The sequence below is a fragment of the Aquimonas voraii genome (assembly GCF_900101825.1).
Classification (GTDB): Bacteria; Pseudomonadota; Gammaproteobacteria; order Xanthomonadales; family Xanthomonadaceae; genus Aquimonas; species Aquimonas voraii.
Map to the genome: position 1 here is coordinate 1 of NZ_FNAG01000001.1, position 56,930 is coordinate 56,930.

The following is a 56,930-nucleotide window of genomic DNA, read 5'->3' on the forward strand; positions in this document are numbered from 1 at the left end:
GCGATGCGCGCGCCGGTCTTGACCAGTAGCGCATCCATCACCGCAACCGGCGCGAGCTCGGCCATGCGCTCGGCGTTTCGCATGCGCAGGCCTTCGGCGCGGGCGCGCAACAGGCCCAGGCGCTCGCGCTGCAGCTCGGGCGAGGATTGGCGCGCGCGGTCTGCGGCGGTGTCGCGGAGACGCTGCGTGTAGGCGCGGACCCACTCGCGCAGCGATGCGCCCTCGACCAGCACACCAGCAGCGATCAGACGCGAGACGTGCTGCTGCGACAGGCCGACCAGCAGGCCGAAGTCGGCTTGACTCGGCGCCGGCTTGCCCAGGTCGAAGCCAGCCAGGAAGCCAGAACTCAGGGGCATACAACCCCCCTCGCACCGCACACAGCCCCATGCCGCACCCCATGACTAGCGCGGGAATGCGGCCATGCAACCCGCATCCCGATCACTGCCGGGAGGACCCGGACCGCCGAGGACATAACCCCCCACCCATGCCATAACCGGTCGCCGAGCCCTAGCCCTAGTCGCGTTTTGCGGCCATGCCACCCGCGTGGGGTCGCGCAGGGGAGGACCCACCCCCGGCCATCGGCCGAACCGGTCGCCGGGTTACCCGGCAAACCGGGTTCGGTATCAGCCCCTAAGCGTTTCATATCCTGATTCCCTTTCACGTATGACTGAATCAGAACCCGATAAACCGGTAACCCGGCGATGTTCGACAGCCCACGCGGCAACGTTGCCCGCGAGGTCGCGCTGCTGCCGCACCACCAGCGAGCCGAACAGGCGATCGCGCTGGCGCAGCAGGTAGCGCCCGAGCCGACGCGGGTTGATGCCACCCGGACCGCCCGCTACCGCATCCAGCGCTCCGCGCAGTGGGCCATCGCGCCCGGCTTCCACGATCGCATCCGCGACGGTCACAGCCCGGTCACCGAAGGCACGGCGCCACTCGGTCAGCACCTCGACCGCGGCTTCGCGCTCGGGGTCTTCGCGGTGCAGGATGTCCAGGCACGCGCACGGGTCAGCCAGACCCAAGGCTATCAGCGGGTCGCGCACCCGCCGCGACCACTCCTCGAAGCTGCCCAGCGGCGGGCGCTGCGCCTCGACGGTGCGGCCCCACATCGCAATGGTCAGCAGCGCACGGACCAGCGACACCCTCTCTTGGCGTGCACGCACCACCGGGCAGAACTTGAACTCCCGCGTCTCGGGGCGCTCTACGCCGGGGTCAATGTGGCAGACCAGGAAGCGACGTGTCAGGTCGCCTTGAATCTGCGCGTTGTTGCCCGTGCACGTGATCAGTGCAGCCACCGGAACACGTGGCATGAAGGAAGACCCGAGCACTCGGATAGAGACTTCAGGCTGCGTCATCGCCGAGTTCAGCGCAGACGAACGCAGCGGGCAGTCTAGGTTGTCGATGTTCAACACCGGGTCACCGGCCAGCAGTGCAGCGCCAAGCCGCTTTTCCGCCTCCTCCTCCTTCACGGGCCAGGACATGGCAGCTGCGGGTCTACCGGTCGCAAGCGTGGCAAAGGTGTCGGCCATCTTGCTCTTGCCCGAGCCGCGCACAGGCGCGGTCACGACAATGCCGGGAGCGGTGCTCAGGGACGGACGCAGTACCGCAGTCAGCATCCCAGCGATCGCCACGGCTTCATCGCTGGGATCCACGAACGCGAAGCCACCCACCAGAGCGCGCAGAGGCAGCAGCGCCGCCTCGGCTTCTGCCCTCGTTGGCTTGGTGGGGATTGGTCCCCAATCCTCCGAGCTGCACACCACTGCGCGGCTGACAGGGTCGTAACCCTCGCGAACGATCGTCCCATCGGGGTGCACCACCGGCACAAACGCGAGCGCGCGAACAGGCGGGAACCGCCAACGCCCTACGCGGCTAAGGTAGACCGCGGGCAGCTGGGGCGGACAGCCGACCGGGCGAATCTCGGTTCTGCCGTCCTTGAGTTTGAAGGCCGCGACGAATCGAGCCGAAGCCTCGAAAGACTCCAACAGCATCGGCCCCGACGCCTGCACCAAAGAAGGCACGGAACCATGGCGCCGAACACCCTTCGTCTCGGCGCCGGTGGTCAGGCGCACCAGCACATCGCCGCGCACGTAATAAGGCTCGCCACTCGCGAGGAGCGCGTCCTCACCGTTGGTCGTAGTCTCGTCCACACGCCCCTTCCGGACCATCACCTCGGCTCGGGTGTCACCCCCGGGCGGGTCGGCCGCTCGGCGGCGCTTCTTGGCCTCTTGCGCCACCCTCTCCAGGTCGCGCGCGCTCTTCATGTCCACCACCGTCAACACACTGGCCGCGCCGGTCATGTCAGCACCGCCCGCGCGCTTTCCACACGCTCGCAGGCCACGCGCAGGCGGGCGAGGTCTTCCTTGCTCAGCGGTTCACCGGCGGCCAGAACACCCGCGGCGATCTCGATCACCAGGGCCTCGCGCCCCAGCACGCCCAAGGCCGCAGCCCATGCCGCCTCACGCGAGGCACGCCAGGCCGCGCGGCGCTCTTCCGGCGTGTGGGCGCGGCGCAGGCTTGGCGGGAACAGGTCGCGCCGCTGCAGGCCGAGGCCGGCCACCACGTCATCTACTGAGCAACCTGCGAAGCAATGCAGCAGAACGCGGCCATCATCGCCGGCGGCGATCGACAGCGAGGCCGACCGGTCTTTATGCTCAGGCGCAGAACAGGTCGCAATGAAGCCCCGGCCGCAGCGGCGAACGCCGCTCAGCCGGGACAGCACCCGTTCCAGCGGCCCTGCTTCAACCTCCCGCAGAGCCGCGCCCATCACCCGGCCTCCGGCGGCGGGCTCGATCGGCGCAGGGCCTGCGCCAGGGCCTGCACATCGTCGCCAAGCTCAGGCACAGCCACTTGAGCCGCGCGGCGGATCGGCTCGGAGACGGACCGGAACACGGACAGGCTCACGCAATCCGGGTCGGCCTCGATCCTGCGCAGCTGCTGCACCACCTCGGACAGCTCGCCCGCCAGGAACGCGGCATGCGATGCCAGGGCGGCGCGCGCGTGGGCCGGCGTGCGGGGCATCGTGCGGACGTTGTGGACCCTCACCGCCGAGGGGGCGCCCTCGGCGACAGCGGGCCGCACGAACTCGCGACCCTCGGGCGTGATGCGCACCGCGGGCAGCTCGCGGACGGTGCGCTCGGCAAATCCGCGCTTGCTGGCGCGGGCCTCGCGGCGGGCTTTTCGCTTCGGCTTGCGGCGGCTCACGAGCCAACCACCACGCCCGCAGCGCGGGCCATCTCGCGGAGCTTCTTCAACGGTTCGGCAATGTCGCCGAGCGCGCGGTCCATGGTGTCCGCGCCGAGGCTCGCGAGGTAGAACGGGCGGAGGCGCTGCTCGCGCTGCGTCTCGCCGATCATCGCGCCGAACAGGGCCTCGGCCTCGGCGAGGCGATAGTCGGCCATCTCCAAAGCATCCACCAGGTCGCGCAGGTCTGAAACCGTCATCGTGATGGTGTCGGTATTCATGCCGTCACCTCCGCGCGCAGGGCGGCGGCGATGGCGCGCAGTTCGGCGGCCAGGCTCTCGCTGTCGAAGATGGCGCGGCCCTCCAGGGCCATCGCTGCGTGCTGCAGCAGGCCGGCCCACTGCGGGCGGGGGACGTTGGTGCTTGCGGCCGTTGCGGCCGGGGTGCGGGTGTTCATGGTGCGGTCTCCGTAGGGTTCAGGAGTCCGCCATCGCGACGCCAGGCGCGGGGTGGCGGACGGTGCGGGATTGGCGTACCGGCCTACGGACCGGCGGGCCTTGCGGCCCTCCCGCACCGCCCACCATTGAACAGGTGAGCACGCGCCATGCCGCTGCGCGGGCATGAAAAAAGCGCCGCTGCGAGGCAAGGGGCGCTTATGCGCCGTAGGTTGCGGGACGCCAATCCCGGCCGCTGATTTGGCAGCGACGGCGGGAGCATCGCACCGCACGCGCCCGCACGTCAACGCCTGCGCGCGCATCACGCGGCCCTCGGCGCGCTGCGGCTGGCGGCGATGCGGTCAGCGATCCAGGACTCGACCTCGGATTCCACCCAGCCGGCGCTATTCGGCCCCAGCTGCACGCGGCGCGGGAACTTGCCGGCGCGCTCCATGGCATAGATGGCGGTCTTGCGGAAGCCCACCCGGCTTTCGACCTCGGGCAGGCGGATGATGCGAAGCGGACGCGACGGAACAACTTCCATGGTGCTTTCCCTCTTGGCTCACGGCGCGTGCGTTGCCGTGCGTGAGGGAAAAGCTAGGACGCACGGTCGCCTAAGTCTTCTCAGAAACCGACCGTCTTTCTGAGAAGCGGGGCCTAGCGTCCGCGACGCCGCTCTTCTTCGATCATCTCAGGCGAAGGGCAACAGTATTCGAGCCTTCTTTCGCCCTTGGCGTCGGCCTCGAACATCTGGAACTGTTCCGTCTTCTGCATCCTGTAATACGCCTTCTCGACGACGCTCGCCGAAAGCCCGTAGAACTCCGCGGCCTCCTCGAACGCGAACGGCTTCAGCGCAATCCCACGCACGTTGTGCCTGTAAATCACCATGATCACGGCATCGCGCGCGACCCGGCTTCTTGACTTCGCGCCAAGCCGGTCTCGATCCGGTAAGCCCAAGGCGGCGAGAAAGGACGGGTGCCTCAGCATCTCGAACTCATACCAGGCGTCAACCAACAGCTCGGCGGCCCAATCAGGCACGGGAAGCCGCCAGAGCATGTAGTCCATCGCGCACCGAAGGGCTTGGAACTCCCTAGATTCCTCGCGCTGGGACCGCGGCAGCTCGCTTGCCCTCTTCAGAGTCGGGGCGTCCCGGTACACCGCCTCAAGGTCTTCGATAAGGCCCGATCGACTACAGGAAAGACCCCCGCCAAGGACGCTAGAAACATCCTCGTCTGAACTCACCTTGCGCCCCGCTGGCGACCGCGCAGCGCCTCCAGATAGTCCGCCCACGCCTGCATCATCCGGCGGCGGTCAGGCAGGTGCTGCGTGCGGTTGTAGGCGCGGCCGAGCGGGTCTTTCACCTCGTGCGCGAGCTGGTGTTCGATCCAATCGATGCGAAAGCCGAGCACTTCATCCAACAGGGTGCGCGCGGTGGCCCGGAAGCCGTGGGCGCTCTGCCGATCGCGCCACCCGATGCCAGCCAGGGCCGCCGCCAGGGTGTTTTCGCTCATCGGGCGGCCCTTGCCGCGGCTTGCAGGGAACACAAAGCCGTCCGGGCCGGTCGCGGCGTGCACTTCGCGCAGGATCCCCACCGCCTGACGCGCCAGGGGCACGATATGCGGCTTGCGCATCTTCATTCGGGCGTCCGGGATCGACCATGTGCCGCTTTCCAGGTCGATTTCGCTCCAAGCGGCGCTGCGTAGCTCGCCAGGGCGCACAAACACCATGGGGGCAAGCCGCAGGGCCGATTTCACGATGAAAGACGCCTGCGAGCCCTCGATGGCGCGCAGCAGCTCGCCCAAGGTCTCCGGATCGGTCACCGCGGGGTGACTCACGGGCCTGCGCGACGCCAAAGCGCCCTGCAGGTCGCGCGAGGGGTCGCGCTGGGCGAATCCGCAGGCTACGGCGTAGCGGAAGACCCTGCCGGCCACGCTGCGGGCTCTGCGGGTCGTCTCCAGGATGCCGGCAGCCTCGCAGCGGCGCAGGGCCGCCAGCAGCTCGGGCGGTTCGATCTCGCCCACGGCCCGGGCGCCGAGGTAGGGGTTCAACTTCTCGCGGAGAATCCACTCGATCTTCGCGCGGGTGACTGCGCCGATGTTCTGGCGCCCCAGCCAGGCATTTGCTACGGCCTCGAACGTGTTCTCGACCGCCGCGCGCTTGCGGGCCTTGGCGTCCTTCTTGGCTTGGCCCGGGTCGATACCCTTGGCGACCAGCTCGCGGGCCTCTTCGCGGCGCTTGCGGGCCTCAGTCAGGCTCACTTCGGGGTACTTGCCCAGCGCCAGGCGCCGTTCCTTGCCGTCGAACCGGTACTTGAGTCGCCACAGCTTCCCGCCGGCTGGCGAGACCTCCAGGTACAGGCCGCGACCGTCGAACAGCCGCCGCGGCTTGTCTGCGGGTGCTGCCTTTCGGCAGGCCATGTCGGAGAGCTGGCGCATGGGGCACCTCGTGGGGGCATTTTTCGGCCGCTGCGGCCGGCGCCCCAAGTATGCCCCCGAAAACTTCCCCAACCAACGCGGAATGCCCCCGGTGCGCTCCCTTCCGTTGGCGTCCGGAGCCCCTGCGGCCGTTTCGGCGGGAGCCCCTTGTTTTACTGGCCTTTCCGGCCTTTTCCGCACGCCTTCGCACGTCTGCGGAAGGGGGGCAATTCACATCCCATGGTGCCGAAGGAGGGACTCGAACCCTCACTCTGTCGCCAGAAACGGATTTTGAGTCCGCCGCGTCTACCGATTCCGCCACTTCGGCTTGAGGTGCGCAGGGCAGGCCATGGAGTTCCAGAGCGTGCCGAACGGGCGCGGAGTATAGCAGCGCGCCGCGCTTCCGCATCCGCCCGCCCCGGGCGCTCGGGCGGATCAGCGGTGCTCGGGCTCCAGGTGCTCGCGCAGCCATTCGGCGAAGGCCTCGGTGTCCATCGCACCGATCGACAGATCCAGAAGGGTGAGCAGCCAGTCGGCCTCGCTCGCCACCAGCCGCCAGCCGTTGAGGCGCAGGAACAGCTCGGTGCAGATCAGGGCGGTGCGCCGATTGCCGTCGCGGAAGGGCTTGGCCGTGCACAGGCTGTGGCCGTAGGTCGCCGCCAGCGCGGCGATGTCCGCCTCGGGGCCGAACTCGCCGCCCAGGGTGGCCAGCTCATGCGCGGCGCCAAGCGCAGTGTCGAGAGCATCCGGATCGCGCAGGCCGGGCTCGCCGCCATGGGCCTCCAGCAGCTCCATCTGCAGCGTCAGCACCACGCTGCGATCCAGCCACACCCAGTCCCTCATCGCATCATGCTCCTCCGATGGCCCGACGAGCGGCTCAGAGTGCGAGTTGCTGCAGCAGGGCGCGGCGCTCGTGCATCAGCACGTGGGCCAGCCTGATCTGCTCGGCGTGCTCCGGGTTGCGATTCGACAGGCGCAGACCTTCGGGCCCGTCGAGCAGGTAGACAGCGTCGCCGCGCCCCAGCTTCAGCTGGTTGAGCACGCTTTGCGGCAGCACGACGCCGAGGGAACTGCCGATCGGGATAACGCGCAGGGTGTGCATGGACGACCTCTGGTCTGGGCTGGACTCGCGCCTGCAAGACCCGGGCCGCCGCGGCGGCAGCAAGCCCGGGCGGGGCGCGGCTGTCCCCGGCAGCGCAGGGCGTGGTCGCCGCGCTGAGCGCATGCAAGGCCCCAACGGCAAGCCACTCGCGCGCGGACGGGCGGGGTGTTGCCCCAGGACCACGCTGAAGAATTCAGCGTTGTCGCGGCCGCTGGCGGCGCGATCACGGAGCAAGCCCAGCAGGGACTTGATCCGTCTTGCCCTAGAATCCCGACCTTCCCGCCCGCCTCTGGCTGCTACAGTCCGCGGCTGCCTTCCCCGACTGCCTGTTCCATGCCCCAGCGCGTGCTGCTCCAACTTGATCCGCAGGGCGAGCCGAACTGGCTGGATCTTGCGCGCCCCGAGGCCGGCGAGCACCGCGGTTGGCCGACGCCGGGCTGTGAGGTCGTGCTGCTGCTGCCGACCGAGACCGTGCTCTCGACCCGCGCCGCGCGGGTCGCGCGCAGCGAGGGTCTGCTGCGCCAGGCCCTGCCTTTCGCGGTCGAGGAGCGGCTGGCCACGCCGGTGGAGCAGCTGCATTTCGCGTTCAGCGGATCGGGCGATCCGATCGAGCTCGCCGTGGTCGATGCGCAGTACCTGCGCGATGCGCTGGCCACGCTGGAAGCGAAAGGCCTCGCCGCCGTGGCCGCCTACAGCGAGGCCAGCCTGCTGCCCGCGGTCGAGACCGGGCGGGGCCTGATCCTGCTGTGCGGCGAGCGGGTCCTGCTGCGCGGCGCCGAGGGCGGCGTGCTGGCCGAGCGCATGGCGCTGCTGCCCCAACTTCTCGAACTGTTTGCAGGCGCCGCGGCGCCGCGGGCGTGGACCCTGCTCCGTTGCAGCGATGCGCCCCTCGACGGCCTGACTGCCGCACTGGCCCTGCAGGCGCAGTCGGTGTCGTCCCGTCTCGCCCTCCTGGCTCGCCAGCTGGCGAGTCCGGGCGGGCCGAACCTCCTGCAGGGTGCCTTCGCTCCGCGCCTGCGCGGCGATGCACTGCCGTGGTTGAAGCGCGCCGCAGCCGTGGCCGGTTTCGCCGTCCTGCTGGCCTTCGCCCAGGCGCTGGTTGAGCGCCAGCAGCTCGCCGCACGCCTCGAATCGCAGCGGGTCGAGATGGCCGACCTGCTGCGCGAGGCCCTGCCCGGCACCACCACGGTGGTCGATCCGCGGGCCCAGTTGGAGATCGAATACACGCGACTGCTGCGCGGCGCCGGTGGCGACGATGCCCTGGCCCTGCTGGCGCGGGTGGCGCCCAGCGTGGCCGGCAGCAGCCGCTACACGCTGGAGTCCATCGATTACCGGAGCGGCGCCCTGGAGCTGACCCTGCGCGCCCCCGATGTGGCGACGCTGGACGGCCTGCGGGAAGCGCTGTCCGGGCTCGGGCTGGCGGCCGAACTGACCTCGGCCACGCCGGGGCAGGGGGGTGTCGAAGGGCGTATCAGCCTGCGTGGAGGCCGCGCATGAAGGGCTGGTGGCTGGGTTTGTCCGATCGCGACCGTCGCGTGCTGACCATCGGCGGCGTGCTGGCCGCCCTGCTCCTGCTCTACGCGCTGGCGTGGCTGCCCCTGCAGCGTTCGCGCGAGGCTCTGCGCGTGCAGGCGGCGGCGCAGGATGCGAGCTACCGCTGGATGCAGGCCGCAGCCCCCGAGGTGCAACGACTGCGTGCCGCCGGCGTGGGCCAGCAGGCGGCGGACGGACGTTCGCTCCTGGCGCGGGCCGATGCCGGCGCGCGCGAGTCGGGCCTCGGCACCAGCCTGCTGCGCGTCGAGCCGGTGGCCGAAGGCCAGATCCGCATGGTTTTCCAGCAGGTCGGCTTCGATGCGTTGCTGGCCTGGCTCGAACCTTTCGCGCGCAGCCAGGGCCTGCGCGTGTCCGAGTTCAATGTGCAGACCACCGGCGCCTCCGGCCAGGTCGACGCGCGGATCGGGCTGGAGGAGCGGCGATGAGTCGCGCTTCCTGGCCCCCGCTGCACTCCCGGTTGAGGCCTCAATGTTCGCGCACCGGGTCCTGGCAAGGTCGAGGCGCTGGTAGGTCATGGCCGACCCCGTGGGAGCGAAAGCGCTCCGCTGCGGGGCGCGCCTGGGTCGGACGCGCCAAACAGGCTCGGATTTGGGCCACTGCGCCGCTGCAACCACCGTGTTTTTCCGAGGGCCTTCGATGAAGCTGCTGTTCCGTCTGTTTGTGGTTGGCGTGGTGCTGGTCCTGATCCTGGGGCTGGTCGCCGCTTTCCTTCCGGCTTCGACCGCGCTGGGGCTGGTCCAGGACCGCATGCGCGACGTGCGCATGGAGGGCGTCTCGGGCAGCGTGTGGAATGGCCGCGCCGATGCGCTGACGGTGCGCGAGCGCGCCCTGGGCGCCTTCAGCTGGAAGCTCTCGCCCTGGGCCCTGTTCTCCAAGCGCATCGATGCCGACATCACGCTCGACGGCCCTGAGCTGAAGGCCGAGGGCTTTGTCAGCCTCAGCGGCCCGGGCAGCCTGCAGCTGCGCGGCATGCGCGCCAGCGTCGATGCCCAGCGCCTGCAGGCGGTGCTCGATGTGCCGGCCCTGGTGTTCAAGGGTCGGGTTGAATTCGATCTGCGCGAGCTGGTGGTCGACCAGTACTTCCCGGCCAAGGTCGAGGGCAGCGCGCTGTGGCGGGACGCGATGGTCGCTGGCAGCGCCGACGCGCGCCTGGGCGACATTCGCGCGGATTTCGCCACCCAGGGCGTGGGCACCATTGCCGGCACGGTCACCGACTCCGGCGGCCCGCTCGCCATCGAGGGCGGGACCTTCTCGGCCGGCCTGCAGGGTGTGAGCGCCGAGGCCACGCTGCGCGCCCGCGACGGCGATGCCGCCGTGCAGCGCGCCCTGCAGTACATCGGCCAGCCGCAGGAAGACGGCAGCTCGCGGCTGCAGATCCGCGGTCAGCTCAGTCGGGTCGGTGGGTGAGTCCGCGCATGCATTCGCAACTGCCGACAGCCGAGTTCCTGGACCACGCGCTGGAGGTCGCCAAGCGCGCGGCGGCCGAGGCTGCGGAAGTCATTCGCCACTACTACCGCGGACAGTTCGAGGTCATCACCAAGGCGGATGAGTCGCCGGTGACCCGCGCCGATGTTGAAAGCGAGCAGGTGATCCGCCGCGTGCTGACGGCGGCCTTTCCCGAGCACGCGATCTACGGTGAGGAAGAGGGCACCACCGGCAGCGGCGACTGGCTGTGGCTGGTGGACCCGATCGACGGCACCAAGAGCTTCGTGCGCGGCTATCCGATGTTCAGCACCCAGATCGCCCTGATGTTCCGCGGCGAGCTGGTGCTCGGCGTGTCCTCGGCGCCGGCGTTCAACGAGCTGGCCTGGGCGCGCCGCGGCGGCGGCGCCTTCCTGGACGGCGCGCCGATCCGGCTCGCGCCCGCGCAGCCGCTGGAGCGCAGCGCGCTGTCGACCGGCAACCTCAAGACGCTGGCTGCGGCGCCCGGCTGGAACGCGCTGGCCGGGCTGGTGCGCCGCGCCAGCCGCACCCGTGGCTATGGCGACTTCTACCACTACCACCTGCTGGCTCGCGGCGGCATCGATCTGGTGATCGAGTCCGACGTGAACATCCTCGACATCGCCGCGCTCGCAGTGATCGTGCGCGAGGCTGGCGGCGTGTTCAGCGACCTCGACGGCGGCGAGCTCTCGCTGGCCACCACGACGGTGCTGGCGGGCAATGCCGAGCTGCACGCCGAGGCGCTCGCGGCCTTCCGCGACTGGCGAGGAGCGGGCGCGTGAACGCGATCAAGCCGCCGCCGCAGCTGCCGACCATCCACTCGATCGACGAGCTCGACTACGGCGGGCGTTTCCAGGTCGAGCAGTTGGAGCTCGAATTCAGCAACGGCGCGCGCCGGCGTTTCGAACGCACCAAGCCGCGCGGCCGCGGCGCGGTCATCGTCGCTGCCATGCAGGACGCCGAGACCCTGCTGCTGGTGCGCGAGTACGCCGCCGGCCCGCACCGCTATGAACTGGGCCTGGTCAAGGGGCGCATCGATCCGGGCGAGGATGCGGAGACCGCGGCCAATCGCGAGCTCAAGGAAGAAGCCGGCTTCGGCGCGCGCCGGCTGACCGTGCTGCGCGAGCTCACTCTGGCACCGACCTACTTCACCCATGCAACGACGCTGGTCCTGGCCGAAGACCTCTACCCCGAGCAGTTGGAAGGCGACGAGCCCGAGCCGCTGGAGGTGATCCCCTGGCCGCTGTCGCGCCTGCACGAACTGATGCTGCGTGAGGACTGCTCGGAAGGCCGCTCGCTGGCCTCGATGTTCATCGTCCGCGAATACCTGCAGCGGCGGGGTGCCCCATGAGCGCTCTGGCTTTCGCGCTGGATACCACCGCCCGCGAGGCCGTGCTGGACATTGCGCGGCGCGCCGGTGAGGCGATCCTCGAGGTCTATGCCCGCGATTTCGAGGTCGAGGCCAAGGCCGACCGCAGCCCGCTGACCGAGGCCGACCTGGCCGCGCATGCGCTGATTCGCGATGGTCTCGCCGCGTTGGCCGCGAACGTTCCGCTACTGAGCGAGGAGTCCGCGCCTGAAGACCTGACGGAGCGCCGCAGCTGGCAGCGCTACTGGCTGGTCGATCCGCTCGACGGCACCCGCGAGTTCGTCAAGCGCAATGGCGAATTCACCGTCAATATCGCGCTGATCGAAGAGGGGCGCACGGTGTTCGGTGTCGTCTACGCGCCGGTGCTGGAGGCGCTCTACTGGGCACAGGCCGGGCAGGGCAGCTGGTTGCGCTCTGCCGCGGGCGAGGACATCCAGCTGAGCGTGCAGCGGCCCGCGCCGCGGCCGCTGCGGGTGGCGGTGTCGCGCTCGCATCTCGACCCGAGGAGTGCGGTGATGATCCAGCATCTGCAGCAGCCCCTGCAGGTGCCGCTGGGCAGTTCGCTGAAGTTCTGCCGTCTCGCCGAGGGGCAGGTCGATCTCTATCCACGTTTTGGCCCGACCGGCGAATGGGACACCGCTGCAGGCCAGTGCGTGCTCGAAGAGGCCGGTGGCGCGGTGCTGGGCCTCGACGGCCAGCCGCTGCGCTACAACCAGCGCGAGGGGCTGATCAATCCCGACTTCATCGCGCTCGGCGACCTTGAGCTGCGCTGGTATGAGTGGCTGTGACCGAGGCCTTGTCGAGGCATCTGCCGCCGCCGACAGAGCGCCTGCCGGCAGGCGCCTGCTAGCAGCGTCCGCCGCGCTGGCCCGCTCCCTCATCCTGGCGCCCGCGCCCCGAACGGCTGGCGTCGCGCGCTGCGGCGACGCGTGTCCGCGACTCCATCCCCTCTTCGAGGTCTGAACCGATGCCTGCGTCCATTCCCACCCACGCCGACCCTGTCGAGCGCCTGCGCGCGATCATGGCCCAGCTGCGCAACCCGGACGGCGGCTGCCCCTGGGACCTGAAGCAGAATTTCCGCACGATCGCACCCTGCACCATCGAAGAAGCCTACGAAGTGGCCGATGCCATCGACCGTGGCGACTTCGACGAACTGCGCGACGAGCTGGGCGACCTGCTGCTGCAGGTGGTGTTCCACGCGCGCATGGCTGAAGAGGAGGGGCGTTTCGCTTTCGCCGATGTCGCCGAAGCCATCTGCGACAAGCTGATCCGCCGCCATCCGCACGTCTTCGGCGATGCGAGCGCGGATGAGGCTGATGCCGCGCTGGCGCAATGGGAGGCGCAGAAGCGCGCCGAGCGCGCGGCGCGCGGAGAGACCGACACCAGTGCCTTGGCGGGCGTCACCCGCGGTCTGCCGGAGTGGGCGCGCGCGCTCAAGCTGCAGAAGAAGGGCGCCTCGGTCGGCTTCGACTGGCCCGATGCCGAACCGGTGATCGCCAAGCTGCAGGAAGAGTTGGAAGAGGTGCGTGCCGAGCTCGCCAAAGGCCGCGGCCACGAGGCGTTGGAGGACGAGATCGGCGACGTGCTGTTCGTCGCACTCAATCTCGCCCGCAAGGCCAAGGTCGACGCTGGCAGCGCCCTGCGTCGCGCGAACCTCAAGTACGAGCGCCGCTTCCGTCGCATGGAGGCGCTGGCCGCAGCGCGCGGCACCCCGCTGGAGGCGCTCGGCTTGGCTGAGCAGGAGGCGCTGTGGGACGCCACGAAGGCGGAGGGCTTGTAGCGCTAAGCCGGGATTGGGGATTCGGGATTCGGGATTCGGGATTGGAGAAAGGGTCGCGCGACAGCGCTGGCCCCGAGCCGCTTCGAATATGGCGGGCCCTGACCCACCCTGAGCTCGGCCCTTTCCCGGTCAGAATCTGTCACCTGGAGCCTCTTGGCTGGCACTTGAAGCGGATGACCCGGTCGCTCCTTGCATGCCGGTGTCGAGGGCCAGCGGCGGTTCCAGAGCTACAAACGCGAAAGCCCACCTTGCGGTGGGCTTCCGCGTTCATGCGTGTCGATTCCGAAGCGTCGCGGACGTCTCAGGCCGCTGCCGCGGAGGCCTTGCGCGGGCCTTCCAGCAGGGCGCGGCGCACGCCGGCCACGACCAGATCGACTTCCGCGCTGGTGACGTTGAAGTGCGGGGTGAAGCGCAGCGAATTGACGCCGCCGTGGATCACGCCCAGGCCGTGCTGGCGCATGTATTCCTCGGTGCTGCCGGCGCCATAGCACTTGAACTCATCGGACAGCTCGCAGGAGAACAGCAGGCCAGTGCCCTGCACCTTGGTGATCAGACCGCCGAGTTCGGCGCGCAGCTTCTCCAGCTTCTCCACGAACTCGCGGCCCTTGGCGACGATGTTGGCGCGCACCTCGGGGGTGAGCATTTCCAGCGTCGCGCAGGCGACGTCCATCGCCCGCGGATTGGTGGTCATGGTGTTGCCGTAGACACCCTTGCGGTACAGGCCGGCGGCGCGTTCGTTCACTGCCAGCACGCTCAGCGGGTACTGGCCGGCGTTGAGCGCCTTGGAATAGGTCTCCATGTCCGGCGCCTCGTAGGCCTCGAAGCCTGGGTAGTCGACGATGGACAGCACGCCATGCGCACGCAGGCCCGCCTGGATCGAGTCGACCAGCAGCAGGGTGCCGTGGGCCTTGGTGAGTTCGCGCGCGGCGGCGTAGAACTCAGGCGTGACCTGGCGACCGGGGTCGCCTTCGCCCATCACCGGCTCGAGGAACATGGCCTCGATGTACCAGCCGTTGGCGTCCGCGTCGGCAAAGGCCTGGCGCAGCTCTTCGACCGAATAGGGCGTGATGGTGATCAGCTGCGGCTCGTGGTGCTTCCAGCTCGCCAGGTGCTTGGCATAGGTCGGACGGGTGGAATCGGAATAGAGCATCGGCAGTTCGGTGCGGCCATGGAAGGCGCCCTTCACCGCGATGCGCTTGACCCGCTTGCCGGCGTGGCGGCCGCCCGGATCGGTGTGCAGCTTGGTGTTGACGTCGGCGATGCGGCCAGCCAGCGAGACCGACTCCGAGCCCGAGTTCAGGCACAGGAACTTGTCGTAGGGACAGCCGCCGCGGCGATGGCCGACTTCACGCTTCAGAGCCTGCGAGAGCTTCAGCTGCGACAGGCTGGCGGTCATGATGTTGGCCATCACCTGCGGCCGCGCCATGGCCTCGATCACCGGCTTCGGCGTATGGCCGAAACCGAGCATGCCGTAGCCGCCGGAGTCGTGCAGCACGGCGCCCTTCAGCGTGACGACCCAAGGCCCACGCCCGGCCAGCGCGACGTAAGGGTTCACCGCGTCATCGGTGTAGAAGTTGACGTAGTCGGCGTGGATGGCGGCCAGCTGCTCGGCCTCGTCGGCGCGCAGCAGGGCGTCGAACTCACCGCCGCGCAGGGCCTCGAAAGCGGCGACGGCGGCCTCCACGGCTTCAACGAGTTCGGGAAACTGCGCGCCCAGACGTTCGATCGTCGCGTCGTCGAGACCGCGGCAGCGCGGCGCGCCGCCGTAGCTGCGCAGGGGTTTCAGGCGCTCGATCAGGCTCGGCGTGGCGGTATTCATCTGGCTGGCTCTCCCCGGTGGCTGGGCGGACGCGCGTCTTGCGCGGTCAAGCCCCAATAAAAACAAAAACTTAGGCCGATAGTATCACCCGGCATAAGGGCGGCGTAAGCCGGTGGACGCGGGGTGAAAGGGGCGTGAGCCGTGTCGCTGGGCAGAATTTTCAGCCGAATCAGGGGCTTCCGCGGCCTACGCGTGAGCGCCTGCGAAGCGGTGGCGGCCTGCCGCAGGCCCGGCCGGCGCGGGCACGCAGCGCAACTCCACCCCATGCCGACGCCTGCGACGGTCCATTGGAGCGTTGATCGCGTCGCGCAAGCCCATGAGGCACTCCTCCCCCGCCTTGGGCGGAGCGTGGTCGCCACCCCGCGTGCCCGCGCGGGCCTACGACCCGCGAGGGCAGTACCACGCGGATGTGTCTGGCTGCGGCGTCAGTTTTCCGGAGCCTCGAAGCCATTGGCGAACAGGCGCAGCGGCAGGCTGCGGGCGCTGGCGCTGTTGTTGCTGTCGACGAGATCGCGGCTGAAGCCGGCGGGATCCAGCACCAGGCTGGCGCTGGCTTCGATCTGCGCCGGAGGTGCCGCGCTGACATCGCCGCTCAGCTCGATCTGCAGGCTGCCGCCCGCCGCCAGCGCGGGAATCTGCAGATCGGGCGCGCCGCTGCCGCTGGCCGCAGGGCAGGCAGCACCGCTGCAGGTCCAGGCGAGGTTCTGGAGTCCCACAGGCGCCGCTGCCTGCAGGCGTAGCGCGTAGGAGATGTCCGGTCCGGCGTTCTGTGCGGTGATGCGGAAGCGCAGGCTGCCCTCCGGCAGATAAAGCGGATCCAATGCGCTGACGCTGAGCGAGGGATCGGAGGGCGAAAGCAGGCGCAGCGGCGCACTGTCGCTGCTGTTGCCGAAGTCGGCATTGGTCGAGGTGAAGCTGGCGGTGATTGCATAGTCGCCGACGGCCGCGATCGCTCCGAAGTCGATGCTGCACGATTGTGTGCCCTCCACACTCACCGGCGCCGAGCATGACAGCGTGCTTGCGCCGTTCACCGCGCTGACCGAGTAGGTCCCCGAGGGCGCGCCGGCGCCGTCTTCAATCACATTCAGCAAGGCGCTGAACGCGATACTTGCGCCACGATCACGCGGGCTGGCGACCGGATCGAGCGCGAGGCTGGTTCGGAAAGGGGGCTGGATCAGCAGGCTGTAGGCGCGGGTCTCGCTGAACGGCCCGCCCAGCGCGGCACTGCTGCTGTCGGTGACTCGCACGCTGAAACTGAAGCTGCCAAACGCGCCGGGCGTGCCCGCGAGCAGACCGTTGCCGCCCAGCGTGAGCCCCGGCGGCAGGCTGCCGCCCGCCAGGCTGTAGCTGAGCGGCAGAGTGGCTCCGGTGGCGGCGGTGTCGAACAGTTGACTGTAGGGTGCGCCGATCTGGCCCTCGGGCAGGCTGGCCGGCTGCAGCCGCAGGTCGGGCTTCACCTGCACGATTGCGCTGCCGAAGCTCTCGGCAAAGCCCGGCGCGCCGTTGTAGCGCGCCCGCAGGAGCCGCGGACCCACGACCGTCGCGGTAAGGCTGCAGCTGCCGGCGCCTGCGCTGAGCGTGGCGGTGCAGCTGTTGCCCTGGTCGTCGCGGATGAGGACGTCGCCTGGCACCGGCGTCGTGCCGGCGGCCACGCGGGTCGTCACGCTGTAGCTCTCGCCAATCCGCACGGCTTGAGCGGGCAGATCGATGAGCGACAGGGAAGTCTCCCTATTCTGGAAAGCGTAGACGGTGCCGGCGTAAGTGGCCGCGCCGCTGCTGGCCCCCGGTGCGCCGCCAATCGCGAAGTCGGTCGCCTGTGTGACCGAGTAGCCAATCTGCGCTTCCTGCTCACCGTCGACGGCCACGAGTCTCTGGTTGAGCGTCCACGCGCCTTCCTCGAAGAGATAGCTCTCCAAGCTGCCCTGCAGGATGTTGTCACCGATCTGGTCGCCCGCCAGCCCGGCCAGCAGGCGCGGCCCTCGCAGGGCGAGGCTGAATCCGAATTGCGCTGACGCGGATCCGGCTGCGCTGCGCAGGCTGCCGACCGGCGACCACGTTTGGCCGACGCGGCGGTAGGTCTCGATGATGCCGCCCCCGCTGCCCTGCACCGCGGCCGCAAAGGGCGCCGACGCGGCGGCCAGATCGCCGCTCACTGCCACCGCCGAACCGAAGCTTTCCCCAGGCTGCGCGCCGGATCGCGCGAGGCGCGCCTGCTGCGACCAGCTTCCGCCGTTGCGTGAGTAGACATAGACAATCCCCTGCGAGCTGACCTCCTGGGCCTTGCCCGGCGCGCCGATGATCAGGGTGTCCGCCTCGATGGCCACTGCCTGGCCGAAGCGGTCGTTGGCTGCAGCATCTGCGGCCTGCAGTCGTGCGCTCTGGGTCCAGGTGCCGCCCGACGCTGTGAACAGATACACCGCGCCCCGTCCGCCGTTGTGGTTGGGAGCCGCTGCTGCCAGCGTGGTTCCATCGAAGCTCAGCGCAGCGCCAAAGCGCGCGTTCTGCAGTGGGTCTGAAGGTAGGAGCTTTGCGAATTGCGACCAGCTGGCTCCGTTTCGCTGGAACAGGTAGACCGCGCCTCGCGCTGACTGATGATCCGGGGCACCCACCGCCGCGATGTCGCCCGACAGCGCGACCGCCTCGCCGAAGTAGTCGAAGTTCACTCCGTCTGCCGGCGTGATCTTGGCCTCCTGCTGCCACTGCGCGCCATCGAAACCCTGCACGTAGGCGGCGCCCGTCGTCAGAGTCACCCCGTTGAACTCATAGGGCATGCCCACCAGCACCCGGTTGCCGGAGGCGGAAACGCTCCAACCGTAGTAGCTCTCGCGCTTCGGGTCGGCAGGAGCGAGTCGAACGCCGCTGAGGTAGCTCTTCGCTCCGACACCTGGGTCCGCCGGTGCGGGTTCCGCCGCGAGGCCGACAGCAAGCGCGATCAGGGCCACACTCCAGACCAGGTTCAGGACTCGCATGGACGTCTCCGGGCAGCGGGGGCGCATTGGCGCTGCAACCGTCGTGCCGCGATCACGATGACTGAGCCGGCCCCGGCCAGGGCAGCACCGACGAAAGTCCGTCCCGGCCGTGATCACTGGTCGCGAGCCCGGCACAGTTCCGGAATCGCTGGGCCGGAACTGATCTTCTGCGGACTCGATCTGTCGGCGCGCCCCTTTGGGCGCTCAGCATCGCTGGATTGGTCAGTGCTGTTTTGAGCCCGCACCGCGCCGCAGCACTCCCGAGGACATGTCCGGTTTCTGGCGCATTTCGCGCTTGCCGCCACCGATTTGTCGCCCCCGCCCGGCGCCCCGATAATGCGCGGCTGCGCTGCGCCCCAAGAGAAGCCCGTGAAGAAAACCGATTTCGACTTCGACCTGCCGCCCGAGCTGATCGCCCAGGCCCCGCTGCCCGAGCGCTCGGCCAGCCGCCTTCTGCATCTGCAGGCCGACGGTGGATACACGGATCGGCACGTCCGCGATCTGCCGGAGCTGCTGCAGCCCGGCGACCTGTTGGTGTTCAACGACACCCGCGTGATCCCGGCGCGCCTGTTCGGGCACAAGGACAGCGGCGGCCGCGTCGAAATCCTGATCGAGCGCATCACCGGAACCCATGAAGCGCGCGCGCAGCTCGGCGTCAGCAAGTCGCCGAAGGCGGGCGTGCGGATCACGCTCGATGCTGGCGGCGAGTTCGAGGTGCTGGGCCGCGAGGGCGAGTTCTACCTGCTGCGCCTGCTCGGCGACGAGGCGCTGGAGAAACTGTTGTTGCGCGCCGGCCGCCTGCCGCTGCCGCCCTATATCCAGCGCGAGCCCGGTCAGGATGACGCCGAGCGCTACCAGACCGTGTTCGCCAAGCACGTGGGCGCGGTGGCGGCGCCCACAGCGGGCCTGCACTTCGACGAACCCTTGCTGGCACAGCTGCGTGCGCGCGGCGTCCAGATGGGGCATATCACCCTGCATGTGGGCGCGGGCACCTTCCAGCCGATGCGCGCCGACAGCGTGCACGAGCACACCATGCACAGCGAGTGGCTGAACGTCGGTGCCGACCTGGTCGAACAGATCCGCCGCACCCGAACAGCCGGAAAGCGCGTGGTCGCGGTGGGCACCACGGTGGTGCGTGCGCTGGAAACCGCGATGCGCGAGGGCGAGGTGCAGCCCTTCGCCGGCGACACCCAGATCTTCATCTTCCCCGGCTACCGCATCCGCTCGGTCGATGCGCTGATCACCAATTTCCACCTGCCGCAGTCGACCCTGATGATGCTGGTCTCGGCCTTCTGCGGCCGCGAGCGCATCCTTGACGCCTACCGCCATGCGGTGGAGCAGCGCTACCGCTTCTTCTCGTATGGCGATGCGATGCTGCTTGAGCCAGAAGCTCAAGCAGCCGTGATTTGGGATTCGGGATTCGGGATTCGCTCAGAGCAATAGCCCTATCCCTGAGGCACCGCTTGGGTTCTGGCTCTCTCGATTGGGAGACGGAACACCGGCGTGCCGCGACCCGCATTTACGAATCCCGAATCCCGAATCCCCAATCCCGGCTCTCTCCCATGTCCCGTCTCCACTTCGATCTGCTCACCACCGACGGCGCCGCGCGGCGTGGGCGGCTCACGTTTCCGCGCGGCACGGTGGAAACGCCGGCCTTCATGCCGGTCGGCACCTACGGCACGGTCAAGGCCATGTTCCCCGAGGATCTGCGCGCGCTCGGCGCCGAGATCATTCTGGGCAACACCTTCCACCTCTACCTGCGGCCCGGCCTTGAGGTCATCCGTGCGCACGAAGGCCTGCATGGCTTCGCCCGCTGGGATGGGCCGATCCTGACCGACTCCGGCGGTTTCCAGGTGTTCTCGCTGGCGCACCGCCGCAAGATCACCGAGGAGGGCGTGACCTTCGCCTCGCCGGTCGACGGCAGCAAGGTGTTCCTGAGCCCTGAAGTGTCGATGGAGATCCAGCGCGTGCTGGACTCCGACGTGGTGATGATCTTCGACGAGTGCACGCCGTATCCCGCCACCGAGAAGCAGGCGGCGACCTCGATGCAGCTCTCGCTGCGCTGGGCCGAGCGTTCCAAGCGTGCGCACGAGGGCAATGACGCCGCGCTGTTCGGCATCGTCCAGGGCGGCGTCTACCACGATCTGCGCAGCGTGTCGGCGCGCGGGCTGATCGACATCGGCTTCGATGGCTATGCGGTGGGTGGGCTCGCGGTCGGCGAACCCGAGGCCGAGCGCAACGCCATGCTGGAGCACACCTGCCCGCAGCTGCCGGCCGATCGCCCGCGCTACCTGATGGGCGTGGGCCGGCCCGAGGACATCGTCGAGGCGGTCGCCCGCGGCATCGACATGTTCGACTGCGTGATGCCCACCCGCAATGCGCGCAACGGCCACTACTTCACCAAGCACGGCGCGATCCGTATCCGCAACGCCAAGTACGAGAAGGACACCCGCCCGATCGAGGAGGGCTGCGGCTGCTATGCCTGCGTGCGAGGGTTCTCGCGCGCCTATCTGCGGCATCTCGAGCGCTGCAATGAAATCCTCGGCGCGATGCTGGCAACCCAGCACAACCTTTTCCATTACCAGGCCTTGATGCGCGACATCCGCGCCGCCATAGACGCGGGGCGGTTCGAGGACTTCCGGGCCGAGTTCTATCGCCTGCGCCAGACCCCCGCCCCGGAGTGAATCCTGGGCATCCGGGGGCGCATGGCATAATCCGCGGCTTTGCGGCGGCCAGGACGGCTGCGGCAGCCCCCAACCCTTGACGGAGCTTATTGCCCCATGGACTTCCTGATCTCTCCCGCCTTTGCCCAGGCCGCCGGCCCGCAGCCCTCGCCCTGGTCGCCGCTGATCATGCTGGCGATCTTTTTCGCCGTGTTCTTCTTCCTGGTGATCCGCCCGCAGATGAAGCGTGCCAAGGAACACCGCAACATGGTGTCCGCGCTCGGCAAGGGCGACGAGGTCATCACTTCGGGTGGCCTGGCCGGTCGCATCGACGATGTCAGCGACAGCTTCATCACCGTCGAAATCGCCAACGGCGTCTGCGTGAAGGTGCAGAAGCAGGCCGTCACCGCGGTGCTGCCCAAGGGCACGCTGAAGTCCGCGTAAGCCCCGGCCGCGCTGCCGCCCAATCCTCACGGCCGCGCAGCCCGCGGCCCTCCCGGGTGAACCCCCATGCTTGATTTTCCCCGCTGGAAGTACGCGCTGGTCGTGCTCGTACTGCTGTTCGCTGTCTTCTACTCGCTGCCCAACATCTATCCGCAGGATGCGGCCATCCAGATCAGCGCCAACCGCGGCGCCACTGTCGATGCCGCGCTGGTCGAGCGCGTGCGCGGCGTGCTGGAAGCCCGCCAGCTCGCACCCAAGGCTTTCGAGCAGCGCGAGGGGCAGGGCGCCACGCCGGCCAGCGTGCTGGTGCGCCTGCCTTCACCCGAGGAGCAGCTGATCGCCGCCGATGTGGTCCGCAGTGAGTTGGGTGACGGCTATACGGTGGCTCTGAACCTCGCGCCGACGGTGCCGGGCTGGCTGCAGGCGCTGCGTGCCCGCGCCATGACCTTGGGCCTCGACCTGCAGGGCGGTGTCCACTTCCTGATGGAGGTGGACCAGAACGCCGCGGTGCAGAAGCGCGAGGACGGGTTCGCCGACGACATCCGTCTGCTGCTGCGCGACGCCAAGCTGCAGTACACCCGCGTCGACCGCACGCCCAACGGCATCGTTGTGAACCTGCGGCGGGCCGAGGACCGCGAGGCGGCGTCCGCGGCCATCGCCGCGCGCATCACCGATCTGCTGCTGAGCGAGGGCAGCGAGCCGAACCAGCTGGTCGGCCGCCTGCGTGAGGAGGTGCTGACCCAGATCATCGCCGACGCGGTGGAACAGAACGTCGGCACCCTGCGCAATCGCATCAACGAGCTGGGCGTGTCCGAGCCGGTGATCACCCGCCAGGGCGCCAACCGCATCGTGGTGCAGCTGCCGGGCGTGCAGGACACCGCCCAGGCCAAGCGCATCCTCGGCTCCACGGCCACCCTGGAGTACCGGGCCCAGGTCGATGGCAACCCCATCGAGGCGCGCGACAACGGCCGCATCCCGCCCGAGGCCAAGCTGTACTACACCCGCGAGCTCGGCCCGGACGGCCGGCCGATGCCGGTGCTGCTGAACAAGCGCGTGATCGCCTCGGGCGACCAGCTGGTCCACGCCGCTTCGCAGATGGACCCGCAGAGCGGCACGCCGGCGGTGTCGGTCACGCTGAACGCGGTCGGGGGACAGCGCATGCTGGAGTTCACCCGCGAGAACGTCGGCCGCGGCATGGGCGTGGTCTTCATCGAGCGCCGGCCTGAGACCCGCACGGTCAACGGCGAGGAAGTGCGCACGGTCCGCGAGACCGAAGAGGTCATCTCGCTTGCCAACATCCAGGGCGTGTTCTCCAACCAGTTCCAGACCACCGGCCTCAACAGCCCAGAAGAAGCCGCCCAGCTCGCTCTGCTGCTGCGTGCGGGCTCGCTGGCCGCGCCGGTCGACATCGTCGAAGAGCGCGTGGTCGGCCCCTCGCTGGGTGCGGAAAACATCCGCGCGGGTGCCGAGGCGGTCGTGCTCGGCTTCCTGATGGTCTGCGCGCTGATGATCGTCTACTACAAGGGCTTCGGCCTGATCTCGGTGTTTGCACTGCTGATAAACCTGCTGCTGCTGGCGGCGGTGCTGAGCGTGGTGGGCGCCACCCTGACCATGCCGGGCATCGCGGGCATCGTGCTGACGCTGGGCATGGCGATCGACGGCAACGTGCTCATCGCCGAACGCATCCGCGAGGAGCTGCGCGCCGGCAACACGCCGGTCAACTCGATCCTGGCCGGCTACGAGCGGGCCTGGACGGTCATCCTCGATTCCAACATCACCAAGCTCATCGCCGCCATCGCCCTGTTCTCCTTTGGTTCGGGCCCGGTGCGCGGCTTTGCGGTGGTGCTGTTCTTCGGCGTGCTGACCTCGATGTTCACTTCGGTGACCGTGAGCCGCGCGGTCGCCACCCTGTTCTACGGCCACGGGCGGAAAGTCCGCTCGGTTTCGGTCTGACGCATCCGACGGAGCCGAGCAATGGAATTCTTCAACCCGAACAGCAATGTCAACTTCATGCGGATCCGCCGCGTCACCATCGCGATCTCGGTGGCGTTGATCCTCATCTCGATCGTGGCGCTCGCCACCCGCGGCCTGAACTTCGCGCTGGATTTCACCGGAGGCACCCTGGTGGAAGTCGAGTTCGCCGAGGCCACCGAGCAGAGCACGGTGAACCAGCGGCTGGAGGCCGCGGGCTTCGAGGGGGCGCTGGTGCAGCGCTTCTCCGGTACCAGCTTCTCGGTGCGGCTGTCACCCAAGGCCGTGGCCGAGGACGAACAGGCTGCTGCCTCCGACTCCAGCATCGCCGACGGCAATGCGGCCACCGCCGCTCGCGTGCTCGAGGCCTTGTCGTCGGATGGCGCCAAGGTGGAGATCAAGCGCAGCGAGTTCGTCGGCCCGCAGGTCGGCGCCGAGCTGGCCTACAACGGCATCATCGCGGTGCTCGTGGTCCTGGCCGGCATCATGATCTACATCGCGATGCGCTTCGAATGGAAGTTCGCGGTCGCCACGGTGGTGGGCGAAGCCCACGACGTGATCGTGACCCTGGGCTTCTTCGCGATCATGGGCTACGACTTCGACCTGACCGTGCTGGCGGCGATCCTGGCCGTCGATGGCTACTCGGTGAACGACAAGATCGTCGTCTTCGATCGCGTCCGCGAGCTGTTCCGCGCGACCCGCAAGGACACGCCGGAGGATGTGATCAACCGTTCGATCAACAGCACCCTGTCGCGCACGATCATGACTTCGTTGACCACCCTGCTGACCTGTATCGCGCTCTATATCTGGGGCGGCCCGACGCTTGAAGGCTTCGCCCTCGCCCTGATCGTCGGCATCGTGGTCGGCACGGCCTCCACCATCTTCTTCGCCAGCCCCCTGCTGCTGACGCTGGGCGTGACCAAGGAAGACCTGATGCCGAAGGCCAAGGACGATGCGGAGCTCAATCGCCGGCCCTGAGCGCGCTGGTGGCTCGCTTCAAACAAGAAGGGCGCCCTGTTGGGCGCCCTTGTTGTTTGTGGGGATTCGGGATTCGGGATTGGGGATTCGCAAGAGCCGGCGCTACTGACGGGATGCGAAGGCCGCGCCTTGTCGGGTGTGCGCAAGAGCTGGCGTCGAGGTGTCGATCCCCAACGAATCCCGAATCCCGAATCCCGAATCCCGAATCCCGAATCCCGAATCCCGAATCCCCAATCCCGTCGCGGCAAAGCCGCGACCCCCCGCGATCAATCAAACGCCGCCGCATACCCCGAATTGACCAGCGACTTCTGCACCAGCTCGCTGACCTTGAGGTTGCCGGCCACGATCTGGCCGTACTTGAAGTAGTCGCTGCCGCCGCGGAAATCGCAGACGCGGCCGCCGGCCTCGCGCACCAGCAGCACGCCAGCGGCGATGTCCCAGGGCATCACACCGGCTTCGAAGTAGGCGTCGGCGCGGCCGGCGGCGACATAGGCCAAGTCCAGCGCGGCCGAGCCGGTGCGGCGCACGTCCTCGGCGTCGCGCATCAGTTCGCGCACCGCCTCGAGCTGGGCGCCGATCTTCGAGCGCTGGCGCGGGGCAAAGCCGGTGATCAGCATCGCGCCGGAGAGATCATTGCGCTGGGCCACGCGGATGCGCTTGTCGTTGAGCACCGCGCCCGAGCCTTTCACCGCGCTGTAGATCTCGTTGCGCAGCGGGTCGTAGATCACGCCCAATACCGGCTCCTGGTTGTCCAGCAGCGCGATCGACACGCAGAAGTGCGGAATGCCGTGCAGGAAGTTGCTGGTGCCGTCCAGCGGATCAATCACCCAGGTGTAGCGGGATTTTCCGGTCTGGCCCGATTCTTCCGCCAGGAAGGCGTGGTCCGGGAAGGCGCGCTTGAGTTCGCGGATGATCTCGGCTTCGGCCTGGGCATCGACCTCGCTGGCATAATCCTGCTTCGATTTCTCGAAGACGCTCAGGGTCTCGACGCGGCCGACATGGCGAAGGATCAGGTCGCCGGCACGACGTGCCGCCTTGACCACGACGTTGATCGCGGACTTCTGCATACGCAACTCTCGCTGGGAAAAGAACGGGCGCGACCAGGCTGGCCGTCCCTGAAGGGCGGGGGAGTGTACTGCAAAGCCCCTGCGCCGTCCCGCCCGCCGGCTGAATCGCCCGTTGCCAGCCGTGTTCCCCATCCCATTCCAAGGAACCTCATGCTCGACGCCATCGCCATCGTCCTGGTCCGCCCCCAGCACCCCGGCAACATCGGCTCCGCGGCCCGCGCCATGAAAACCATGGGCCTGTCCGACCTGCGCCTGGTGCAGCCGGACCGCTACCCGGACATCCAGGCGAATGCGCTCGCGGCCGGCGCGGACGATGTGCTTGAACGCGCGCAGGTGTTCGAGCGTCTGGAAGACGCCATCGCCGACTGCCGGATGGTGATGGGCTCGACCGCACGGCGGCGCGGCGTGCCCCTGCCCGAGCACGCGCCGCGCGAGGCCGCCCAGGTGGTGCTGGAGAGCGCCCGCAGCGGCCGCGTGGCCCTGCTGTTCGGCTGCGAGCGCGCCTGCCTCACCAACGAGGAACTGCAGCACTGCCACGCCGCGGTGCGCATCCCGGCCAACCCCGAGTACAGCTCGCTGAACCTGGCCCAGGCCGTCCAGGTGCTCTGCTACGAGTTGCGCATGAACCATCTGTTTCCGGTACAGCCGGGCGCGACCTCCGCGACGCAAGCCGCGGCGCCCCCCGCGCTTGCGGCCACGCTGGAGCGCGGTGACGCGCTGGCCACCCAGGCCCAGGTGGAGCGCTTTTTCGTCCACCTCGACCAGACCCTGCACGACATCGACTTCCACAAGGGCCGTTCGCCCGACGTGGTGATGCAGCGCCTGCGTCGGGTGTTCCTGCGCGCCGCGCTCGACGAGCGCGAGCTGCGCATCCTGCACGGCATCCTGGCCGACGCGCAGCGCATGGCCGAGCTGGCACTGAAGTCGGGCCTGCACGTGCCGACCGCGGTGCGACGCGAGGCGGCGCCGGGCGAGCGCCGCGGCGGCGATGAAGGCCCCAACGAAGCATAGGGTGGGCTCTGATCAACCCCGAGCGCTGAGCCAGGCATAGGGCGGGCCCTGGCCCACCATGAGCCCGACGCTGGCCCCGGTCCTCGTCCACCCGATTCCGCCGAGCCCGACACTCGCCGCGGTCTTCGTCTAGCAAATACCGAGGGCATCCTGGCGCGAGGCGCCCGCCGGCACCCCCTTCGCGCTTCGAATCCCGCTCCGTGGGTCGATGTGGAACGCGGCTTATGAACGCGCAGCGCATGAGGCACGCCGAGGATGGGGAAGCGGTGCCGCGTGGGCATGTGGGTCTGCAGCAGGGCGTGGTCGACGACGTCGGGCCGCGGCGTAGGTTGAGCCCATGGTGGGCCAGGGCCCACCCTATGACGTTGGATGTGTGCGTCGTGAATCACACGCTGCCCACGGCTGTCGTTTTTCCATGGCGGCCCACGACTGCCGGTCATTCTTTGCAATCACCGATGCGCGCCTACTACTGCCATCACTTCGTGCTGCCGCTGCCGCCCGAGCACCGCTTTCCCATGGACAAGTACCGTCGGCTGTACGAGCGCGTGCGCGGCGTCGAGGGCATCGAGCTGGTCGAGCCCCTGCCGGCCTCGATCGAAGACCTGCAGCGTGTGCACTGCCACGACTACATCGCGCGCATGCATGAGGGCCGCGCCAGCGACGCCGAACTGCGGCGCATCGGCTTTCCGTGGTCGCCGGCGATGGTCGAGCGCTCGCGGCGCTCCTCGGGCGGCACCATCGGCGCGCTCACCGCGGCCCTGCGCGGCGATGGCGTCGCGGTGAACCTCGCCGGCGGCACCCACCATGCGGCCTTCGATCGCGGTGGCGGCTATTGCGTGTTCAACGACTCGGTGGTCGCCGCCCGCCACGTGCAGGCGGCGGGGCTGGCGGATCGCCTCTTGGTGGTCGACCTCGATGTGCACCAGGGCGATGGCACCGCGGCGCTGTGCGCGAACGACCCGACGATCTACACCTTCTCGATGCATGCCGCGCGCAATTACCCCGCGGTCAAGCCGCCCTCGGATCTCGATGTCGCCTTGCCGGACGGCACCGATGACGAGGCCTACCTCGATCTGCTCGACCACCACCTGCCGCGCGCCATCGCCGCCGCACGCCCGGACGCGCTCATCTATCTCGCTGGCGCCGACCCTTTCGAGGGCGATCGTCTCGGCTTTCTGAAGCTCAGCAAGGCGGGCCTGCGCGAACGCGACCAGTGCGTGCTCGACACCTGCCGCCGGCTCGGCCTGCCGCTGTCGATCAGCATGGCCGGCGGTTATGCGAACGACGTCGAGGACATCGTCGATATCCACTTCGCGACGGTGCTTGCAGCGCTCGCACAGGCACGCTGCCTTGCAGGAGCGGACGAGCGGCGCGCAGCGGCCGCTACACTGCCGGCCTGCTGATCCGCCCGCCGGAGCCCTGATGCCACCTGTTCCTCCCGTCACCAAAGCGCTGCTCCTGGCCTGTGGCCTGGTCTATGTGCTGCAGCTGATGCTGGGCGAAGTCGCGATGCTGCCCTTCATGCTCTGGCCTGCCGGTGACTATGCACTGGGCGTGTATCAGGGGCAGATGATCAGCGTCGGCTTCCTGCCCTGGCAGCTGTTCACCTACGGCTTCATGCACGGCGGCGAAGCGCACCTGATTTTCAACCTGCTTGCGCTGTGGATGTTCGGTGGCGACGTCGAGCGCGTGCTGGGGCCGCGACGCTTTTTGCTGTACGTGCTGACCTGCATCGTGGGTGCAGGGCTGATCCAGCTCGGCGTCGCCACGCTCGCGGCGCAGTCGGGCGAGCCCTATCCCACGGTCGGCGCCTCAGGCGGCGTGTTCGGCGTGCTGCTGGCCTTCGGTATGGCCTTTCCGAACCGGCAGGTGATGCTGCTGATCCCACCGATCCCGATGAAGGCGCGCACCCTTGTCGTGGTCTATGGCGTGGTCGAGCTGGTGCTCGGAATCACCGGCACGCGCACCGGCATCGCCCACTTCGCGCACCTGGGTGGCATGCTGTTCGGCTTCCTGCTGCTGCAGTACTGGCGCGGCCGCTGGCCCTTCGAGCGCCGACGTCCCTAGGGTGGGCCCTGGCCCACCAACAGCTGCACGCTTGCCCCATTGGATGCCATCCCGTTCGCGGTTCCTTCCGCCTCGGGCGCACTCGACACCGCCGTTGCCGCAGGCCCGCTCGCCCGAATGCCTTGATTGAGGGGATGGGTGCGGAGGCTGCGACGGCAGCGCTCACTCCAGCCGCAGCAGCATTGAGTCCATCCACAGCGGCTCGCGCGCACCGTCGCCGCCGCCGAAGCGCATTGGACCGCCCTCGGGTGTCAGTGCGCGATAGCCGCCGTCGTAGTCCCAGGTGCTCAAATGCAGCACTGCGCCACGCAGGGATTCCGGCTCGCCCAGCAGGCGAGCGGGCAGGGTGATGGTCAGCGTGCTGCTCGCAGGGTCGACCGCAAGCGCGGCCGCGCCGATGGCGGTGCCCTCGCGCTTCGCATCGGCGCCCTCGTGCGAAAACAGCGCGTTCGACCAGCCGTGCAGGCGCAGGCGCCGCTGCCAGCGCAGGCCCTCGGGCATCGTGGCATTCAGCAGGGGCAGGGCGCGCGCGCCGTCGGTGGCCCCGGGCAGGGTGATGTGCAGCGTCAGCGCCATACGGTCGAAGCCATTGGCCGGGTTCCAGTCGCGACTCAGCGCGCGCAGCCGCACCTGCAGGCGCAGGCTGCCGCCACTGGCCTCGGCGCGCGCGCCGGTGAGGTCGAGCAGGCCGCGCTCGCCCCAGCCGGCCTCGGCGGGATAGCGATAGCGGCCTTCCGGGCCACGGTCATCGCCGACCGGGTCCTCGGTTTCTGCGAGCGCGGTCCAACGCGGCTGCACGCGGAAGTGCGCGCTGTCGGAGGCGAGCCCGCTCGCGGTGTCGATGAGCTGCAGGCGATGGCTCAGGCTGGGATCGGCAAGGCCGCGCACGTCGAGGTTGATGGCGAAGCACCCGTCCGCGTCGGCCTCTACGTGCGTGGCGCGCTCGACTTCACCGTCCAGCACCAGTTGCAGCGCGCTGTTGGCCTGAGCGCGACCGGCGATCGACAGCCGCTCGGACACCGCCGCATCACCCAGCGCATCGAGCTGCGGCCGCTGCGGTACGGTGGCTTCTGTCGATGCGGCAGGAGGCGTGGGCAGCACCCGCCACACCTGGCCCTCGCGCGCGGGCAGGGTGAGATCCACGCGCCCCTGCGCATCCACCGCCAGCGCGGGCGCTTCGCCCTCGATCGCGAACAGCGGCTGCAGGCGCGTGCCCGGTGGGAGCCCGGTCTCGATCGCGCCGAACACGCTGGGCGCATCTGCCGTGTTCAGCGCGACCAGAGCCGAACCCTGGTCGGACTCCATCAGCCAGACGATCACGCCCGGCGCGGCGGCTTCTGCTGCCAGCACGCGCGGCCGGCCGCGGCGCAGGGCGTGCTCGCCGTGGCGCAGCGCGGTGGCGCGCTGCAGGTAGCGGTACAGCGGATGCGCGGTGTCGAAGTGGTCGCGGCCGTCGCTGCCCCAGCCTGTCGCGAACATCGCGCCGCGCATGCGGGTGAAGCCCTGTTCGGTGCCGTAGTAGATGACCGGGATGCCGGGCAGGGTCATCAGCGCGAGCAGGGCCTGCTTGAGTCCGGCCTCGCTGCCGCCGGCGAGGAAGCGGTCGACGTCGTGGTTGTCGACGAAGCTCGGCATGCGGTGCGGGTCGGCGTGCACGGCCAGCACGCTCTCGATGCGGTGTTTGAGCTCGGCCGGCGGCCGCCCGCGCGCGAACACATCGAGGCTGGTGCCGTAAAGCGGGAAGTTGATCATCGCCGGCAGCAGCGGGCCGGCCGCATCGCGCACATAGCTTTCGATGCGCCGTGCCTGCGTGTCCTCGAAGGCGCGATCGATACCGAAGCCCTCGCCGAACAGCAGGAACTCCGGCTTGCCGACGCGCCGCGCGACCTCGATCACGCCGGGCGCGGCGGGGTCTTCGGCGAACAGGAAATCGCGGAAGTAGGCCGGGGGCACGTAGAAAGCCGTATCGACGCGGAAGCCATCGACGCCGACCTCGCGGATCCAGTGGCCATAGGACTGGCGAAGCGCACGCCGCACCAGCGGGTTCTCCGTGTTCAGATCATCGAGGTCGGCCATCTGCCACTCGAGCAGCTGCACCGGGTCGCTGTAGTCCTGGATCGGCGGGGTCCAGTGGTAGATGTCGAGTCCGCGCTGCTGCACCTCGCGCGCATCGTTCTGGTCGAAGGGCCACTGCGTCGGCCGTGCGGTCGGTGCCGCGCCTGCATTCGCGCGCCAGTCCGCGTCGACCTCGGGTGCGGCCTTGCCCGGCGGGTAGCGGAAATAGTTGCCGACGTGGTTGACCACGATGTCCTGCACCAGCCGCATGTCACGCCCATGCAGCCCCTTGGCCAGAGCGCGGTAGTCGTCGAGCGTGCCGAAGTGCGGGTCGACCTCCATGAAGTGCTGCGCCCAGTAGCCGTGGTAGCCGCCGTAGCCCACCGCCTCGTCCCACCACTGGTGGCGTACCGGCGGGGTGATCCAGAGCGCGGTGGCGCCAAGGCCGCGGATGTAGTCGAGACGACGGCTGAGGCCGGCGAGATCGCCGCCGCTGTAGCGACGCGAGTCGGCCGGGTTGTATTCACCCGCGCCTTGGTCGTTGTTGTCCGGCGCGCCGTCATCGAAGCGGTCGATGAGGGCGAAGTAGAGGATCTCGTCGCGCCAGTCGCGCGGCGACGCGGCCTGCGCAGTCGACGCTGCAAGAAGACCGGCGAATGCCGCCCTAAGGGCAGAACGCCGATGGGTCGAACGCGCGGATCGGATACCTCGGCCGCGGTCGCAGACGTGCGTGACAGAGCAGGTTGGAGGGCTGGGCAAAGGCATCGGAGGACTCCCGGATCGGTTGTGCGATCGCAGCGAAGAGCGGGGGTGTGTGGTCGGAATCCCTTCCGCATCGCAGGGGATGTTCTGCTGCAGTGCGGCGTGCGGGGCGTGGTGGGCGCGCGTCGCGCGAACCAGCCTCCGGCGTCATGTTCAGGGTCATCGAATCGCAGCGAACGCCGCCGAGCGGGCGTCACTGCATGAATACGTATGCAGCCTGGGGCATGTGCCAAAGGGCCGGGGCTACCATCGCCCCGCGCTGAAAGGGACGGGGGAACGTTCCGCGGCGAGGGCGATGCAGAGCGTCGCCCGCAGGCAGAAAACAGACCCGGCGCGCGGCACAGACCGCGTAGCCAGGCTCTCAATCGAAGACCCAGATCGAGTGGAGGGGACAATGTTGAACTTGAAGCGCAACGTGCTGAGCATGGCGCTGGCGTCGGCCGTCGCGATGATGGCCCAGGCCGCCTGGGCCGATGCTGGCATGGCTGCCCAGCAACAGGCCGAAGACGAAGAGGCGGCGGATAAGGAAGACGCCGAGAAGCTTGACGCCATCGAAGTGGTCGGTATCCGCGCGGGCATCGAGAGCGCGATCGAGACCAAGCAGATCGCCGACTCCATCGTCGAGGCCATCTCCGCCGAGGACATCGGCAAGCTGCCCGATGTCTCGATCGCCGACGCGCTGGCCCGCCTGCCGGGCGTGACCTCGCAGCGTGACCGCGGCCGCTCCACCGAGATCAACGTCCGCGGTCTGTCTGGCGACTTCGCCACCGCAACCCTGAATGGCCGCGAGCAGGCCAGCATGGGCACCAACCGCGGCGTCGAGTTCGACCAGTACGCCTCGGAAACCATGCGCCAGGTGGTGGTCTACAAGACCCCGACGGCGAGCCTGATCGGCCAGGGCCTGTCCGCCACCATCGACCTGCAGACCGTGCGTCCGCTGGACTTCGATGATCGCGTGATCGCGGGCAACTACCGCCGCGACCAGTACAAGCTCGAGGACTCGAAGCTGTACGGGGAGCGCGCGAGTTTCGCCTACATCGACCAGAACCAGGCCAAGACGCTGGGCTTCGCTTTGGGCTATGCGTATCTCAACTCGCCGCAGCAGTCGAACAGCTGGCGCGCCTGGGGCTATGAGCCCAACGGCCAGCTCGGCGGTGTCACCATCCAGGGCCGCACCACCGATCTCGTCCGCAAGGGCATCACCGCGGCGATGGAGTACCAGCCCAACGACAGCCACCGCGGTGCGCTAGACGTTTACTACTCCACCTTCGACTCCGACACCATCCAGCGCGGCCTGGAGATCGGCCTCGGCAACTGCACCGAGAACTGCTATCTCGCCGATCTGGTGAGCCGTAATGGCACCAGCTCGACTTACCGCAACGCGCGTCCTGTGCTGCGCACCGACCAGTACGCGAGCGAGGACACGCTGCTGTCGGTGGGCTGGAACCACGAGTACCGAGTCAACGACAACTGGCGTCTGACGACCGACCTCAGCACCTCGCGCGCCGATCGCGACGGCCGCAATTTCGAGAGCAATGCCGGCTTTGCCCCGGGCTTCGCGGGCACCACGCTCGGCGTGGCCCTGAATCCCGGCGGTTGGTACGACATGGACTTCGGCTACGACTTCGCCGATGCATCGCAGCTGCGGCTGTGGGATCCAGGCGGCTGGGGCGGCGACGGCTTCGACAAACCCTATGCGGTCGAGGACACCATCAACCAGGCCCGCGTCGAACTCGAACAGCTGTTCAACGACGGCGCGATCAGCAGCATCAAGTACGGCCTGAACCACACCAGTCGCGACAAGGATCGCTTCGCCTCGGAAGACGCGCTCTGCATCCAGGCCTGCGGTGATCGCGCGACCCTGCCCTATCCGAGCGGTGCCTCGCCCGGCTTCGGCTTCTTCGGTCTGCCGAACCTGCCAAGCTTCGATCCCAACGGCGTGCCCTACAACCGCTTCAGCCGCTTCGCCCAGAATGGTTTCGCGCGCAAGAACTTCGGCGTGGAAGAGGACATCACGACGCTTTACGCGCAGGCCAACCTCGACAGCGCCTGGGGCAGCGTGCCGGTGCGTGGAAACTTCGGTGTACAGGTGCAGCGCGCGGATCAGGAGGGCTTTGGCCTGCGCACGTTCGCGGACAACGCCGCGGGCGACCCGGTCAGTGACGGCGACAGCTACACCGAGATCCTGCCGAGCGGCAACTTGATCTTCGATATCACCGAGGAGCAGAAGATCCGTTTGGGTCTGGCCCGTCAGCTGGCGCGTCCGCGCATCGATGACATGTCGGCCGGCTTCGGCTTCGGCATCAACCAGGCGACCCAGCGCTGGGAGGCCGGTGGCGGCAACCCGAAGCTGCGTCCTTGGATCGCGAATGCGCTGGATGTGTCCTACGAGCGCTACTTCGGCAACAAGGGTTATGTGTCGGCGGCGTGGTTCTTCAAGGATCTGAAGTCCTACGTCTACAACCAGGTGCAGGCGTTCGACTTCACCGGGTTGCCGGTGCCGTCCGGCGCGCAGGTTCCGTCGACCAACATCGGCACGATCAGCAGCCCGGCCAACGGGGAGGGCGGCCTGATCGCTGGTATCGAACTGGCGGTATCGGTGCCCTTCGACCTGTTCTGGGAGCCGCTGGAAGGCTTCGGCCTGCAGGGGCATTACACCGACACGCGGACCAGCATCAAGCCCAATGGCCCAGAGTCCAGCGAGCCGCTGCCCGGCTTCTCGAAGTACACCTCGAACGTGACCCTGTACTGGGAGCGTTTCGGCTGGGGCATCCGCGCCTCGCGCCGTCATCGCTCGGAGTTCGTCGGCGAGATCCAGAACGTGTTCCTCGACCGCGAGCGTGTGCTGGTCAACCGCGAGGCGATCGTCGACCTGCAGGTGAACTACACCTTCATGGACGGCCCGCTCAAGGATCTTGGCTTCTTCTTCCAGGTCAACAACCTGCGTGACAAGCCCTTCCGCACCAACTTTGGCAGCGAAGAGCGTCCGCGCGAGTACGTCGAGTACGGTCGCAACGCCCTGCTGGGTGTGAGCTACAAGTTCTGACAGGCTGAAGCCCCCCAAGTCCCCCGTGGCACCCGAAGCCCACGTCGACTCCCCGCGACGTGGGCTTCGGCTTTTGTGGCGCCGGGAGATGCCGATGATTCGGGCACGTCGTCGCTCATGCCGGCAGCGACTGCGCGCGAGCCAGACCGATGCGTGCGCTGCGGGAAGGTCTTGGTAGAGGGCGCAGAGATCGAGCCTAGAGGGCTCGCCGGGAGATCGCGCCAATTCCAGGCTCGAATAGGGTGGGCCCTGGCCCACCATGAGCTTGAATCGCCCGCGCAAGCGTGGCGTCCCCCTTTGGGGCAGGGCATACCCGGTGACTGGGTCCAGGGTCGAGCTTGTGGTGGGCTAGGGCCCGCTCTATGACTGGGGCGAGGGTCGAGCCTATGGTGGGCCAGGGCCCACCCTATGAACTACGCCGCCTTCGGCCTTGCCGCGCAGTGCCGGTCGATGAACTGCTCGTGGGTCGGCATGGCCTGCACGCAGGCAGCGATCACGTCGCGCACGGTCTCGACGTGCTTCTGCACGGCGGCATCCTCCTGCGCATCGACCAGGGCGTGGTAGCCGCGCGGCTGCATGCGCTGGCCGTGCATCACCTGCACCCAGCTGGGCTCCGCGAACAGCTCGTGGCCGTCGCGGAAGACGCGGCCATTGCTGCGGAACAGGTCCATCTTGGTGCGCAGCTCGGACGGGATGTCCATGGTCCGCACGTAGTTCCAGAACGGCGTGTCGCTGCGCTCGGTGGCGTGGTAGTGCAGGATCAGGAAGTCGCGGATCTTGTCGAACTCCCAGTGCGAGTGGGTGTTGAACTCGTCGATGTCGGTCTGATCGAAACCGGCGTGGGGGAAGAAGGCGGTGAGCCGGGCGATCGCCGACTGGATCAGATGGATGCTGGTCGACTCCAGCGGCTCCATGAAGCCGCTGGCCAGGCCGACCGCGACCACGTTCTTGTTCCAGAACTTGCGGCGCTTGCCGGTGACGAACTTCAGCACGCGCGGCTCCGCCAGCGGCTTGCCTTCGAGGTTCGCCATCAGCATCGAGGTGGCCTCGTCCTCGCTGATGAAGTCCGAGGAGAACACATGGCCGTTGCCGACGCGGTGCTGCAGCGGAATGCGCCACTGCCAGCCGGCGGTGCGCGCGGTCGAGCGGGTGTAGGGGGTGATCGCGTGGCGTGTCTCGCAGGGCACGGCGACGGCGCGGTTGCAGGGCAGCCAGTGGCTCCAGTCGATGTATCCGGTCTTCAGCGCCTGCTGGATCAGAATGCCGCGGAAACCCGAGCAGTCGACGAACAGCTGGCCGGGAATGCACTCGCCGGACTCCATCGTGACCGACTCGATGAAGCCGCTCTCGGGATGCTGCTGGACCGAGGCCACCTTGCCCTCGGTGCGGCGTACGCCGCGGGCTTCCGCGTACTCGCGCAGGTAGCGCGCGTACAGGCCGGCGTCGAAGTGGTAGGCGTAGGCGATGTCGGCCAGCGGCGAGTTCGGGCGATCGCTGCGCGCCGGCATGAACTTGTTGGCGCGCGCTGCCGCGGTATTGATCGAATAGTCGTCGAGATGGCCGGCGCGGCCCTGCTGATGCAGCTTCAGCCAATAGTGGTAGAAGGGCACGATGCCGAGGTCCTGGCCGATCTTGCCGAAGCCGTGGATGTAGCTGTCGCCGAGCTGGCCCCAGTTGACGAACTCGATGCCGAGCTTGAACGAGCCCTGGGTGCGGCGGATGAAGTCGGCTTCGTCGAGGTCGAGTGCGGCGTTGAACAGCTTGATCATGGGGATGGTGGCCTCGCCAACGCCGACGGTGCCGATGTCGTCGGACTCCACCAGTCGGAGGCTGTAGCGGGGGCCAAGCACCTTGGCCAGCGCTGCCGCCGCCATCCAGCCGGCAGTGCCGCCGCCGACGATCACCACTTCACGGATCCGCTGGTCCTGCATGTTCCCGCCCCTTCACTGATCGTGGGTGCGTCTGGCGCGCACGTTCGCGCGAGTGTGCCCCCGAGGCCGGTGGCGGGGAAGTCGAGACGCTACCGCATACGTATGCATCCCGCGCTGCAGCAGCATTCCCTGATTGCGCGCGTCGCCAGATGTCCTCACGGGCTCTGCCCGCTCGGATGCAAGCCTTTCTCCCCTCGTGGGAAGTGCAGGAGCGTGTCGGCTGCCGGTGGCGGCCGCCACTCTCCGCAGCCCGAGCGAAGCGAAGGCAGGTTGGGAGAGGGGGCGTATGCACGCCTTACGCGTCTCGCGCCAGCTTCTACGAGGTCACAACAACGCAATCGACCGATCGCGGCGTCACCACGCGAGTGGATTTGCCAGCGTCTGCTGCCGTCGCCGACACTCGCCGCGCGCGCTAGGCACACGGCCAGCCGGCCACCGCGATTCCGTCGACCTTGTGAGGACTGTCCATGCAGCTGATCTACTCCGCGACCTCGCCCTACGCCCGCAAGGTGCGCATGCTGGTGATCGAAAAAGGCCTCACCGATCGCGTCGAAGTGGTCATCGCCAACCCGCTGCTGGATCCGCCCGAGCTGCTGGCGGCCAACCCGCTGGCCAAAGTGCCGGCACTGATCGTGGAGCCGGGTTTCACCCTGTTCGACAGCCCGCTGCTCTGCGCCTATCTCGACAGTCTGTGTGGCCCGCGCCTGATTCCAGAGGCCGGGCCGGAGCGCTGGCAGGTTCTGCGGCGGGAAGCGCTGGCCGATGGCATCACCGACGCCGCGGTGTCGAGCGTGATGGAGGGCCGCCGCATCGAGTCGCAGCGCTCGCCCGAGTGGCTGATGCGCTGGCGCAGCGCGATCCTGCGCGGGGTGGTCGAGCTTGAGAAGGAAGCCGATCCGCTCGGCGCACGCTTCGATCTCGGCGCAATCGCGGCGGCAGCGGCGCTGGCCTATCTCGACTTCCGCCTGCCGCAGATCGACTGGCGCGCGCAGGCGCCGGGCCTGTCGGCCTGGCTTGAAGCCGTGCGCGGCCGCGAGAGCTTCGCCGTCACCGTGCCGCCCGCGGCTTGAATAGGGTGGTGGCTTGAATAGGGTGGGCCCTGGCCCACGATGAGCCTGACGCTTGCCCCGGTCGCGCCCTTCAATCGGCGTCGAGTGCGTAGCGCTGACGAGCGTCCGCGAAACGTACAGAGGCGAGATCAACGTCCATGGTGGGCCAGGGCCCACCCTATGAGACGCAGCGGCTTCGCGAAGGAATTCGCGTCGCCGGATTCTCATGAACCCCGAACCCCGAACCCCGCACCCCGGCAAACGGCACACGACACGCAACGCCGATACCGCGGCTTCGGCAACTACAGCCCCGGCTGCTTCAGCCTTTCGATGCCCTTGGCCTGCTTGTCCGCCGCCACCAGCGCGCGCACTTCGCCCAGCAGCTCGGCGGCATCGAAGACGATGCCGTCCTTGATCGTGTAGCGCACGCCGCCGACGCGCTCGGGCTCGCCCTCGGCGTTGATGCGGATGTGGCCGGTGCCGTAGAGCACCTTGAGGTTGGCCAGCGGGTTCTCGCTGAGCACGACGATGTCGGCGAGCTTGCCGGGCTCGATGCTGCCGATGCGCTCATCCGCCTTCAGCGCTTCGGCGCCGTTGAGCGTGGCCGCGGTCAGCACTTCCAGCGGATGGAAGCCGGCTTCGCGCAGCAGCTCCAGCTCCTCGATGGTGCCGAAGCCGTAGAGCTTGTAGATGTAGCCCGAGTCGCTGCCGACGGTGACGCGGCCGCCGCGATTCTTGAAGTCGTTGATGAAGGCCATCCAGCGCAGGTAGTTGTCGCGCCAGGCGATCTCCTGCTCGCTGCCCCAGTCGAAGAAGAAGCTGCCGTGGCTGGTGCGGCTGGGTCGGAAGAAGTCCCACAGCGCGGGCAGGGTGTAGTCCTCATGCCACTCGGCCATGCGCGCGCGCATCAGGTCGCGGGTGGCCTGGTAGATGGTGAAGGTCGGGTCGATGGTGAAGTCGAGTTCGAGCAGCTCGCCCATCACCGCTTCGTACTTCTCGCTGCCCTTCTCGGCCGCCTGCGCCCACAGCCGGCCGGCCTGCTCGAAGCGGTGCTGCTCGTTCATGTAGTTGTAGCCGGGCGGGTAGTCCTGCACGGTCTGGCCGTCGAACAGGGCCTCGGGCAGGCCGTACCAGTGCTCCATTGTGGTCAGGCCCCAGCGCGCGGTGGTCAGCACGTTGACCCGTTTCACGTCGAGCTGGGCGTGGTGGCAGGCCGAGCCCATGCCCTGCTTCTTCAGCTCATCAAACGCCGCTTCGAGAATGTCCGGCCGATAGCCGAAGCACTTCATGCCCAGGGCGCCGCGACGCTTCATGTCGCGCACCCATTCGCGGGCGTGTTCGGGCGTCAGCATCGGGCCGATGCGGCCCTGGCCGAAGAAGGCGTAGGGAAAGATCCGCGGCGCGGTGATCGTGTTGGCCTCGGAGCGCTTCTGTTCCGACACGCACCAGTCGATGCCGTTGCCGCAGCCGGGATCGCGCACGCTGGTGATGCCATGCGCCAGCCACAGCTTGTACACGTACTCGGCGGTGACGCCCTGCTCGTCGCCGCCGATGTGGCCGTGCATGTCGACGATGCCGGGCATCACGTAGTGGCCGCTGAGGTCCAACTCGCGGCCGCCGGGCTTCAGCGCGGGCCGGCGCTCGGCGTTGATCGGTGCATCCGCGCTGCCGACGATGCGCACCTCGGCGATGCGGTTGTTCTCGATGACGACATCGGCCGGGCCGAAGGCCGGACTGCCGGTGCCGTTGATGACCGTGACCCCGCGCAGGATCAGCTGGTCGTATGGGCCTTCGCCCTCATCGCGCTCGGGCGCGGGCGGGATCGCCGCCTGCGCGCAGGTGGCGGTGAACAGCAGGGCGAGGGCGGCGCGGAGCAGGCTGGGGCGCATGGCGGGGCCTTGGGTGAGGGCGTTCGTGGAGTGTGGACTCCGGTCGGCATGGACGGCGAGGGGCGCAAGTCATGTTGAAGCCGGGAATCGGGATTCGGGAGCGAAGCGGCGCGCCATCGACCGGGGAGGCGTCGCGACGAGACGGCGCAGGCTGCGCGCCGGAGGCAAGACGGCGGAGCGGACGCACTCTGGGACGGAAACTCGCGAGAGGGGTCACGATGCGCTGTACCAAAGTACGATGGCCCGCGGCGCGGTGCGCGCCGAGCATCCGGGCATGAGCATGATCCGCCTGACTGTCGTCCTCGCCTGCCTCGCGCTCGCTGCCTGCGCTGCCGTTCCCGCAACGAACGAGGCCCTGCCCATGCGTCTGTCCGACGTCCGCGAGACCGTGCATCGTGCGCCCGATGATCTGCTGAGCGCAGGTCTTGGCCTGTCCGGCCTGCAGCAGGCGACTCCGCCGGCACTCGCCGATGCCAATGCGCCGACCGCGGCGGAACTGCGCCGTCGCGCGCTCTGGGCCAACTGGCGAGGCATTGCCGATCTGACCCCGGGCGGTGGGTTCGCTGAAGTCTACGGCGCGCTGCCGGCCGTGCCGGGCCGCGAGTTCCATGCGCTCGCCTGGTTGCCCGAAGCGCGCCATCCGCATCGGGTGATGCTGCAGCTGCCCGATGCCTTCGACGCGGGTGCGCGCTGCCTTGTGGTCACGGCGTCCTCGGGCTCGCGCGGCATCTACGGCGCGATCTCGCTGGCCGGTGGCTGGGGCCTGCCGCGCGGCTGTGCGGTGGCCTACACCGACAAGGGTGCGGGTTCGGGCTTCTTCGATCTGGCGAGCGGGCAGGGCGCTGGGTTGTCTGGACTCGCCGAGGGCGAGCCGGAGTTCGCGCTGGCCGCCAGCGGTGAGCCCCTGTTCGCGGTCAAGCATGCGCACAGCGGTGACCATCCCGAGGCCGACTGGGGCCAGCATTTGCGTCAGGCCGCCGAGTTCGGCCTGCACCAGTTGAGCCGCGCGCTGCCGGCGCAGGCGCCCTTCACCTTCGAGAACACGCGGGTGATCGCGGTGGGCGTGTCCAATGGCGGTGCCGCCGTGCTGCGGGCCGCCGCGGATGCGGACGATTGGCTGGACGCCGCGGTGGCGATCGCGCCGAACGTGCATGTCGCGAACCACGGCCGACCCGCCTTCGACTATGGCACGGAAGCCGGCCTGCTGATGCCCTGCGCGCTGCTGGATGCGCGCTTCGATGCCACGCCCTTCGCGCGCACGCCGCAGGGGGCGCCCGCACAGTGGCGTCAGGCCTGCGAGTTGGCGTACGCGGCAGGCCTGCTGGCGGCTCGTTCCATCGACTCCCAGGTCGCGGAAGCGCGGCAGCGCCTCCACGAGGGCGGCTGGACCGACCAGGCGATCGCCGCCGGTGCGCTCAGCGTCAGCTTCGAGCTGTGGCGCGCGGTCGGCGCGACCTATGCCTCGGCCTACCTGCGCCGCGGGCCGACCGACATGCCCTGCGGATTCCGCGTCGCCGCCGTCGATGCGCAGGGCCAGCCGCGTGCCACCACGGTGGCCGAGCGGGCGCTGATCTGGAGCGATGGCTCGGGCATTCCGCCGACCGCCGGCGCGCAGCTGCTCTCGCCCACGGAGGCGGACGTGCCGCCGGCGCTGGCCGGCCTGCGCTGCCTCGCCGATCTCTGGGACGGCGACAGCGCAGACGCACGAAGCCTGCGCGCGGCGGTCGCGCAGACCCAGGCAGGCCCGCCGCGCGCAGGCCTGCCGCTGACCGTGCTGCACGGTCTCGACGATGGCCTGATCCCCGAGGCCTTCAGCAGCGCGGCCTATGTGGCCCAGGCGGAGCAGGCAGGACGCGCGCTGCGCTACTGGCAGCTGTCGCACGTGCAGCACTTCGACGGTTTCCTGGGGGCGCCGCTGCTGGCCGCGCGCTACCTGCCGCTGATGCCGTATGCCTATCGCGCGCTGGATCAGGCTTGGGCGGACCTTGAGGCCGGCCGTGGGCCGCGCAGTGAGCGCGTTCGCGTGGCGGCCAAGCCTCGCGGCATCGAGGGCGCGGGCGTGGCAGCGCTGCGGGCTGAGCATCTCGCGCTGCCAGCGGGTTGATTCTCCGGGCCTCCGCGCGCCTGCCCCGCAAAACCCCTGTGCTAGCATCCGGCCGCATTGACGCAGGGCCCGCCGCGTGTGTCCCGCGGGCTCTGCGAACCGCGATTTCCCTTGCGCCACGAGGCTTGCGATGAGCGCCAACACGCCTGATTTTTCCGCCTTCGATCCTGCCCGCATGGCCGAGCAGGTGATGGGCTTCTGGAGCTCGATGGCGAGGCCGCAGCCGGCGCCGCCGCCGTCGCCCTTCGCCGCCTTCCAGCAGATGTTCGGCGCGCAGCCGCAGCCCATGCCAGGCGCCGACCTGTTCGCCCAGGCCCAGCAGATGTACGGCCAGCTGCAGCAGGCCCTGCTGCCGGCGTTGGAGACGCCGAACTTCGACGTCGACAGCCTGATGAAGCTCTGGCGCAAGACCTTCGGCGACGCGCCGGCGATTCCGCCCGCGCTGATGGTCCCGAGCTTCCTCGCGCCGATGGCTGGCGGTGGCTCCCCGGGCTTCGCCGCCGAGATGCGCGGTGCGCTGGGGGCGGCACCTCTGGGCCTGATGCGCGAGCACCAGCAGCGCTGGCAGGCCTTCGCGCAGGCGCAGATCGACCTGCAGGCGGTGATGGAGCGCTACAACACCCTCATGCAGAAGGTGCAGCGCGAAGGCATGGCCCGTTTCGAGGCGAAGCTGCGCGCCCACAGCGAACCCGGCAAGCAGCTCGAGTCGGCGCGCGCGCTGTTCGATCTGTGGATCGACGCCAGCGAGGAAGCCTTCGCCCAGATCGCGCTCGGCCCCGAGTATCGCCACGTCTACGGCGAGCTGGTCAACGCGCAGATGCGCGTCCGCCAGTGCGGCATGGCGATCGTCGAGGAGCAGCTGAAGGCCTTGGGCCTGCCTTCGCGCACCGAGCTCGATTCCAACCACAAGCGCACCCACGAGCTGAGCCGCGAAGTACGCGCGCTGAAACAGCGCATCGCTGAGCTGGAACTGGCGGCGCAGGGCGCCTCGAGTGAGACGCGGCGCAGGCCCGAGTCGGCCGCGCGCCCCGCAGAACCCGAGCTCCGCGCCAAGACGTCCAGCGCCGGGACCGAGTCGAAACTCCAGGCCGAGCCTGCCAGTGCCAAACCCAAGCCGCGCGCCAAGGCCGCGAAGCCGACCGCGAAAGCTGCCAAGCAGGCGGTGAAAGCCAGCGCCAGCCGCAAGAAGACGCTGCCACCGCTGGCAGCGGTCACCCCCAAGGCCCCCGCCCGCGCACGCAAGGGACGCTGATCCATGCAGCCCATGAACTTTGCTTCGATGACCGGCCCGCTGGGCTTCACCCCCGCCAAGCTGATGCAGGACCTGCTCGACGCCCAGCGCAAGCTGCGCGAGGGCATCGACAGCCTGCAGCGCGCCGGCGACGTCGATTACGGCGCGACGCGGAAGGAGCTGGTCTGGCAGGACGGCCGCGTCCGCCTGTACCGCTATCGCGGCGAACGCGAGCCGACTGCACGCGTGCCGATCCTGATCTGCTACGCCCTCGTCAACCGGCCCTACATGGTCGACCTGCAGCACGACCGCTCGCTGGTGCGCCAGCTGCTGGCCCGCGGCGAGGACGTCTACATCATCGACTGGGGCTACCCGGACCGCAGCCACCGCTACGAGACGCTGGACGACTACATCAACGGCTACCTGCATGCCTGCGTGCTCGAGGTCTGCCGGCGTCATCAGCTGGCCTCGATCATCCTGCTCGGCGTCTGCCAGGGCGGCGCGTTCTCGCTGTGCTACACCAGCCTGCATCCGGAGCGCGTGCGCAACCTGATCACCATGGTGACGCCGGTGGATTTCCACACCCCGGACAACATGCTGAGCAGCTGGACGCGCAGCATGGATGTCGACCTGTTCGTCGACACGCTCGGCAACGTGCCGGCCGACCTGATGAACCTCTGCTACCTCACGCTCAAGCCCTACCGCCTCTTCTTGCAGAAGTACGTCGGCTTCGTCGAGCAGATGGACGATCCGGTCGAGGTCGAGAACTTCGTGCGCATGGAGCGCTGGATCTTCGACTCGCCGGACCAGGTGGGCGAGGCCTTCCGCCAGTTCATCAAGGACTTCTACCAGGGCAACAAGCTGATGCGCGGCGATGTCTTCATCGGCGATCAGCGCGTCGACCTGCGCAACGTGCGCTGCCCGGTGCTGAACATCTACGCCGAGCAGGACCACCTCGTGCCACCGGACGCCTCGCGCGCGCTCAAGGCTGCCGCCGGCACCCGCGACTACACCGAGCTCAGCTTCCGCGGCGGCCACATCGGCATCTACGTCTCCGGCCGCGCCCAGCGCGAGGTGCCGGGAGCGATCGAGGAGTGGTTGCGCAAGCGGTGAGCTACGTAAGGTCGCTTCAGAACTAAGCGAGTTATCTGCGCAAATGGGATCAGTAGAAATCAGCGTGCTTCGCCGATACGCGCGAGCGGTGTATCACATGCGCTCGCAGTTGGCGCGCAGGAAACTTATGCCGGTTCTCGGTGCAGGGTCTTCAAAACCCTTGGGATTTCCTGATTGGGGAGAGCTTATAGAGCGACTAAGAAGCCATCCTGAAGTCAATGCATCCCATCTCGCTTTTCCTGCGGGATCAAAAACTTCGAGCGCCGAAGTGCTCTTCGAGCATTTTCGACAAAGCCTCAGGCATTCGCCCGATGAGTCCTCTGAGCCATTCAGTATCAGAAAGAGGCAAGTTCGGCTTCGCTGGCTTTCGGTGGTGCGTGATTGCCTCTATCAGGGAGTCGCCCAGGTCAGCTCCCATCCTTATCTTCGTCAGTTTGTTGAATTGATCGCGAAGGCTCCGCTCACAGTAAACTATAATTTCGATGATTCGGTTGAGGAGATGCTCGACGAGTTGCGTGTCTCTGGGGGCGTAGCTCAACAGGCATATGAAACCGTTTGGGAGCCCACTGTTCAATTTTCGCTAGATTCCGGAGTCATCTATCATCCAAATGGCTTCTTGCCGCGCGAACACAAGCGAGCCGGGAGCGCTTGGCTAACTTTTTCTGAGGAGTCTTTTGAGGATCAGTTGATTGATGCGCAGCATGGGGTTTACTCAACCCTGTTGTCGCACTTTTTCAGAAACACGGGATTGCTCATCGGAATCTCGTTAAACGATCCTACGTTGCGCAATCTCCTCAGGCAGTGTGCGCGGGCGAATCCTGGGCATGTTCACTACTACGTGGCGTATTCTGAGAAGCCGGCCGCTGAGTTGACGCGAGAGGTGCTGCTTCAACGAGATGCGCGCTTCCGTACTTTCAATGTAGTTACTTTGAGTTTGTGTGACACCGAGATTTGTGCCTTGGCGCGAATCCTATCTATGAGCGATGAGGACTTCGCCATCCTGGCAGACGATGCCGGTGTTCCCAAGAACTTCGTTTTTTATCTGTCCGGTCCCGTCGGTGTAGGAAAAACGACCGTCCTTTCCCACCTCAAATGTTTGAGAGTGTTTTCTGAGTGGCTGGAGCCGAAGCCAGAATTGGTCTTGAAAGCAGCAGACTCGTTGACTGAGTGTGAGCGGGCTTCGGTTGATGCGTGGATTGATAGGCAGTTCAAGAACAAGAATCTGTTGCTGAGTCGGCTCGAGCACCAGCTTTGTGCTTGCGACAGGTCGCTAATTGATCCGCTTGCTTTTGCGGATACAGGGTCCCGCTCAAAAAGGGTTCAAGAGTTGCTGGCGCTTTTCGCTGGTCACGGGGGGCCGGTAAGAGGTGCCGTGGTTCTTTTGGTTGGCAGCCCTGAAATTTTGGACTTGAGGTCGAAATCAAGACATAAGCAAGGCTCGGTAGAGTATCTTCGCTCATTGCAGGAGCGATTCAGCTCGTTATGGTCTTGTGATAGCGGTGAGGGTGTCGAAGTTTTCGTCGTGGATACTGCTGAGCTGTCCATCCGGGAGGTCGTTCACGAGGTGTCGAAGATAATTCATCTCGAAGATTTCAGGCCGGTTGATCTGCGTGATGTGGCTAATCGTTTTGGGGTGACTGGTGGTAACGTCTCGTAAGCTATACTTGGCCGCGCCACTATTCAATGATCTTGAGAGGGGTTTCAACGCGGATCTTTGCGCTTTGCTAGAGCGGCGTTTCGATGTCTTTCTGCCCCAGCGAGACGGGCACTTGCTTCCTGGTAGTGGCCTTGTGGGAAGCGAGTTTGATCAGAAGGCTCGCCAAGTTCATAAGATGGATGTTAGCGCAATGGAAGGCGCGGATTTGATATTTGCCGTCCTCGATGGGCGGGTAATAGATGAGGGCGTTTGCTTTGAGATCGGATTTTGCTTTGCGCTTGGCAAGCGCTGCATTGCTTTGCGCACCGATTCGCGTGTGCTGCTGCCCTCTGGGATTAATCCGATGATTTCACTTAGCCTCTCTCGGATTTTCGCATCGTTGCGCGAAGTGGAAAGTTGGGTTGAGGCGGGTGCGCCTTTGATCGCCCATAACGGGGGAACCTCAGATTGACCAAGTGCCGGTTCTTGGGCGAGTGGACAGCTGTTTGGCAAAGAGTTGCGGATGGCTCGCTTGCGATTATTTCGGGGTGCTTGAATTGAGGTTTACGGGCCTGATCTGAATTTTGCGTGTGGGGTCTGCCGAAGCATCCGCCACTTGCCTAAGTGCTGGCGCCTGCGCAGTATCGCGCCTGCCCACGCCCTGCCTCGCCCGAATGAACGACCTCCCGAGCCCGGCTCGCCGGCTGTTGCGCCGCCTGTGCGTGTTGCTGGTGCTGGCGGCGCCCCTGCTCGGCCCGCGTGGTGCTGTCGCAGCCCAGCGCTACGACCATGAAGACGGGCTACCGAGCGCGCAGGTGCAGTCGCTGGCGATGGATGCGCGCGGCTTCCTGTGGATCGGCACCCAGGATGGCGTGGTCCGCTTCGACAGCCACCGCTTCCTGCCGATCGATGTCGACGGCGGCTTCAGCGCGCCCGATCCGCATGTGCGCCGTATGCTGGCCGTGCCCGGTGCGGTCTATCTTGCGACGCGCTCGCGTCTGCTGCGCTTCGATCTGGCGACCGAGCGCCTCGATGAGCTGCGCTCGGGCAACGAGGAGATCGTCGGCGTCTATGCACTGAAGGCTGACGCGAACGGTTCGATTTATGCGGGCACCGAGTCCGGCCAGCTCTTCCGCTGGCAGGACGCCGACTGGCAGACGCCGCTGCAGCCGCTGCGCCTGCTCGATGCCGAAGGCCAACCATGGCGCGAGCCGCTGGCGATCAATGACCTGGCGGTGGGCGCGTCGACGCTGTGGCTGGCGACCATGGGCGGCATCCACGCCCTCGATCCGGACAGCTTGCGCCTGCGCTTCCAGCCGCTGGACCTTCCGCAGGTGCAGGGCGGCCGCGCGCACGTGTCGGCGGTACACGAGGACGCCCAGGGCCGGCTGTGGGTCGGCTTCTGGAACGATGGCCTGGCGCGCTTCTCGCCCGCCACCGGGCGCACCGACTGGTTCCACCCAAGCCTCGGCAACAGCGGCGCGCTGCGGGCGACCAGCGTGTACAGCTTCTTCGAGCGCGGCGACCGCCTCTACATCGGCAGCAACCGCGGGCTGGTGGTCTACCGCCGGGACTGCGACTGCCTGCGCGGCCTGAACCTGCCGGAATGGGAAGCGCGCGAAGGCAGCGGGGTGATCATCACCAGTCTTGCCGCCGAGCCCGGCGGTGATGGCCTCTGGGCCGCCGTGTGGGGCTCGGGCCTGGCCCGCTTTTCGCGCTTCGACGAAGCTGTGGAGCGCCAGTTGCCGATCGAGGGGCGCAGCGACTCGCTGGGCCATCCGATGGTGTCCTCGCTGCTGGTCGACCACCGTCGGCGGCTGTGGATCGGCACCTATGGCGCGGGCGTGCACTGGGTGGACGCCGACCAGCGCAGTGCAGGCCTGCACTGGCCGCTGCAGCGTCTGCCCTTCGGCGAGTGGCGGGTCGAGTCGCGTTTCATCTGGCATCTGCGCGAGCTTGACGACGCTCTGCTGGTCGGCAGTGGCTACGGCCTGTTCCGCTGGGACGGCGGGCAGCTTCAGGAGATCGACGCTGAGCTGCAGAGCCTGCGCAGCAGCCTTGTCCTTGGCGATGGCCGCCTGCTGGTCGGAACGGGTTGGGGGCTGTTCCTCAATCAGGACGGTGGTCGCGGGCCCGTGCAGCGGGTTGCCCTGGAGGGCGCGGACGGCCGGCCGGTGTGGTCGATCCAGCGCTGGCGCGACGAGGTCTGGCTGGGCACCGACCGCGGCCTGCTCCGCCTTGATGCGCAGCTGCGGCCGCGCGCGCGGGTGGCGGTTGGCGCGGATGATCGCAGCCTGCCCGGCGCGGTGGTGTGGGCGCAGAAGCCCGACGCCGAGGGCCGCCTGTGGCTCGCCACATCGGGCGGGCTGGTGAGCGTGCCCGACGCGCCCGGCGAGCCGCGCTTCGAACGCCAGTCGTCCTTGCTCGCGGCCGGCATCCGCAGCGTCAACAGCATCGAGTTCGATGCCACAGGCGACCTGTGGGCGGGCTCGCCGCGCGGCCTGCTGCGCTACCGGCCGCAAAGCGGCGAACTCGATCTGCTCGAAGCACGCGACGGTCTCTTGAGTTCGCAGCAGAACATTGGCGCCAGCGCCAGCGATGGCGAGCGGCTCTATTTCGGCGGCATTGGTGGCTTCATCGCCTTCCGTCCCGAAGACGTTCCGGCGCGCTCCGCAAGCCTGCGTCCGACGGTGGTGAGGTGGCGGCTGGGCCAGGGAGAGTGGTTGCCGGGCAACGGCGAGATCGCGCTACCGCATGGCCATGCGCCGCTGCAGGTCGAGTTCAGCGCCTTCCACTACGACCGCCCCGAGCGCGTCCGCTACGCCTATCGCTGGCATCCCGCGGAAACCGAGTTCACGCCGCTGGGCGACGCCCACAGCGCGGTGTTCAGCCGCCTGCCGACCGGCCGCCAGCGGCTGGAGCTGCGCGCCCGGTTGGAAGGCGCAGCGCCGGCTGCGGCCGAGGCCGTCGTGCTTGAGGTGGAGGTCGCCCAGGCCTGGCACCAGACGCTGTGGGCGAGACTGCTGATCGGTACGGCCCTGGTGCTGGCCTGGATCGGTTTCAACCGTCTGCGCCTGCGCCAGGCCAGGCGCTACGCGCAGGGCCTGGAGCGCGAGGTCGGCGAGCGCACGCGCGAGCTGCGCGTCGCCAAGGAGGCGCTGGAGCAGGCCAATGCGCGTCTCCGTCGGCAGGTGGCGATGGATCCACTGACCGGGCTGGCCAACCGGCGCGCGCTGTTCGCCGCGATCGAGGCCCGGCAGGATCGCACTCGCGCTGCCGGCGTGCTGCTGATCGATCTCGATCACTTCAAACGCATCAATGACCGTCATGGGCATGACGTCGGCGATGCCGTGCTGGTCGACTTCGCCGGCGTGCTGCAGCGTGAGGTGCATCGCGACTGCCTGTGCGCGCGCTACGGCGGCGAGGAGTTCCTGCTGCTGCTGGACGAGGCCACGCCTGCGGCGCTCGCTGCATTGGCAGAGCGTCTGTTGACGGATGTGCGCGGACGCCGCCTGCGGCTGGAGGGACATCCGCCGGTGCACTACACGATAAGTATCGGCGTGGCCCTGGCTGCGCCCGACGAGCCGGTGGTGGCGGTGATCCAGCGAGCGGACCGGGCGCTTTACCAGGCCAAGCGCGAAGGTCGCGATCGCTGGGTGCAGGCGCCCGGGGCGGAGGAGGCGGGCGCCTGATCGTTGGCGCAGGGCGGCCTTCCCTGCGTGCGAGTCCAGTCGGCCGTCAGCGCGACATCAGCGCCGCGCGGGTCTCGTCGACGAAGGCACGCAGCTCGGGAAAGAAAGCTTCGAAGCCGGCCTCGGCCTTGGCCTCGTGCAGGCGCAGGGTCGGCAGGCAGGCGACCAGGCCCTCGCCGCCGCGCGAGAGTCGTCGCGCGATCCGCGTCACCGCGCGGTCGACGTTGTCACGCAGCCGGTAGCTGCCCAGCCAGTCGCCAGAGGCCATCAGCGGGGCGATCGCGGCGAGTCGCGGCGGCAGCTCGGCCGCGGCCTCCGCGAGCACGCGGTACACGCGCTGGCTGAAGTTGTGCAGTGGCTGGTCTTCATGGCGCGGCCAGTCGCGCGCCAGCAGGTGGTCGAAGTACACGTCGATCAGGATCCCCGCATAGCGGCGCTGGCCCTCCGGGAACTTCGCCTTCAGGGCGAGCACCTGCGGATGCCGATCGGTGAATCCATCGATGCGGCGATGGATCAGGATCTCGCGCCGCACGATCGCGGGCCAGGCTTCGAACGCGCTGCCGGCCACGAAGTCACCGAGCAGAGCGCCGAGCAGGCCCTCGTCGCTGTGTTCGGCCAGCAGCAGGTGGGCGAGGTAGTTCATGGTCGGCAGTATCGGTCGACCCGCGCCCCCGACCCAGCCGCGCCGAGCATGGAGTGGGCTGTGCCTTCGTGTTCGCGTGGACAGATTCACTAGAATCCAGCGCAGTCGAGACGAGCGGAGCACCCTTCGATGAGCACGCGCAGCCTGCTGATGGCGACGACCCTGGCCCTGCTGCCTTGCCTCTCGGTGGCGGCCGATGTGCAGGAGGCTTGGCGCCTGTTGCCAGCTGAGGCGCGTCCCGCGCCGACGGAACTGCCGGCTCGGAGCGCCTACGCGGTGGCCACCGCTCCGGCGATCCTGGCCGCCGCACCCGCCACCCTGCGCCTGCCCTTTCCGCAGGGTCAGCGCGAAGCGCTGACGCTTGCGATCGAGCAGCATGCCGATGACCGCTACACCTGGCGCGGCAGCCTCGATGATGCCGGCGACTATCCGGCGGTGCTCAGCGTCTCCGGCGACGCGGTGGCCGGCTTCATCAGCGCGCCCGAGGGCATCTGGGAGCTGGTGCCTTCGACCGTCGCCGGCGAATCCTGGCTGATCGAACTCGATGGCGATCGCCTGCCGCCCTGCCGCGGCCCCGTCGATCCCGGCCCACAGGCGTTCTCTTCCGCGGCTGCGGGAAAGCCTGGAGCCGCGCAGGCCCTGATGGACAGTGGTGACCAGGTCGATGTGCTGTTGATGTACTCGCCGGCCGCGCGCGATGCCGCCGGCGGCGTCAGCCAGATCAGCGCGCAGGCGCAGGCTGCCGTGGATTCCGCCAACACCGTGTTCGCCAACAGCGGCATGCGCATGCGCTTCCGAGTGGTCGGCATCGAACTCTTGGAGGGCTGGGTCGAAGGTACGTCCTCGGCCAGCACCGAGCTCGGCCTGTTCCGCTCGAATGCGAGCCAGCAGGCGCGCCGCAACGCGCTCGCCGCCGACATGGTCAGCCTGCTGGTCGCCAATCTGCCCGGCGCCTGCGGCATCGGCTACGTGATGCGCAGCCCGGGCGCGGGTTTCGCCGGCAGTGCGGTGCAGATCACCGACCGCGACTGCGCGGTCGGCAATCTGAGCTGGGTCCACGAGCACGGCCACAACATGGGCTTCGAGCACGATCCCGCCAACGGCACCTCGCCGACAAGCGCCTCCTACCCGTGGTCGTTCGGACACTATGTCGAAGGCCAGGGCGCACAGTCCTACCGCACGGTCATGGCCTACCAGTGCCCCGCCGGCGGCTGCACCCGGCGGCCCCATTTCTCCAGCCCGCGGGTCAGCTTCAATGGCTTTCCGACTGGCGTGGTCGACCAGCGCGACAACGCGCGCAGCGGTGATCTGGTCGCTGACATCGTCGCCAATTTCCGGCTGGAGCAGGTGTGGCAGGGCTTCGCAAACAGCTTCGAGGCCTCGCCCTGATCGGGCTTCGGCTGGTGCGGAATCGCTGGCGACGGAAGGTCTGCTGGCTGGCACTGGGGGTCGCCACCCTGGCGGGCTGCGCCAGCGCCCCCGAGCGCCGTCACCCGCAGCGCAGCGCCGACGAGGTCCGCGCGCAGCTGGTCGATCTGCTGCCCCCGCGCCTGGCGCAGCGCGAGGGCTGGGCGCAGGACATCGAGGCGGCGTTCCGCCACCTTGGCCTGCTGCAGAGCACCGACAACCTGTGCGCAGCCCTGGCGGTGATCGAGCAGGAAACCGGCTATCGCGCCAACCCCACGGTGCCGAACTTGCCGCGAATCGCCCGCGCCGAGATCGAGCGGCGGGCGGCGCGGCTGAAGATCCCGCGGATCGCGCTCGCGGCAGTGCTGCGCCTGCCCTCGGGGGATGGCCGCAGCTTTGAGCAGCGTCTGCAGGCTTTGCGCACCGAGAAAGACATGAGCGATCTGTACGCCGAGCTGATCGCCCGCGTGCCGCTGGGCCAGACCCTGTTTGACGCGGCCAACCCGGTGCGCACCGGCGGCTCGATGCAGGTGTCGATCGCCTTCGCCGAAGCCCACGCCAAGCAGCAGCCCTATCCGTATGCGGGCGTGCAGTCGATCCGCGACGAGGTGTTCAGCCGGCGCGGCGGGGTCTATTTCGGCATCGCCCATCTGCTGCAGTACCCCAGCAGCTACGAGCGCCATCTCTATCGCTACGCCGATTTCAATGCCGGCTGGTACGCCAGCCGCAACGCGGCTTTTCAGCAGGCGCTGAGCGCGCTCAGCGGGGTCCGGCTGGCGCTGGACGGCGACCTCGTTCTGCCGGATCCGGGGCTGTTCGAGCGCAGTCGCAGCGAGACCGAGCGGGTGGCGCTGTCGCTGTCATCGGTGCTGGGCCTGAGCGAAGCGCGGATCTCGCGCGACCTGCGCCGCGCCGATCGCTTCGACTTCGAGCACACCGACACCTGGCGTCGCGTCTTTGAGCAGGCCGATGCGCAGGCCGGAGCGCCCTTGCCGCGGGCGCGCGTGCCGCAGATCCGGCTCAGCAGTCCCAAGCTCACCCGCAGCTTGACCACCGAGTGGTTCGCCGAACGGGTCGAATCGCGCTACCGGCAGTGCATCAACCGGGCCTATCGCAGCGCCGGCTGAGCGTGGCGCCGCTCAGAAGCTGATGAACAGCCCGCCGTTGACCGGCAGCAGCGCGCCGGTGATATAGCCCGAGCCTTCGGCGGCGAGGAAGTCGACCACGCGGGCGATCTCGTTCGGCTGGGCGATGCGGCCGACCGGAATCTGCTGGAGGATCTTCTCGCGGATCGGCTGCGGAATGGTCTGCACCATCGGTGTGTCGCAATAGCCCGGCGCCACTGAGTTTACGGTGATGCCCTTGGCCGCAACCTCTCGCGCCAGCGCCATGGTGAAACCGTGGACGCCCGCCTTCGCGGCGGCGTAGTTGGTCTGGCCGAACTGGCCGGTCTGGCCGTTGATCGAACTGATGTTGACGATGCGGCCGTAGCCCTGGGCGATCATCGGCTCGATCGCCGGGCGGCACAGGTGGTAGAGCGCGTCGAGGTTGACCCCGAGCACGGCGTCCCACTGGTGCTTCTCCAGCTTGCGCAGGGTCGCGTCGCGGGTGATCCCGGCGCTGTTCACCAGCACGTCGAGGCGGCCGTGGCGGGCAACGATGTCGGCGATAGCGCGGGCGCAGGCCTCATGGTCGCTGACGTCGAGCGCGATCGCCTCAAGCGCGCCGAGGCCAGGCAGGGCGCGCAGCTCGGCCAGACGCGCCTCCGGCAGGTGGATGTCGGCGGCGATGACATGATGGCCGCTGGCAGCCAGCGCCTGGCAGGTGGCCGCGCCGATTCCGCCGGTGCCGCCAGTGACGAGGGCGATGCGTGCGCTCATGCGTAACTTCCTTCTTGCGATTCCCCGCGCTTGTGGTCGGCCCGAACGGCGACACGCTCCACAGGGCGGCGTGCGCGACGAGCGCGACCGCCGTGTGTTCCGGGGTTGAATATGGCAGGCGCCGCCAGGCTGGTGCCCATCGTGCGCCGCGACGAGCAAACCGCGCTCAGCGCGGGCGCGGTTTGCTGCCGGCCGCGGGGGGCTCGGCCTTCTCCGAGGTCTCGCTGGCGGATGCCTCGGGGCGCGCGGCGCCCGGGCGCAGCATGCCTTCCTGGAAGCTCTTCCACATGTCGAGGTTGCGCTCGGTCAGCTGGTTCAGCATCGACCACGGCGTCTTGCCAAGCAGGTTGTTGAGCTGGCTGCGGAACTGGTGCTGCTGGTCGAGGAACAGCTGCATGCTGCGTTCGAGGTAGCTGCCCATGAAGCCCTGCAGGCTGTCACCGTAGAAACGGATCACCTGGCTCAACAGCTGGGTGCTGAACATCGGCGAGCCCTTCTCCTCGTGCTCGGAAATGATCTGCAGCAGCACCGAGCGGGACAGGTCCTCGCCGGTCTTGGCGTCGCGCACCTCGACCTCTTCGCCGTCGACGATCAGCTGCCGAACGTCTTCCAGCGTGATGTAGCTGGAGATCTCGGTGTCATAGAGGCGGCGGTTCGGATACTTCTTGATGACCCGGGGCTTGGGCATGGGCGTCGAGGCTCTCTGGGCTGGCAGGGGCCGCGCGCCTGGCTGTTCGACGGGCGCCGCGACTTCGCGTGGGGAAGATGGCATGGCCCGTCCTGGGCAGCCCGGGGCGATGGTCACGGTATGCGGCAATGCCGCAAGGGCCAGCGCCTTCGGGTGTGGTTCCACTGGCGCGGTCGCGCTGCGCCGCGCCAATGGTTTCACATGTTACCAGCCCATGTGGTGGCCGCCGTTGATGTCGAGATTGGAGCCGGTGATCCAGGCGGCCTCCTCGGACACCAGGAAGGCGACGGCGTAGGCGATCTCCTCCGGCTTGCCCAAGCGGCCGGTGGGAATGTCGGCAACGATCTTGGCGCGCACCTCCTCGGGTACGGCCATCACCATGTCGGTGGCCACGTAGCCGGGCGAGACGGTGTTGACGGTGATTCCGAGCTTGGCGTTCTCGCGTGCGAGCGAGATGGTGAAGCCATGCATGCCGGCCTTGGCGGCCGCGTAGTTGGCTTGGCCGTACTGGCCCTTGAGACCGTTGATCGAGCTGATCTGCACGATGCGGCCCCACTTGCGGTCGCGCATGCCGTCGATCACCGGGCGGGTCATGTTGAAGCAGGAGTTGAGGTTGGTGTTGATGACCTCGTGCCACTGCTCGGCGCTCATGCGGTGGAAGGTGCCGTCGCGGGTGATGCCGGCGTTGTTAACCAGCACTTCGATCGGCCCGAGCGCTTCCGCCACGCCCTTGGCGATGGCCGCGCCGCCCTCGGGGCTGCCGACATCCCCGGGCACGATCGCGATGTCGAAGCCCTGGGCTTTCAGCGCGGCCTGCCACTCGCGGGCCTTGGCCTCGTTGCGATAGTTGGTCGCCACCTTGTGGCCCATCTGCGCAAGCCGCTTGCAGATCGCCGTGCCGATCCCGCCCGTACCGCCCGTCACCAGCGCAACGCGTGCTGTCATGCTCCCTCTCCCGTGGTCATCCGGCTCGTTGATGTGTGGCCGCGCAGGCCGGATCCGCGCGGCGGCCCCCGAGTTTATACAGGGCTTGCGACCGCGTTTTGACCGATGGCAAGACCGTGCCCGGTTGGAATACGGCTGAATTCGAATTCAGCGGCCGCGCGCTGGAGCAGTGCGTTCGCCGAGCCCGCATCGGCGACGCGCTCGGGCCTCTGCCCCAGCGCCGCCCAGCACCAGCGGAGCGCGGGCAGCGGATCGCGCGGATCCACCGGCAGCGCCGACAGCGACTTCGATAGTTTGCGGCCCTCGCCGTCTACCACCAGGGGCAGATGCGCATAGGCCGGCGTCTGCAGGCCCAGGGCGCGCTGCAGCAGGATCTGCCGCGGCGTTGAGTCGAGCAGGTCGGCACCCCGTACGACTTCGGTGATGCCCTGTTCGGCATCATCGACGACCACGGCGAGCTGGTAGGCCCAGCAGCCGTCCGCACGTTTGAGCACGAAATCGCCGACCGCCGCGTCCACCGCCTGCTCGATCGGCCCGTGCAGGCGATCGACGAAGGCGATGTGACTGCCTGGTCCCGCCGGCACCCGCAGGCGCAGCGCTGCGGCATGGCCTGACGGATCCGCCACGCAGCGATGGTGGATGCCGGCGCTGGCTGTCAGGTCGCTCCTGCTGCATCGGCAGGAAAACGCGAGGCCCGCGTCCAGAAGCCGATCGAGCGCGCTGCGATAGAGTTCGCCGCGCGCGCTCTGCACCACCACCTCGCCGTCGGGTTCCAGACCAAAGGCTCGCAGGGTGGCGAGCTGGGCCTGCGCGGCGCCCGGCACTTCGCGCATGCGGTCGACATCCTCGATGCGCACGCGCCAGAGGCCGCCGGCGCTGCGCGCGGCCAGCCAGCTGCCGAAGGCGGCGAGCAGGGAGCCCAGGTGCAGCGGCCCGGTGGGCGAGGGCGCGAAGCGGCCCACATAGGCTGAACCTGTCGCCGTCGAAGATCTTGAATTAGGCTCCACGCTCCCTTACCCATGCTGGGGTCCGCCCGCGGACCTGGTCCACGCATCCGAGGTTCTGAACCATGAAGCGCATTCTCCTGTTCGTCGCCACCAACATCGCCGTGCTGCTGGTGGCGAGCATCGTACTCAAGCTGCTCGGCCTCGATATGGCGATGGCCGCCCGCGGCCAGAGCTTCGTCGGCCTGTTGGTGTTCGGCTTGGTGCTGGGTTTCACCGGCTCCTTCATTTCGCTGGCGATGTCGAAGTGGGTGGCCAAGCGCAGCACCGGCGCCCAGGTGATCGAGCAGCCGCGCAACGAGATGGAAGCCTGGCTGCTGCAGACCGTGCAGCGGCAGGCGCAGATGGCCGGCATCAAGTGCCCGGAGGTGGCGATCTACGACGCCCCCGAGATCAACGCCTTTGCCACCGGGCCCAGCCGCAACAACTCGCTGGTGGCGGTGTCCACCGGCCTGCTGCGCGGCATGAGCCGCGACGAAGCCGAGGCCGTGCTCGGTCATGAGGTCGCCCACGTCGCCAACGGCGACATGGTCACGATGGCCCTGCTGCAGGGCGTGCTGAACACCTTCGTCATCGTCCTGTCGCGCCTGATCGGCAGTTTCGTCGACCGCGTGGTCTTCCGCAACGAGGAAGAGGGCGGTGGCATCGGCTTCTTCATCGTGACCCTGGTGGCCCAGGTGGTGCTGGGCATCCTTGCCTCGATGATCGCGATGGCCTTCTCGCGGCACCGCGAGTTCCGTGCCGACGAGGGCGGTGCCAAGCTGGCGGGCAAGCAGAAGATGATCGCAGCGCTTGAGCGCCTGCAGGCCCAGCACGGCGAGAACACCCTGCCCAAGGAGGTCGCGGCCTTCGGCATCAGTGGGCACATGGCGGCCGGCCTGCAGCGCCTGTTCATGAGCCACCCGCCGCTGCCGGAGCGCATCGAAGCCCTGCGCCGCGCGGTCTGATACTCGCCCGCATTCCACGCGCAAAGCAGAAGGCCCGGATCGCTCCGGGCCTTCTGCATTTCCAGCGTCGGCGATCGCCTCAGATGTTGAAGTCGTAGTTCATCTCGGGCGCGGGCGCGGCCAGGAAGTTGCCCTGCACGAAGTGCACCGAACTGGTGAAGAGCACGGTCATGCTTGCGGCGTCCTGCACGAACTCGGCGATGGTCGACTTGCCGAGATCGCCGGCGCGGGCCGCCAGCTCTCGCACCTTCGCCTGGTGCTCGGTGTTGCGGCCGAGGTCTTCGGTGAAGCTGCGGTCGAGCTTGAGCATCGTCGGTTCGAGGTGCTTCAGCACGTCCAGCGAGTGGGTGCTGGCGCCGTATTGCTCCAGGCACATGCCGCAGCCCAGCTTGGCGACCGCGCGCTGGAATTCCTTGGCGCCCTTCAGATAGGTCATCACCCGGGTCTCGGGGACGCCGAACACCAGCTGCTCGCCGCGTACGCCGGTCTGCTTCAAGAGGTTGGCGATCCAGCCGGGCAGGGTGGGGTCCTGCATGCTCTGCGGGGTGATCTTCACCAGCAGTCGACGCTCGTGTTCGCTCTTGACCTTGGCGAGCACGGCGATGGCGTGCGAGAGCACCCAGCGGTCCACCTTCTCGATCAGGCC

At 68.2% G+C, this 56,930-nt stretch carries 49 protein-coding genes and 1 tRNA gene (1 of these 50 running past the window's edge); 26 read left to right on the forward strand and 24 right to left on the reverse strand.

From position 1 onward, the window contains the following. The 12 genes from BLP83_RS00005 to BLP83_RS00060 all read right to left on the reverse strand — a co-directional run. Positions 1-356 (reverse strand): hypothetical protein (locus tag BLP83_RS00005; protein ID WP_218121157.1); only part of this gene is annotated, 356 nt, incomplete at its 3' end. Between the two features lie 267 nt (positions 357-623). After that, positions 624-2,297: a hypothetical protein gene (locus BLP83_RS00010; protein ID WP_091237410.1), complete on the reverse strand. Its 1,674-nt coding sequence runs from the start codon at positions 2,295-2,297 to the stop codon at positions 624-626. Beyond that, positions 2,294-2,764, reverse strand: a complete 471-nt coding sequence (locus BLP83_RS18825; RefSeq protein ID WP_091237412.1) for a hypothetical protein — start codon at positions 2,762-2,764, stop codon at positions 2,294-2,296. Before BLP83_RS18825 ends, BLP83_RS00010 begins: the two co-directional genes overlap by 4 nt. Next, the gene (locus BLP83_RS00020; RefSeq protein WP_091237413.1) at positions 2,764-3,201 is read right to left on the reverse strand and encodes a hypothetical protein; all 438 of its coding nucleotides are present in this window, start codon (positions 3,199-3,201) and stop codon (positions 2,764-2,766) included. The genes BLP83_RS18825 and BLP83_RS00020 overlap by 1 nt, the downstream gene beginning before the upstream one ends. After that, positions 3,198-3,461, reverse strand: coding sequence for a hypothetical protein (locus BLP83_RS00025; protein ID WP_091237415.1), 264 nt, complete (start codon positions 3,459-3,461; stop codon positions 3,198-3,200). The genes BLP83_RS00020 and BLP83_RS00025 overlap by 4 nt, the downstream gene beginning before the upstream one ends. Further along, positions 3,458-3,637, reverse strand: a complete 180-nt coding sequence (locus BLP83_RS00030; protein WP_091237416.1) for a hypothetical protein — start codon at positions 3,635-3,637, stop codon at positions 3,458-3,460. The genes BLP83_RS00025 and BLP83_RS00030 overlap by 4 nt, the downstream gene beginning before the upstream one ends. 299 nt (positions 3,638-3,936) lie before the next feature. Further along, a complete protein-coding gene (locus tag BLP83_RS00035; protein WP_091237418.1) occupies positions 3,937-4,158 on the reverse strand; it encodes a helix-turn-helix transcriptional regulator in 222 nt (73 codons plus the stop codon). A gap of 113 nt (positions 4,159-4,271) precedes the next feature. After that, complete coding sequence (locus tag BLP83_RS00040; RefSeq protein ID WP_143006499.1) at positions 4,272-4,679, reverse strand: hypothetical protein; 408 nt, start codon at positions 4,677-4,679, stop codon at positions 4,272-4,274. Between the two features lie 173 nt (positions 4,680-4,852). Next, the gene (locus BLP83_RS00045) at positions 4,853-6,097 is read right to left on the reverse strand and encodes a tyrosine-type recombinase/integrase (RefSeq protein WP_245679923.1); all 1,245 of its coding nucleotides are present in this window, start codon (positions 6,095-6,097) and stop codon (positions 4,853-4,855) included. A gap of 172 nt (positions 6,098-6,269) precedes the next feature. Continuing rightward, positions 6,270-6,356: transfer RNA gene (locus tag BLP83_RS00050), tRNA-Leu, on the reverse strand. A 107-nt stretch (positions 6,357-6,463) separates the two neighbouring features. Continuing rightward, positions 6,464-6,871 (reverse strand): type II toxin-antitoxin system death-on-curing family toxin, encoded by a 408-nt coding sequence (locus BLP83_RS00055; protein ID WP_091237423.1) that lies wholly within the window; start codon positions 6,869-6,871, stop codon positions 6,464-6,466. Positions 6,872-6,905: 34 nt separating this feature from the next. Then, a complete protein-coding gene (locus BLP83_RS00060) occupies positions 6,906-7,130 on the reverse strand; it encodes an AbrB/MazE/SpoVT family DNA-binding domain-containing protein (RefSeq protein ID WP_091237425.1) in 225 nt (74 codons plus the stop codon). A gap of 333 nt (positions 7,131-7,463) precedes the next feature. Between BLP83_RS00060 and gspL the strand changes: the two genes are divergently transcribed. The 7 genes from gspL to mazG all read left to right on the forward strand — a co-directional run bounded on the left by gspL (position 7,464) and on the right by mazG (position 13,273). Continuing rightward, positions 7,464-8,627 (forward strand): type II secretion system protein GspL, encoded by a 1,164-nt coding sequence (gspL, locus tag BLP83_RS00065; protein ID WP_091237427.1) that lies wholly within the window; start codon positions 7,464-7,466, stop codon positions 8,625-8,627. Beyond that, complete coding sequence (gene gspM / locus BLP83_RS00070) at positions 8,624-9,109, forward strand: type II secretion system protein GspM (RefSeq protein ID WP_091237428.1); 486 nt, start codon at positions 8,624-8,626, stop codon at positions 9,107-9,109. Before gspL ends, gspM begins: the two co-directional genes overlap by 4 nt. A 211-nt stretch (positions 9,110-9,320) precedes the next feature. Then, positions 9,321-10,091: a type II secretion system protein N gene (locus BLP83_RS00075; protein WP_176763930.1), complete on the forward strand. Its 771-nt coding sequence runs from the start codon at positions 9,321-9,323 to the stop codon at positions 10,089-10,091. A gap of 8 nt (positions 10,092-10,099) precedes the next feature. Continuing rightward, a complete protein-coding gene (locus tag BLP83_RS00080; RefSeq protein ID WP_091239340.1) occupies positions 10,100-10,906 on the forward strand; it encodes an inositol monophosphatase family protein in 807 nt (268 codons plus the stop codon). A 5-nt stretch (positions 10,907-10,911) separates the two neighbouring features. Beyond that, a complete protein-coding gene (gene nudE / locus BLP83_RS00085) occupies positions 10,912-11,475 on the forward strand; it encodes an ADP compounds hydrolase NudE (RefSeq protein ID WP_091239342.1) in 564 nt (187 codons plus the stop codon). Beyond that, positions 11,472-12,281 carry a 3'(2'),5'-bisphosphate nucleotidase CysQ gene (gene cysQ, locus BLP83_RS00090; RefSeq protein WP_091237431.1) on the forward strand — a complete coding sequence of 270 codons (810 nt, stop codon included), beginning with the start codon at positions 11,472-11,474 and terminating at the stop codon, positions 12,279-12,281. The genes nudE and cysQ overlap by 4 nt, the downstream gene beginning before the upstream one ends. 179 nt (positions 12,282-12,460) lie before the next feature. After that, positions 12,461-13,273 carry a nucleoside triphosphate pyrophosphohydrolase gene (gene mazG, locus BLP83_RS00095; RefSeq protein ID WP_176763931.1) on the forward strand — a complete coding sequence of 271 codons (813 nt, stop codon included), beginning with the start codon at positions 12,461-12,463 and terminating at the stop codon, positions 13,271-13,273. A gap of 301 nt (positions 13,274-13,574) precedes the next feature. Here mazG and BLP83_RS00100 read toward each other — a convergent pair whose 3' ends face one another. Further along, positions 13,575-15,092: an aminotransferase class III-fold pyridoxal phosphate-dependent enzyme gene (locus BLP83_RS00100; protein ID WP_091237433.1), complete on the reverse strand. Its 1,518-nt coding sequence runs from the start codon at positions 15,090-15,092 to the stop codon at positions 13,575-13,577. 425 nt (positions 15,093-15,517) lie between these two features. Beyond that, positions 15,518-18,061 carry a putative Ig domain-containing protein gene (locus BLP83_RS00105; RefSeq protein ID WP_176763932.1) on the reverse strand — a complete coding sequence of 848 codons (2,544 nt, stop codon included), beginning with the start codon at positions 18,059-18,061 and terminating at the stop codon, positions 15,518-15,520. Between the two features lie 336 nt (positions 18,062-18,397). Here BLP83_RS00105 and queA point away from each other — a divergent pair, with 336 nt between their 5' ends. The 5 genes from queA to secF all read left to right on the forward strand — a co-directional run bounded on the left by queA (position 18,398) and on the right by secF (position 24,117). Further along, positions 18,398-19,504: a tRNA preQ1(34) S-adenosylmethionine ribosyltransferase-isomerase QueA gene (gene queA, locus BLP83_RS00110; RefSeq protein ID WP_091237437.1), complete on the forward strand. Its 1,107-nt coding sequence runs from the start codon at positions 18,398-18,400 to the stop codon at positions 19,502-19,504. 119 nt (positions 19,505-19,623) lie between these two features. Next, positions 19,624-20,745 carry a tRNA guanosine(34) transglycosylase Tgt gene (tgt, locus tag BLP83_RS00115; RefSeq protein WP_091237439.1) on the forward strand — a complete coding sequence of 374 codons (1,122 nt, stop codon included), beginning with the start codon at positions 19,624-19,626 and terminating at the stop codon, positions 20,743-20,745. A gap of 96 nt (positions 20,746-20,841) precedes the next feature. After that, the gene (yajC, locus tag BLP83_RS00120) at positions 20,842-21,168 is read left to right on the forward strand and encodes a preprotein translocase subunit YajC (protein WP_091237441.1); all 327 of its coding nucleotides are present in this window, start codon (positions 20,842-20,844) and stop codon (positions 21,166-21,168) included. Between the two features lie 66 nt (positions 21,169-21,234). Then, complete coding sequence (secD, locus tag BLP83_RS00125) at positions 21,235-23,121, forward strand: protein translocase subunit SecD (RefSeq protein WP_091237442.1); 1,887 nt, start codon at positions 21,235-21,237, stop codon at positions 23,119-23,121. A 21-nt stretch (positions 23,122-23,142) separates the two neighbouring features. Continuing rightward, a complete protein-coding gene (secF, locus tag BLP83_RS00130) occupies positions 23,143-24,117 on the forward strand; it encodes a protein translocase subunit SecF (protein ID WP_091237444.1) in 975 nt (324 codons plus the stop codon). A 266-nt stretch (positions 24,118-24,383) separates the two neighbouring features. Here the strand turns inward: secF and BLP83_RS00135 are convergent, their stop codons facing one another. Continuing rightward, a complete protein-coding gene (locus tag BLP83_RS00135; protein ID WP_091237446.1) occupies positions 24,384-25,184 on the reverse strand; it encodes an inositol monophosphatase family protein in 801 nt (266 codons plus the stop codon). A gap of 150 nt (positions 25,185-25,334) precedes the next feature. On the opposite strand from BLP83_RS00135, the gene BLP83_RS00140 reads away from it, so the two are divergent. The 3 genes from BLP83_RS00140 to BLP83_RS00150 all read left to right on the forward strand — a co-directional run bounded on the left by BLP83_RS00140 (position 25,335) and on the right by BLP83_RS00150 (position 28,262). Further along, on the forward strand, positions 25,335-26,195 hold the full coding sequence (locus tag BLP83_RS00140) for an RNA methyltransferase (RefSeq protein ID WP_091237448.1): 861 nt from the start codon (positions 25,335-25,337) through the stop codon (positions 26,193-26,195). A 455-nt stretch (positions 26,196-26,650) separates the two neighbouring features. Then, entirely contained in the window at positions 26,651-27,598 is a 948-nt protein-coding gene (locus BLP83_RS00145) for a histone deacetylase family protein (RefSeq protein ID WP_091237449.1), read from the forward strand. 16 nt (positions 27,599-27,614) lie between these two features. Beyond that, positions 27,615-28,262: a rhomboid family intramembrane serine protease gene (locus tag BLP83_RS00150; RefSeq protein ID WP_091239347.1), complete on the forward strand. Its 648-nt coding sequence runs from the start codon at positions 27,615-27,617 to the stop codon at positions 28,260-28,262. 162 nt (positions 28,263-28,424) lie between these two features. Here BLP83_RS00150 and BLP83_RS00155 read toward each other — a convergent pair whose 3' ends face one another. Continuing rightward, entirely contained in the window at positions 28,425-31,082 is a 2,658-nt protein-coding gene (locus BLP83_RS00155) for an alpha-amylase family glycosyl hydrolase (RefSeq protein WP_091237451.1), read from the reverse strand. Between the two features lie 391 nt (positions 31,083-31,473). Here BLP83_RS00155 and BLP83_RS00160 point away from each other — a divergent pair, with 391 nt between their 5' ends. After that, entirely contained in the window at positions 31,474-34,125 is a 2,652-nt protein-coding gene (locus tag BLP83_RS00160; protein ID WP_176763933.1) for a TonB-dependent receptor, read from the forward strand. 413 nt (positions 34,126-34,538) lie between these two features. Here the strand turns inward: BLP83_RS00160 and BLP83_RS00165 are convergent, their stop codons facing one another. Continuing rightward, positions 34,539-36,056, reverse strand: a complete 1,518-nt coding sequence (locus BLP83_RS00165) for a tryptophan halogenase family protein (protein WP_091237454.1) — start codon at positions 36,054-36,056, stop codon at positions 34,539-34,541. Between the two features lie 467 nt (positions 36,057-36,523). On the opposite strand from BLP83_RS00165, the gene BLP83_RS00170 reads away from it, so the two are divergent. Beyond that, entirely contained in the window at positions 36,524-37,126 is a 603-nt protein-coding gene (locus BLP83_RS00170; RefSeq protein WP_091237456.1) for a glutathione S-transferase N-terminal domain-containing protein, read from the forward strand. A gap of 281 nt (positions 37,127-37,407) precedes the next feature. Here the strand turns inward: BLP83_RS00170 and BLP83_RS00175 are convergent, their stop codons facing one another. Next, the gene (locus BLP83_RS00175) at positions 37,408-38,994 is read right to left on the reverse strand and encodes an amidohydrolase family protein (RefSeq protein ID WP_091237458.1); all 1,587 of its coding nucleotides are present in this window, start codon (positions 38,992-38,994) and stop codon (positions 37,408-37,410) included. 274 nt (positions 38,995-39,268) lie between these two features. Here BLP83_RS00175 and BLP83_RS00180 point away from each other — a divergent pair, with 274 nt between their 5' ends. The 6 genes from BLP83_RS00180 (at position 39,269) to BLP83_RS00205 (ending at position 48,770) form a co-directional block, all read left to right on the forward strand. Next, the gene (locus BLP83_RS00180; protein ID WP_176763934.1) at positions 39,269-41,098 is read left to right on the forward strand and encodes a 3-hydroxybutyrate oligomer hydrolase family protein; all 1,830 of its coding nucleotides are present in this window, start codon (positions 39,269-39,271) and stop codon (positions 41,096-41,098) included. Between the two features lie 130 nt (positions 41,099-41,228). Next, positions 41,229-42,350, forward strand: a complete 1,122-nt coding sequence (phaE, locus tag BLP83_RS00185; RefSeq protein ID WP_091237461.1) for a class III poly(R)-hydroxyalkanoic acid synthase subunit PhaE — start codon at positions 41,229-41,231, stop codon at positions 42,348-42,350. A 27-nt stretch (positions 42,351-42,377) separates the two neighbouring features. Then, positions 42,378-43,442 (forward strand): class III poly(R)-hydroxyalkanoic acid synthase subunit PhaC, encoded by a 1,065-nt coding sequence (locus tag BLP83_RS00190; protein WP_091239348.1) that lies wholly within the window; start codon positions 42,378-42,380, stop codon positions 43,440-43,442. Between the two features lie 97 nt (positions 43,443-43,539). Continuing rightward, a complete protein-coding gene (locus BLP83_RS00195) occupies positions 43,540-45,099 on the forward strand; it encodes an SIR2 family protein (protein WP_176763935.1) in 1,560 nt (519 codons plus the stop codon). Next, positions 45,083-45,550, forward strand: coding sequence for a nucleoside 2-deoxyribosyltransferase (locus tag BLP83_RS00200; RefSeq protein WP_176763936.1), 468 nt, complete (start codon positions 45,083-45,085; stop codon positions 45,548-45,550). The genes BLP83_RS00195 and BLP83_RS00200 overlap by 17 nt, the downstream gene beginning before the upstream one ends. Before the next feature lie 202 nt (positions 45,551-45,752). Then, the gene (locus tag BLP83_RS00205) at positions 45,753-48,770 is read left to right on the forward strand and encodes a ligand-binding sensor domain-containing diguanylate cyclase (protein ID WP_091237466.1); all 3,018 of its coding nucleotides are present in this window, start codon (positions 45,753-45,755) and stop codon (positions 48,768-48,770) included. A gap of 46 nt (positions 48,771-48,816) precedes the next feature. Here BLP83_RS00205 and BLP83_RS00210 read toward each other — a convergent pair whose 3' ends face one another. Then, a complete protein-coding gene (locus BLP83_RS00210) occupies positions 48,817-49,413 on the reverse strand; it encodes an acyl carrier protein phosphodiesterase (protein ID WP_091237468.1) in 597 nt (198 codons plus the stop codon). 129 nt (positions 49,414-49,542) lie between these two features. Between BLP83_RS00210 and BLP83_RS00215 the strand changes: the two genes are divergently transcribed. Together BLP83_RS00215 and BLP83_RS00220 are read left to right on the forward strand one after the other, a co-directional pair. Continuing rightward, positions 49,543-50,802 carry a M12 family metallo-peptidase gene (locus tag BLP83_RS00215; RefSeq protein WP_091237470.1) on the forward strand — a complete coding sequence of 420 codons (1,260 nt, stop codon included), beginning with the start codon at positions 49,543-49,545 and terminating at the stop codon, positions 50,800-50,802. A 14-nt stretch (positions 50,803-50,816) separates the two neighbouring features. Further along, positions 50,817-51,947, forward strand: a complete 1,131-nt coding sequence (locus BLP83_RS00220; protein WP_245679924.1) for a DUF1615 domain-containing protein — start codon at positions 50,817-50,819, stop codon at positions 51,945-51,947. Positions 51,948-51,959: 12 nt separating this feature from the next. On the opposite strand, the gene phbB (BLP83_RS00225) is transcribed toward BLP83_RS00220, so the two are convergent. The 4 genes from phbB (BLP83_RS00225) to gluQRS form a co-directional block, all read right to left on the reverse strand. Next, on the reverse strand, positions 51,960-52,700 hold the full coding sequence (phbB, locus tag BLP83_RS00225) for an acetoacetyl-CoA reductase (RefSeq protein ID WP_091237471.1): 741 nt from the start codon (positions 52,698-52,700) through the stop codon (positions 51,960-51,962). 166 nt (positions 52,701-52,866) lie between these two features. Beyond that, the gene (gene phaR, locus BLP83_RS00230) at positions 52,867-53,388 is read right to left on the reverse strand and encodes a polyhydroxyalkanoate synthesis repressor PhaR (RefSeq protein WP_091237473.1); all 522 of its coding nucleotides are present in this window, start codon (positions 53,386-53,388) and stop codon (positions 52,867-52,869) included. A 204-nt stretch (positions 53,389-53,592) separates the two neighbouring features. Continuing rightward, positions 53,593-54,333 (reverse strand): acetoacetyl-CoA reductase, encoded by a 741-nt coding sequence (phbB, locus tag BLP83_RS00235; RefSeq protein WP_091237475.1) that lies wholly within the window; start codon positions 54,331-54,333, stop codon positions 53,593-53,595. A 74-nt stretch (positions 54,334-54,407) separates the two neighbouring features. Beyond that, a complete protein-coding gene (gene gluQRS, locus BLP83_RS00240; protein ID WP_091237476.1) occupies positions 54,408-55,295 on the reverse strand; it encodes a tRNA glutamyl-Q(34) synthetase GluQRS in 888 nt (295 codons plus the stop codon). Between the two features lie 107 nt (positions 55,296-55,402). Between gluQRS and htpX the strand changes: the two genes are divergently transcribed. Further along, positions 55,403-56,284 (forward strand): protease HtpX, encoded by an 882-nt coding sequence (htpX, locus tag BLP83_RS00245; RefSeq protein WP_091237478.1) that lies wholly within the window; start codon positions 55,403-55,405, stop codon positions 56,282-56,284. A gap of 79 nt (positions 56,285-56,363) precedes the next feature. Here the strand turns inward: htpX and BLP83_RS00250 are convergent, their stop codons facing one another. Beyond that, a protein-coding gene (locus tag BLP83_RS00250; RefSeq protein ID WP_176763938.1) for an EAL domain-containing response regulator crosses the window boundary here: on the reverse strand, positions 56,364-56,930 show its 3' end. 1,500 nt of this gene lie beyond the right edge of the window; the window shows 567 of its 2,067 coding nt (coding positions 1,501-2,067); its start codon lies off the right edge, out of view; the stop codon is at positions 56,364-56,366.

Coding starts and splice junctions, on each gene's coding strand:
- BLP83_RS00195 (WP_176763935.1), top strand. CDS start 43,540: ATGCGCTCGCAGTTGGCGCGCAGGAAACTTATGCCGGTTCTCGGTGCA.
- yajC (WP_091237441.1), top strand. CDS start 20,842: ATGGACTTCCTGATCTCTCCCGCCTTTGCCCAGGCCGCCGGCCCGCAG.
- BLP83_RS00190 (WP_091239348.1), top strand. CDS start 42,378: ATGACCGGCCCGCTGGGCTTCACCCCCGCCAAGCTGATGCAGGACCTG.
- BLP83_RS00135 (WP_091237446.1), bottom strand. CDS start 25,184: ATGCAGAAGTCCGCGATCAACGTCGTGGTCAAGGCGGCACGTCGTGCC.
- BLP83_RS00160 (WP_176763933.1), top strand. CDS start 31,474: ATGTTGAACTTGAAGCGCAACGTGCTGAGCATGGCGCTGGCGTCGGCC.
- phaE (WP_091237461.1), top strand. CDS start 41,229: ATGAGCGCCAACACGCCTGATTTTTCCGCCTTCGATCCTGCCCGCATG.
- phaR (WP_091237473.1), bottom strand. CDS start 53,388: ATGCCCAAGCCCCGGGTCATCAAGAAGTATCCGAACCGCCGCCTCTAT.
- BLP83_RS00215 (WP_091237470.1), top strand. CDS start 49,543: ATGAGCACGCGCAGCCTGCTGATGGCGACGACCCTGGCCCTGCTGCCT.
- queA (WP_091237437.1), top strand. CDS start 18,398: ATGCGCGGCTGCGCTGCGCCCCAAGAGAAGCCCGTGAAGAAAACCGAT.
- gspL (WP_091237427.1), top strand. CDS start 7,464: ATGCCCCAGCGCGTGCTGCTCCAACTTGATCCGCAGGGCGAGCCGAAC.
- BLP83_RS00035 (WP_091237418.1), bottom strand. CDS start 4,158: ATGGAAGTTGTTCCGTCGCGTCCGCTTCGCATCATCCGCCTGCCCGAG.
- BLP83_RS00055 (WP_091237423.1), bottom strand. CDS start 6,871: ATGAGGGACTGGGTGTGGCTGGATCGCAGCGTGGTGCTGACGCTGCAG.
- BLP83_RS00040 (WP_143006499.1), bottom strand. CDS start 4,679: ATGGACTACATGCTCTGGCGGCTTCCCGTGCCTGATTGGGCCGCCGAG.
- cysQ (WP_091237431.1), top strand. CDS start 11,472: ATGAGCGCTCTGGCTTTCGCGCTGGATACCACCGCCCGCGAGGCCGTG.
- BLP83_RS00075 (WP_176763930.1), top strand. CDS start 9,321: ATGAAGCTGCTGTTCCGTCTGTTTGTGGTTGGCGTGGTGCTGGTCCTG.
- BLP83_RS00080 (WP_091239340.1), top strand. CDS start 10,100: ATGCATTCGCAACTGCCGACAGCCGAGTTCCTGGACCACGCGCTGGAG.
- BLP83_RS00025 (WP_091237415.1), bottom strand. CDS start 3,461: ATGAATACCGACACCATCACGATGACGGTTTCAGACCTGCGCGACCTG.
- BLP83_RS00145 (WP_091237449.1), top strand. CDS start 26,651: ATGCGCGCCTACTACTGCCATCACTTCGTGCTGCCGCTGCCGCCCGAG.
- BLP83_RS00170 (WP_091237456.1), top strand. CDS start 36,524: ATGCAGCTGATCTACTCCGCGACCTCGCCCTACGCCCGCAAGGTGCGC.
- secF (WP_091237444.1), top strand. CDS start 23,143: ATGGAATTCTTCAACCCGAACAGCAATGTCAACTTCATGCGGATCCGC.
- BLP83_RS00060 (WP_091237425.1), bottom strand. CDS start 7,130: ATGCACACCCTGCGCGTTATCCCGATCGGCAGTTCCCTCGGCGTCGTG.
- BLP83_RS00100 (WP_091237433.1), bottom strand. CDS start 15,092: ATGAATACCGCCACGCCGAGCCTGATCGAGCGCCTGAAACCCCTGCGC.
- htpX (WP_091237478.1), top strand. CDS start 55,403: ATGAAGCGCATTCTCCTGTTCGTCGCCACCAACATCGCCGTGCTGCTG.
- tgt (WP_091237439.1), top strand. CDS start 19,624: ATGTCCCGTCTCCACTTCGATCTGCTCACCACCGACGGCGCCGCGCGG.
- BLP83_RS00180 (WP_176763934.1), top strand. CDS start 39,269: ATGAGCATGATCCGCCTGACTGTCGTCCTCGCCTGCCTCGCGCTCGCT.
- BLP83_RS00210 (WP_091237468.1), bottom strand. CDS start 49,413: ATGAACTACCTCGCCCACCTGCTGCTGGCCGAACACAGCGACGAGGGC.
- mazG (WP_176763931.1), top strand. CDS start 12,461: ATGCCTGCGTCCATTCCCACCCACGCCGACCCTGTCGAGCGCCTGCGC.
- BLP83_RS18825 (WP_091237412.1), bottom strand. CDS start 2,764: ATGGGCGCGGCTCTGCGGGAGGTTGAAGCAGGGCCGCTGGAACGGGTG.
- phbB (WP_091237471.1), bottom strand. CDS start 52,700: ATGAGCGCACGCATCGCCCTCGTCACTGGCGGCACCGGCGGAATCGGC.
- phbB (WP_091237475.1), bottom strand. CDS start 54,333: ATGACAGCACGCGTTGCGCTGGTGACGGGCGGTACGGGCGGGATCGGC.
- BLP83_RS00140 (WP_091237448.1), top strand. CDS start 25,335: ATGCTCGACGCCATCGCCATCGTCCTGGTCCGCCCCCAGCACCCCGGC.
- secD (WP_091237442.1), top strand. CDS start 21,235: ATGCTTGATTTTCCCCGCTGGAAGTACGCGCTGGTCGTGCTCGTACTG.
- BLP83_RS00165 (WP_091237454.1), bottom strand. CDS start 36,056: ATGCAGGACCAGCGGATCCGTGAAGTGGTGATCGTCGGCGGCGGCACT.
- gspM (WP_091237428.1), top strand. CDS start 8,624: ATGAAGGGCTGGTGGCTGGGTTTGTCCGATCGCGACCGTCGCGTGCTG.
- BLP83_RS00155 (WP_091237451.1), bottom strand. CDS start 31,082: ATGCCTTTGCCCAGCCCTCCAACCTGCTCTGTCACGCACGTCTGCGAC.
- BLP83_RS00105 (WP_176763932.1), bottom strand. CDS start 18,061: ATGCGAGTCCTGAACCTGGTCTGGAGTGTGGCCCTGATCGCGCTTGCT.
- BLP83_RS00175 (WP_091237458.1), bottom strand. CDS start 38,994: ATGCGCCCCAGCCTGCTCCGCGCCGCCCTCGCCCTGCTGTTCACCGCC.
- BLP83_RS00205 (WP_091237466.1), top strand. CDS start 45,753: ATGAACGACCTCCCGAGCCCGGCTCGCCGGCTGTTGCGCCGCCTGTGC.
- BLP83_RS00030 (WP_091237416.1), bottom strand. CDS start 3,637: ATGAACACCCGCACCCCGGCCGCAACGGCCGCAAGCACCAACGTCCCC.
- BLP83_RS00010 (WP_091237410.1), bottom strand. CDS start 2,297: ATGACCGGCGCGGCCAGTGTGTTGACGGTGGTGGACATGAAGAGCGCG.